Source organism: Paenibacillus humicus NBRC 102415 (assembly GCF_004000905.1).
Classification (GTDB): Bacteria; Bacillota; Bacilli; order Paenibacillales; family Paenibacillaceae; genus Paenibacillus_O; species Paenibacillus_O humicus.
This window is the reverse complement of record NZ_BIMD01000042.1, coordinates 1-43,116: the sequence shown is the minus strand read 5'-3', so window position 1 is coordinate 43,116 and position 43,116 is coordinate 1. Positions and strand designations below refer to the sequence as shown.

Sequence of the window (43,116 nt, the reverse complement as noted above, 5' to 3'; positions counted from 1 at the left end):
GCACGCGGACCGCGCGGCGGCGGCCGAGGCCGCCGCGACAGCGGGTTCGGGCCGAATGGCTGGCGGGGCAGCATGCCGGAGGACATCCCGAATGTACGGGACGACAATCCATGGAGCGTGCGGGAGGGCGGCAAGACGGAGAGCTCGAAGCGCACCGACATGTGGGGCCTTCCGGTTCCGCCGAGCAGCATGGGCAACCGTGCCGCAGGACGTCCGGGCGCAGGCGCTCCGGGCAGCGGCAAGGGCCGCGGTCCGGCAGCCGGCGGAGAGGGCCCTCGCGGCGGCTCACGTCCTCCTAAGGGCGCTCGCGGACCTAGCATCTCCGCCGCCCCTCAGGAGACGGCGACAGCGCCGCAGGACAGCACGTCCGCAGGCAATCGCCAGCGCCGCAAGAAGCGCAAGGGCGGCAGCACGGCGCCTTCCATTCGTCAGGTGACGGATGTCGATATCCAAGAGATCTTCGCGGACTTCGACCGCAATGAAGGCGACTCCGCGGCGGCTCCGGCCGCTGCCGAGGGCGGCCCGTCCAAGCGCAGCCGTTCCCGCCGCAAGAAGAACAAAGGCGGCGCGGGAGCTCCTCCTGTGAGCGGCGGCGATGCCGGCGCGAACCAGGGCGGCAGCACGCCGGAAGCATAAGCTGTCGCTTATGGCGCAGGTGAAGGATTCGATACCCCGCCAAGGCGGGTATGAACACGGGGATTGCCGATGCGGCAATCCCCGGTTTTTCATCTCGAAGAAGATCGGTTGCCGCTATTGGCGGCCTGAGTCCTCCCGAACGCCAAGGTTTCGCTTTATGGCGGAGGAAAGCCGTCCTGCTTGTAAGCAGCACTGCAATTGCTGAGACCTGATTTCATTTGCTACAATAAGTGCCGATAGGACTTAAGTCAGTCCCCCCATTCCGACGACAGAAGGGAGCGAAGCACCATGGCTCCGAAGAAGGACCAGTCCCAGAAGCCGCTGGCTCAGAACAAGAAGGCGTCCCATGATTATTTCATCGAGGAAACCTACGAAGCCGGCATGGTGCTCATGGGTACGGAAATCAAATCCTTGCGGACCGGACGCGCCAATCTCAACGATGCGTTCGCAACAATCCGCAATGGCGAGATGTTCCTGAACAACATGCATATCAGTCCGTTCGAGCAGGGCAACCGCCACAATCCGACCGATCCTACGCGTGCCCGCAAGCTGCTGCTGCACAAGTCGCAGATCGCGAAGCTGTACGGCCAGTCCAAGCAGGAGGGCTACTCCATCGTGCCGCTGAAGATCTATGTGCGGAACGGTTATGCCAAGATTCTGATTGGGCTCGGCAAAGGCAAAAAGCAATACGACAAGCGGGATACGGCCGCAAAGCGGGATGCCCAGCGCGATATCCAGCGGGCTCTGCGAGAGAAGCAGAAGGTGGCTAGATAAACAGCCGATTTTGTCAGGTGATGCGCCTTTTCGCCGGATTGCCTTTAGGCTGGACTGCTCATGAGGGAAGCCGAGGCAAGGGGCGATGAGACTCCGCATGCCCATCGTCTGATTGGGCTGATTGGCTGGGAAGCGGGCTTCTCCTGACCGGATGGATCCCGGGTTGGCTCATTCACCAGATAGCAGCGTTGTTTCCAGCACTTCCTTCGCAATTGCGGCGTCATCTGTGTTATACTAAGTCCATAGCAATCGTTACGTTGGTCTTTGATTCTTTTGCAATGCTGTGCCGCTTGTCTCGTCACAGTCCTTGCGCTTCGGACCGCCGCGCTTACCCTGCAGCTTAGGTGCAGGATAAGGCTGGACGGATCTGTTCGGGGGCGTTTATGGATTCGACGGGGGTAGTTCGAGCATGGGTTGCGGGTAGTGGGGACGCGTCCGCTTTATCAACGCTAAAGCCTATTAAATGGCAACCAACGTACTTCTTTAGCAGCAGCCTAAGAAACTGCACGCTAAGCTCCTCTCCAGCATCGCCTATGTGCCGGATGTAGGGGCTCACCCTTAGTAGGCTACGCTGTCACATCTCCGCCTGGGGTGTGCTGAAGAAGACAATCAGGCTGACCCAGATCGCAGCCGGTTACGGGGCGTCGGCCTGGGTGACATCAAATCCGTGACTACACCCGTAGATGCCTGTGTGCCGTTGCCTTCGGACAGGGGTTCAAATCCCCTCGCCTCCATACTGAAAATCCACAACCGCGAGGTTGTGGATTTTTGCTTTCGCTGACTTGTAATCGGGACCCAACAGGCTCCCGGCCTAGTCCGAAACGTTTTCGTCTCATTCATATGGGTTGGCAGGTAAAGGAGTTATGAAATGGACTTGAACTTGAAAAAAGAGATGCAGCAGTTGAACATCAACCATGCGATTAAAGGTTCGGTCGTGACTGGTCTGAAGGAGATTCTTGCACGGCTGAACAAAGATCGTTTGAACTTCATTGCTGCAAACTGCGCGCTGGCAGGACGCTCCAAGCTGAAGAAGCAGGAGCTTGCGGACGCGCTATACGAGCGGATTACGAATGTGGTCCAGGTACGTTCGGCTCTCCTTACAGCGGAGACGCAGGAATGGGAGCTGGCAAGCCGGCTTCTCCAAGCTCCTTATGTTCAGGACGATGCAGTATTTGTGGATGCTTACTTGTTTTTGATGGATAAAGGCTTGGTGTTCAGCTTCATGGAGGGGGATAAGCTGTTCTTTGTCATGCCGGAGGAAGTCAAGGCTGCATATAAGACGCTTGACCAAAAATCATTCCGTGAAGAACGCAGCAGAACCCAGCTAGTGCTCCGGTATATTGAAGCTGCGGTTAATCTGTATGGCATCTGTCCCGTTTCGAAAGTAATCGAGATAATCAATGATCAAAACGGAGGCGGCTTGACGGAGGAGCAATTCAATGGGATTCAATCGTCCGTCTCTGATAAAATGCTGTCCTGGGATATTCAGCGAGGGTTTCTATACAGCGATGGCTTGGAGGGAGAAACCCTGGACGATTACGAAGCGTTTTTGGAGAGTGTAGCTGACAAGCCTTACTACCTTCCTCCGAAGGAAGAGCTGCTGCGATACGCGGATATGAATTACTTTGAGAAGACGCCTCAGCTGGAAGCATTGAAGAGCTACATCATGGGGCAGTTGGGGCAAGAAGAGCGGATGGCTGACGCGATCGCAGATGATATCCAGCTCGCATGCTCGATGGAAGAGCCGCTTGACGTCATCATGGAAGAATTTGAGAGGCGCAGGATCCGCTTGAGCAGGAAGCAGCTGACCGATATGATGCCGCTCCTTGTTGATGTGCGCAATACGACGAGAATGTGGTCCAATCGCGGCTTTACTCCTGCTGAGCTTAACCCGAAGCCGAGCCGGAGCGGGAATGCCGGCAACGTGGTCCAATTCCCATCGGCCTCCTCGAAAACCGGCCGAAACGAACCTTGTCCATGCGGCAGCGGGAAAAAACATAAAAAGTGCTGCCTGTAGAAATAGGAGTCCCTCTATTGAAGACATTTGAACAATCGAGGGAAACAACCCGAGCATCATAGTCCGACAAATGGCCGTTTTGCACAAGCACGCCTAGACACCATACTGAACATCCACAACCGTTCGAGGTTGTGGATTTTTGTTTTCCTCGATTTGTAAATGTTTTGTGCAAAGCAACTTTCCTCTCCACCCAGGAAGGATGATCATGCCGAACAGCGAATATTGATCCATGCTTGCCGGGAGGAGCTGGAGATGCGGTGATTGTTGAATGAAGCCTGCAAGTAGGAGGAGAAGCTTCTTGCGCATGCTGCGCAGCCGGTTCATGTTCTCCTCTCTCCGCAAACGAATCATGGTGTTTCTGACCGTCGGCCTTGTGGGATGCGCCGTCTTGATGGCGTCTGTTTCCTATAATGCCATCTACACGATGCAGCGCGATAAAATCAAGACCTCGATGGCTTTTGATCTGCACCAGCAAACATCGAAGGTGAATCAGATGTACAGCAGCCTGCTTCAGGTTTCGCAGCAGATGACGCCGGAAGGCACGGTCGGCAACCTGATGGAGACGTATATCTCCGCCACGGATATTTACAGCCAGCGTCTTCTCTCTCGCGATATTTCCTACAATATTGGATTGATCACTTTTTCGAATCCGGCTATGGAGCTGGTGATGTACTATAATCCTGCAACCGGGAATGCTTCTTATTCGAATTTGCCGCTGCGCAGCGGCTTCACTCGCCAATCCTTGCCTGATGTTGCCGGCATGGGGGAGCTGAAATACCAGTCTCCGCATAAATCTCTATGCCGGTTCAGCGATGATCAGGTTGTGTCGGTGACACGGGAGATTCGATTTTCAGACGGAACGCAGCTGGTCGTTTATGTGGAAGCCAAATCGGATCTCATCACCGATATGAATTCGCTGGCAGAAAGCTTGAATATCCCTTATACGCTTGTTTTCACCGATTCGAAGGACGCGGTGACCTATAGCAGCAATTCAACGGCTTATGCGGTCGGCCAACGTCTACGGCTGAGCGGCCAATCCGGGATGACGGACGGGTATGTATGGAACCGAATGAAAGGCGAATACGGCTATGACATCACGCTGCTGCTTCCCGTCTCCAGCTACAACCATGAGCTCTATACGTGGAAAAACCATATGTATTGGATACTCGCCGTCGCCCTCCTCATGATGTTCATGCTCACCCTGTTGTTGCGGCGGCTCATCAACAGGCCGTTTCTGATGATTGAGAAGGAGATGAGGACGTTCGGCAAAGGTTACATGGGCACAAGCCGCTATCATACGGGCATTGATGAATTTGACCGAATATTCGATCAGTTCAATGTCATGAAACGGCAGATTCAGCAGCTGATCCTGGATGTCGAGCAGAAGGAAAAGCGCCGTCATCAGCTGGAGATCGAGAAGCTCGCCTATCAGATCAATCCGCATTTTCTGATGAATACGCTTAACTCGGTACGCTGGCTGGCGGTTATGCATAAGCAGGCGGAGATCGAGAAGTTTGTCTCCTCGCTCATTTTTTTACTGAGCTATAATTTGGGCAAATCAGAGGAGAGGGCTACCTTCCGGTCCGAGATAGACGTCATGCGGACCTATCTGGAGCTGCAGCAGATGCGCCATGATTTCGAGGTGAAGCTGGCTATTGCGGAAGGGACATACCTTGACAGCTCGGTGGCGAGGTTCATCCTGCAGCCCATCGTGGAAAATGCCGTCTGTCACGGCCTTGACGACAACGGCAAGCTGGAAATCAGCATAGTGCCGGACGAAACGTCGCAGATGGTGCGTATCGTTATCCGCGACGACGGCAAAGGGCTGAGTCGCGAGACGCTGGCCCTGCTGCAGCGCGACACGCCGGATCAGCAGCAGACAGGCTGGGGGATTGGGCTTCGTTACGTCCGATCCATGCTGGAATCATTTTATGGCTATAAGGCCCGCATGGGGATAGAAAGCACTCCGAATCAAGGCACGACCGTCACATTGGAGCTTCCTGTTCTCCATCCTAGAAAGGAGAGTGCGAGTTGATCCGTGTACTGATTGTCGACGATGACAAGCTTGCCCGCAAAGGCTTGATCTCGATCATGCCCTGGTCCAATCACGACATGATTGTCGTTGGAGAAGCGGCGAACGGCGCGAAGGCGCTGGAGTTTATGGAAAGGCATGAGGTGGATCTCATGTTCGTAGATCTCTCGATGCCGGTCATGTCGGGAATGGAGCTGCTTCAAGTAACAAGACAGAGATTTCCGGGGCTGCGCTCCGTCATTTTATCTTTTCATGAAGAGTTCGAGAATGTGCAGACGGCCTACCGCATGGGTGTGCTCGATTATATATCCAAGGTGCGTCTGGAATCGGAGGACGACGAGCAGATATTGAAGCGAATCCGGCAGCAAATGACAGGAGGAATGGAGCAGCGCTCAACCAAGCCTCCTGCGTTGTCCACGCCTTCGCCTGCCCCTGCCCCCGAGCAAAACAGCTGCTCGCAGGAGGAGGAAGAGTGGTGCGCACTGGAGCAGGAATGGCGCTCTCTCTACTGGCTCTATAATGAATCGGTCTTCCAGCGCCTATGCAAGCAGACCGCAGAAGCCAAGGTTTCCTTTCGCCGTCTGGAAGGGCTGTGGATGCGCGTGCTGTCGCAGCTGGAAGCTGTTTTGGCCTTGAATGCCGAGCTCCGGTCGGATGCAAATGATGTCCGGTCGGCGATTGAATGGCTGCGCGATTTCAGAAAACGCGTCCATGCGCAGGTTGCGGCTTCAACCGATCTTGCCAATACGACCATCAGCATTCTTAAGGCGGTATTGTTCATTCGCGAGCGGGCTTCGAGTCCTCTGCATGCCGAAGACGTCGCCGATCATGTGCACATGAGCCGAAGCTATTTCAGCCAATGCTTCAAGAAGCTGACAGGGTCTACGTTCAACGATTACTTACGGCAAGAGCGGATAAGAGCCGCCGAGCGCTTGCTGTGCGAGACCAATCGGTCGATTGCTTGGGTCGCTCATGCCGTAGGCTACAACGACTCCAAGTATTTCTCCCAGCTCTTCTATGAGCAGACCCGCCTCTTGCCCTCCGAATTCCGGGCTCAGTTCCATAAGGGGGAGGAATGACAGCAATCAATCGCACAAATGCCTGCCTCAGCCCTGTATCCGCCGCAAAACACGGCACATCCGTCCGACTTTTTTTCCCCGCTTCGAATGTACAATGAGAAGGCAAGGAACGATGGGAGGGACGAGAATGAAAAGGAATATGGCAAAGCTGCTTTCGGTCGTAATGCTTGGCCTTAGTGTGACAGCATGTGCTTCCAATGATTCATCGGATAATTTGAAAGCGTCTTCAGATCCAGGGACGAACTCTGCCGGCCCGGCACTTTCGGGAGATGACCTGGCCTTCTCCAAATTTCCGAAGCCGGTTGATGTCCACATCGGCATGATGGTGGATCCGACAGACAAAACGCTGCCGGAAGGCGACAGCGTCAGCAACAACCAGTATACGCGTTACCTCAAGGACAAGTACAACATCAACGTCATTGTGGATTGGACGGCGGCTACCGGCAACGATTTCAAGCAGAAGGTCAGTTTGACGATCGCATCCGGCAAGCTGCCTGACGGCATGGTCGTCGACGACCGCTCCTTCATGACCAAGGCGGCCAGCTCGGGACTTCTGTATGATATTACCGATCTGTTCCAGCAGTATCAATCCTCGCAGGTGAAGGACATCATGGCAAGCACCGAAGGCCGCGCCATGGAAAATGCCAGCTATAAAGGCAGGATGGTTTCGATTCCGAATATTACGGTCGATACGGACGGCGTTCACGTCCTATGGATCCGCAAGGATTGGCTCGACAAGCTGCAGCTGCCGGTGCCGAAGACGGTGGCGGATATCGAAAAGACGGCGAAAGCTTTCATGGACAACAAGCTTGGCGGAGACAAAACGATCGGCATTGCCGGTCCTTCCAAAAATACGTACCCTTATTCCACCTTCCTCGTTTCCTCCAACAATATGGGAGGATTTGATCCGATTTTTGGGGCGATGGATGCGTATCCGGGATACTGGCTCGACAATGGCGATGGATCGGTCACCTACGGAACGACGACGGATCATACGAAAAAAACGCTGGCTTTGCTGGCTGACTGGTACAAAAAAGGGCTTATCGATCCCGAGGTGGGCACCCGCGACAACGTAGGGGATCCGATCAATGCGAATCAGACGGGAATTTTCTTCGGTCCATGGTGGAATGGCGGCTATGGCAACGGGGACTCCTTCAAGAACGATCCGACTGCGAATTGGCAGGCCTATCCCGTTTATTCCGACGACAACAAGTGGAATGCGCATATGAAGACAACGGGCAGCACCTACACCGTTATCAGCAAAAAAGCCAAGCCGGATGTCGTCAAAGCCATTCTCATCATGAATAATGCCCTTGTGCGCGATGAAGCGACGTTTGACCTGTCGGTCAATGTGGGCTGGTATCCGCTCCGCAACGTGCTGGCTGCGGCCAATGAAACGGAGTATGAATACGCCGAGCTTCTGAAAGTGCTGAAGGGCGAGACCAAGCCCGAGGATTACAACAAGCCGAACAGCTTGTACAAACTGATGTATGCGGATGCAAAGAAGGTGCAGAACGTCATCAAGCCTCCGTATGACGAGCTGAATGTAAGCAACTTCAACACGTCCAACTTCGGCGACTTCCAGCGCTTGTATTCCATTATGATCGGCGATCGTCCGTTCGCAACGATTCCAATCGATAAGAAGGTCTTCAGTGTCACGTACAACCAGACCCCTACCATGGAAACGAAATGGGCCAACCTCAAGAAGATGGAGGATGAGACGGTTCTGAAAATCATCCTCGGCCAAGCGCCTATCGACTCCTTCGACAAATTCGTGAAGGACTGGAAAGCTCAAGGCGGAGATGAGATCACGGCGGAAGTGGCAGGGCTCTTGAAGAAGTGATCGAAGCTTCTGAAAAACAAGCGAATGGCGCGGAATCGTTCTGGAGATACGAATGCGGTCGACCTTGTCACCGGAAGAATGATTCGCACGCAGCGACAACTTTTTCAGTGGCCTCGCAGTAATCATCCAGAGGCTTGCGGAAAGCGCCGGCGGTTCCGTTCCTTTCCGCAAGCATCCTGTTAGGGAGACGGGAGGTCAGCCATGATGAGAAAATTAGGCCATCAGAAACACTATTATTTGATGCTGCTGCCGGGTATGGTCTGGCTTGTGATGTTCAGCATTGCGCCTATGTTCGGAATTCTGATGGCATTTCAGAATTATAACCCGGGTGCGGGGCTGTTCAAATCCCAGTGGGTCGGACTGGACAACTTCAAGTACATGTTTCAGCTCAACGACAGCAAGACGGTTATCACTAATACCTTTATTATCGCCGTCGGCAAAATCGTCCTCAATCTGCTTATTCCGCTTATCTTTGCCATTCTGCTGAACGAAATCCGCAGCATGCGCTACAAAAAGCTGGTCCAAACCGTCGTTTATCTGCCGCACTTTCTGTCGTGGGTGATCCTGTCCACGATTGTCATCGGGATCTTCGGCTATTATGGCGTTGTAAATACGGTCGCAGGGATGTTCGGCTTCGATCCGAAGCTGTTCATGGCGGATTCCGGCATCTTCCGGCAGCTGCTCATCGGCACGGATGTGTGGAAGGAGTTCGGTTATAACTCGATTATCTATCTTGCGGCGTTGACAGGCATCAATCTCAACCTGTATGAGGCCGCCGCCATCGACGGCGCCAACCGCTGGCAGCTGATCCGGCATGTCACGCTGCCGGCGCTGACGACCACGGTCGTGCTGCTCGGCGTCTTGAGTCTTGGCAATGTGCTGAACGCCGGATTCGATCAGGTGTACAACCTTTACAACCCGCTTGTGTATTCAACCGGAGATATTCTGGATACATGGGTGTACCGGCTGGGCTTGCAAAATCTTCAGTATTCGCTGGCGACGGCGGCCGGATTGTTCAAGTCGGTCATCAGCTTTGTGCTGATTTTCATCTCCTATCGGCTGGCATATCGCTATGCCGACTATACGGTATTCTGAAGGAGGAGGGCGCCGCATTGGTCCGAAATACAACATTAGGCTCACGGACGTTCGACATTGCCAATATCGCCATTCTCGGCCTCCTGCTCATCAGCTGTTTATACCCGCTGTGGTATACCTTCTGTGTATCGATCTCCGACAAGTCCGCAGCCAATGCAGGCCTGGTTACGATTTATCCCATCGGATTCTCCTTGACGCCGTATAAGGAGATCATCAACGACAGATTGTTCTTCAACGCGTTCTGGATCTCCATCCAGCGCACCGTGCTCGGTACGTCGTTTTCCTTGCTGATGACCGTACTGATGGCCTACCCGCTGGCCCGGCCCAAGAAAGATTTTAAAATGCGCAATACATTCATGTGGATTCTGGTCTTCTGCATGCTGTTCAACGGGGGGCTGATCCCATGGTATCTCACGATTCAAAACTATCATTTGATCAATACGATCTGGGCGTTGGTGCTGGGCGGAGGCGTACCGGTCTTCGACGTAATCCTGATCATGAACTTCTTCCGCAATCTGCCGAAGGAGCTGAATGAAGCGGCCGTAGTCGACGGAGCCGGTCCGTGGTCGATCTTGTTCCGGGTGTATATCCCGTGCTCCATCCCTGTGCTGGCTGCAGTGGCGCTGTTCCTAAGCGTGTATCACTGGAATGAATTCTTCAGCGGATTGGTGCTGATGAACACTTCCGACAAATACCCGCTCCAGACCTATATCCAGCAGCTTGTCGTCAACATTCCGGTCGGCACCAATCTGACCCCCGAACAATACAAGAAGCTGTCGGAGCTGTCCAACCGGACGCTGAATTCGGCCAAGGTATTTATCGCCATGGTGCCGATGTTGATCGTATATCCATTCCTGCAAAGGTATTTCGTATCCGGCATCATGCTGGGGGCTGTGAAGGAGTAAGGGTGGACTTGGTGGTTGTGCCCAACCACCATTTCCCTCCACCATGAAGACCCCGACCGCAAGAGGTCGGGGTCTATCTTTGTGTTGAAACTGTAGACGGACTGAGCAGACATACAGATCGAAGGAAATTCGGCTATTGGACATAGGGGGACATCTGTCGTTCATACGCTTCATAAGGTGTTCATCGTGAGGAGGTCTCCACTCAAATGGCGGTAAAAGTAAACCTTCAAAAATTCGTCGATAAACTGCCTATTCCCAAAACCATTCGCCCGATAAAACGAGGAAAGAAAGGCTCGTATTATGAAGTGACCATGAGGGAATTTACCCAAAAGCTTCATCGTGATCTAGCGCCTACTCGCTTATGGGGCTACAACGGAATGTACCCGGGTCCTACTTTCGACGTGATGAAGGGTGAAACGGCATTTGTCAAATGGATGAATGATCTGCCCCATAAGCATTTTCTCCCCATCGATACGACCATTCATGGTGCAGAGAAAACATTTCCTCAGGTTAGGACCGTCGTTCATCTGCATGGCTGAAAACAGCATGACCATAGCGATGGGTACCCTGATGCCTGGTTTACGAGAAATTTTGAACAAACAGGACCTAAGTTCCAAAGAAAAGTATACGAATATCCCAACCTTGAAGCCACGACATTATTTTATCATGACCACGCGATGGGCATTACGAGATTGAACAATTATGCGGGACTTGGAGGTTTTTTTATCATTCGCGACGAGCATGAACAATCCTTGAATCTACCGGCGGGAAAATATGAAATCCCTCTTATGATTCAGGATCGCTCGTTCAACCCGGACGGATCGCTCTATTACCCCGATACTCCCGATAAAAACAACGATCGTCTTCCCTATCCTTCAATTGTTACGCCTTTTGACGCCGATTACATTTTGGTAAACGGCAAAGTATCCCCCTATCTTGAAGTGGAACCGCGAAAATACCGATTTCGGATGTTGAATTTCTGCAATAGTCGAGCCATTTCATTCAAACTGGACTCCGGACAGCCATTTTATCAAATCGGAACAGATCGCGGCTTGCTGGAGAAACCCGTAAAAATGAATGAGATCCTCTTACTGACGACCGAACGTGCGGATGTGATCGTTGATTTTTCCCGATCCTTCGGCAAGACGATCATTCTTAAAAATGTCTTCAAGGGTGCCTCCCCCGAAACAACCGATGTGATGCAGTTTAGAGTAAACACTCCGCTAAAAGCCAAAGATGCCAGCTCTCTTCCTGATCATTTAAGGAAAATCGAATTCCTTTCCAGTGAGACGGCAAAAAGGACAAGAGATCTTACGCTCGTTAGAGTCGAGGATGCATATGGAAGATCCCTGAATTTGCTTGACAGTAAAAGATGGAATGATCCTATATCCGAGAAAATGGACTTAGGATCGATTGAGATATGGCGGTTGATCAATCTGTCCGATGATGACCATCCCATTCATCTGCATATCGTTGACATGCAAATTCTGGAGCGCCAGCCTTTTGACGTTGCTCATTTCAAAGCAACAGGAAACCTTGAATTTACAGGACATGCGCTTCCTCCTGAACCTAACGAAAGAGGATTCAAAGATACGATTCGTGCTCCCGCTGGTACCGTTACTTCTTTTATTGCGAGTTTCGATCCTTTCGCCGGACTTTTTGTATGGCATTGTCACATGCTCGAACATGAAGATGACGAGATGATGCGGCCTTTTCTAATCCTGAAGAAACAAAAGAGGCTTAAACATATCCTGATGAAAATGATCAATGGGAATCGATAGGACCATGACACAGGCTGCCGGCATGACATTGGCAGCCTGATGAGCGATTGGGCAATTGAGCCTGCAAGGTGTTCTTCTGCGAGCCCGATTCTGAGGCCCATTCCGAAAAGCCTATTTTACAGCCAACTGCGAATTTGTTGGGACAAAAGCCCATACAATACAGGGTCTTATGTCTACATCCTCATAAACGGAGGGCGGCACTATGGACTTTCACGGAGGCTTTGAAGGTTTTGAGCACGGAGGTTCCGGGCCGGGAACGGAGGTTTTGGAGGTCCGTTTGGTGTTGGAAGGAGGTGGTGAGCCATGCCATTCTCCTATCCCGCATACCCTCTCCTTGGCTATCGGACCAAGGTAGTTCAGGAGCCTATAGCATTTCCTCCGCAGCATCAGGATCAAGTCCCTGGTTTGGAGTATCTCATGGTGCCTCGTCCTATTTTTGATTACCCGGGCTATGTAGGGAGCTGCAAGCTGAAAGGGAAGGTTGCGATCATTACGGGAGGCGACAGCGGATTCGGCCGCGCCATTGCGGCCGCTTATGCGAAAGAAGGAGCAGACCTCGCTATTGTCTATTTAAATGAACATATTGATGCGGAAGAAACCAAAAAGTATGTGGAGCAATTCGGCATTCGCTGTCTGCTTCTAGCCAGAGATCTTCGCGATCCAGCCAGCTCGCCGGATATAATAGCCGAAACGCTCCGCCATTATAATAGACTGGATCTCTTGATCAATAATGCTGCCGTTCAACCTTTTACGAGCAGTATCGTGGACATTTCCAATGAACAACTCGAAAATACTTTTCGAACGAATATATTTCCCTTGTTTTATTTGACTAAAGCGGCTCTTCCTTATTTGGATAAAGGCAGCGCCATCATCAATACGACTTCAAGGGTCGCCTACGAAGGAGACAAGGATGTCATTGATTACTCTGCAACCAAAGGCGCAATTGTAAGCTTTACTCGCAGCATGGCGCTGTCGTTGGCAGAGAAAGGGATCCGTGTCAATGCGGTCGCTCCGGGTCCGTCATGGACGCCGCTTAATGTCAGCACCTACTCCAAGGAGCATGTGGCGGCTCTAGGCACGGACATTCCGCTTGGCCGTGCGGCACAGCCTTTCGAGATCGCACCGGCATTCGTATACCTTGCAGCAGACGATTCCATGTACGTAACCGGTCAAGTCATTCATGTCAATGGAGGTTTGATCCGCTACTCCTGATTTCAGGCAAGCCTCGATCCACAACCGTTTGAGGTTGTGGATCGAGGCCTTCTTATCCCGTCTTACAGCCGGACCATCCGGTCTTGCGGCTGTAAGACGGGCGCTTCGACCTGAACGGTTTCCGGATATTTAATGCCGCTGCCGGTGTTGAGAGCGACAACCGTCTCTCCGTCCTTGATCCAGCCGCTTTCTCTCAGCTTGCGCGCAGCGGAGAACGTGGCCGCTCCTTCGGGACATACGAAGGCCCCTTCCAGGCGGGCGATGGTGCCCTGCTCCCGCAGCAATTCCGCATCCGTTATCGAGACGGCGCAGCCGTTCGTCTTGTATACCGCCTCCAGCACGAGGAAATCGCCCAGCGCCTTCGGCACATTGATGCCAAATGCCGCTGTCGACGAATCCGGCCAGAACTGCGATTCCGGCTTCCCCTCCTCCCAAGCCTTGACAATCGGAGCGCAGCCTTCAGCCTGCACGGCAACGAGACGCGGCAGCCTGTCCGGAATCCAGCCCAGCACCGCAAGCTCGTGCAGCGCTTTGTAGATCCCGATCAGCCCGACGCCTCCGCCTGTCGGATACAAGATCACATCGGGAAGCTCCCAGCCCATCTGCTCCGCGATCTCAAGCCCCATCGTCTTCTTGCCTTCGATCCGGTAAGGCTCCTTGAGCGTCGAAGCGTCAAACAGGCGATGCTCGTTCACGGCTTGACCGACCATTTTCCCGGCATCGCTGATGAGTCCGTTCACCAAATTCAAGTTGGCGCCGGAAATGGCGCATTCATTTCTCGTAATGAGAGGCGCGCCGACTGGCATCACGATGGAAGCGCGCATTCCCGCTCTTGCAGCGTAAAGCGACCAGGCCGCTCCGGCATTGCCGTTCGTAGGCATGGCCAGCTCCTGAACGCCAAGCTCCTTGGCCTTCGAAACGCCGACGGCCGCGCCGCGAGCCTTGAAGCTGCCGGTAGGAATGATTCCTTCGTCTTTCATCCACAAGCGCTCGATTCCCATATCCAGGCCTATCCGGTCCATCGGCAGCAGCGGCGTCATTCCTTCTCCCAGACTGACGATATGTTCCGGAGACGATACAGGGAGAAGCTCGTGATAACGCCACAAGTCATTCGGTCTTCCAGCCAGATCGGAAGGCTTCCATTGCCGCTTTAAGCTTTCCAAATCGTAATCCGCCAGTAAAGGAGATCCGCATTCGCACAGCTGCTGGATTTTATCCGATGGATACGTTTGAAGGCATTTAGGACAATGCAGATGAGTTAGATAGCTGAATGACATCTTTATCCTTCCTTTGCGCTAGGTTTGAATTCAGCCTTTCTTTTGCACAAGGTTATTATTGACCCCATCCACTGTAAACGTAACACCAGGCTCTTTTGAGCGTCAAGCCAAACTCTTATTTAGACGATTTGAATAGTTGGAATCATGGAAAGGCATAGAGGTTTAAGGTTAGATTTAAAGTGGATTGCAGAGCGGTTTAGGAGATCGCCCAAACTTCTGCTATAATAGAAGAAATGAGGCCAATAAAACTCATTGGCTGCGAATAGGGAAGGATGCGCGAATATGAATGCATTCGAAGACTGGAATCTAAAGGTGAAAAAAACCTTCAACGCCACAAGCAATGAAGTCGTGCTGACGGTCACGGAAGCAGGTCATTTGCTGGGCCTTTCCAAAGATCAGATGAAAACCTATGCGGATAAGAACAGGCTGACCAAAGTTCCGATCATGAGAAGTGTTCATCGGTACCTCTTGCTGAAGAGTGAAATAGATGAGCTGGTAAAGAAATAAGAACGGGTTCGAGCTGACACCAATGAGGTGTTTTTTTTTATAATGGGGGTTGTTCCGGATCCATCCGAACGTGAGTGGAAGGCAGATGGCTGGGTACGGATGCCTCAAGACGGCAGGAAGGAAAATGACAAGGATAGAATTCGCGGTGTAAACATTAAGCATGAAGGGGAGGGGGCGATGTGCGGAGGAGGGCAATGGGCGTGTGCCAAGCCCTAAGCCCTTGGACAAATGAAGGCGAAATCGCTATAGCTCCAGAGCTTCATTCGTAATCTTCCGAATATCAAAAGGACAATCGGAGCTTTCCTTCACGATGTCGGGCAGGATGTTCGCCAGGAAGTAATCCACGCAATGGAGCTTGATTTTCTTGATTTTGATGAGCGCTTCGCGGTACATCGTGACAAACTCCTTCTCCCGGTTGCCTCTTTGCAATTCGGTAAGCGCCTCGTATACCTGATCGAGCTTGTCGGCCACCTCGAGAATGAGCCCTTCGACGGAATCGTCCTTGCCTTCGCGCAGCTGCCTGCGGAAGATAGGCTTCAGCTCCTCGGGAATATTTTCTTCGATAAAGAGAGCGATCATGCCCTCCTCTACCTGCTGCAGCATGCCCCGCAGCTCCAGAGAGTGATGCTTGACGGGCGTTTTGATGTCGCCGATGAAGATTTCGCCGTAATCATGGCTGCTCGTAATTTCGTACAGCTTCTTCCAGTCGATCGCCACGCCATTGCTTTCCTCGATATCCGCCAGCGTTTTGGCGTATTGAACGACTTTCCAGGAATGCGCGGACACGCTATGCTCTTCAAACTTGAATTTGCCGGGACAGCGAATGATGCGTTCGAGATCGTTCAAGGATTGAAAATACGCATGAATTCCCATAGATGATGTTCCTTTCTTCACAGAAGTAGCAGCGTGAGGCTGTACAATCAGTTTATGGCCGAATTGTTAATGGACGATAAATAAAAACAGAAAATAAATGGATGAACCACCGAAAAACACCGTCCGATAGGAGCGGTGTTCGTTGGAATTCAACAATTCTATGCTGCTAGGCTACTTGCCGGAGTCCAGATAAGGAATCAATCCCGATGCAATGACTTGATGCCCGCGATCATTGGGATGGATCGGCATGAATCCGCTTAAGGCATCCTCGACTTTCCCTTGCCGATAGCCGTAGATCAGACTGGCTTGTTTGCCTTCGAACCATTTATGGGCCGGGGCGACCGCAGCGCCGTAACGGCGGGCGACTTCAATCGTGGTCTGGTTGAGGGAACGAATGCCTGCAATCGCAATCGAACTGTTCGGGAAGGGATTGTATTGCGTGAAGCAAATGAGGCGGGCATGGCTCGTTTTATCCAAATGGCCTAGAATCTGGCTGAGATTTCGCCGATAATTCAATAGAGCTTGCTGAATGGCCGGCGGCTTCTGAGTCGCGATGGATGCCAAGGCGGCATCCGCTATATCGACCCCGCCGATCCATACCGAGACGATATCGGATCGGCTGATGCCCGGTGTGGCTTTTACGGCACGCAGCAAATCCTCGCTGCTCCAGCCGGGCTTAGCCAGGACATTGCCGGCAACTCTGCGGGTGCGAGAATTCAGGGAGGCGACCGCCAATCGGGGATAGGCTTTTGCGAATGAAGAAGCATTTTCCCCAAATGTAATGGAATCGCCAAGAGCGGTATAAAGCATGTTGTCATCACCCTACCTATTCATATTCACCTGCCTGCCAAGCGGTTATGCGGCTTGAATCCGCCTGTGCATCTATGAGATAGGATATTTTCCGGCCGTACAGGTTGCTTGGACATTGGGAACGAATTGTTCTTGGACGATCAGAAAGAATGAACTGAAATAGAAATCGTTCTTAGTAAAGATCCAATCCATTGCTGCGGGGGGCCGTTGAGGTTGACAAAAGAACAGTTTGCAGAGCTAGTCAAGCAATTGGAAGGGAAATCGCGGTCCAATCCAAAGGGATACCGGCTTAAGGTGCTGGGGATGGTAGGCGTCGGCTTCTCCTATATGATCGGGATTCTGCTCCTGCTTGCGGCGCTGGTTGTCGTACTCGTCATGAGCACGCTGACCCATCCGGTCCTTCTATTGAAGCTGGGCCTTCCGATCGGCGGGCTTATCTGGGTCATGCTGCGCTCCCTGAGGATCAAGTTCGATGAGCCCGAGGGCATCGTGCTGACACCGCGCTCGGCGCCGGAATTATATCGCGAGATCGAGAGCCTGGGCAAGAGCCTGCAAACGATCCGGATCCATAAAGTGCTGCTCACGAGTGAATTCAACGCTGCCGTCGTGCAAATTCCGAGGCTCGGCCTGCTTGGGTGGCATCGCAGCTACCTCATGCTCGGCCTTCCGCTCATGCAAGCTTTGTCGCCGGACGAATTCCGCGCTGTACTGGCGCATGAGATGGCGCATCTGTCGCGGTCCCATTCCAAATTCCACGGCTGGATTTATCGCGTAAGAAGAATCTGGGGACAGCTGATCGAGAAGCTCGAGGAAAAGGACAGCGGGTGGATCGTTTTGTTCAAACGGTTCCTGGACTGGTATGGGCCCAAGCTGAATGCGTATACGTTCGTATTGGCGAGGGAAAACGAATACGAGGCGGATCGATTGGCGGCGGAAGCGGCAGGCTCCCGCTCCATGGCTGATGCGCTCGTGAAGCTGAGGGTGCAGCATGCGCAGCTTGACCGCAAATTCTGGCCTGAGGTGGATAAGCTGGCTCAGGCGCAGCAAGCTCCTCCTCCGGTCTATTCCATGATGCAGCAGTTTTTCGAGCAGCCTCCAGCATACCCGAACCCGGATATGGAAAGGTCGTTGAAGGACGCTCTGCGCATGGAGACGGAATTCGACGATACGCATCCCTCGCTGCATGACAGACTGGACGCATTGGGGGAGCCGGCAAGCATTCCCGCTCTGGCGGCTCATTCATCCGCGCATGGGCTTCTTGGGGATGCCATCGGCTCGCTGACCCGGCAGCTGAACGAGTCCTGGCAGGAGCAGGCGGGGCCGGCCTGGTTGGAGAGGATGGAGTACTTCCGATCCATCCGTGAAGAATACGCCAGCCTGGAGCAGGAGGACCGGTCGGAGCTGACCGAGCAGCAGCTGTGGACGTTATCGAAGCTTGCGGAGGAGCTGCACGGCTTCGCCCAGGCGCTGCCGTTGTACGAGGAGCTGCTCCATCGGAATGACCGGCTGGCGCATGCTTACTTGGCTGCGGGCTTGGCCATGCTGGGGCAAGAGGATCGGACTCTGGAGGACAGTGCGGTATTCTATCTGACCCGGGCGATGGAGCTGGATGAGGAGTATACGGTTGCCTGCTGCGTCGAGCTGATCGGGTATTATTCGAAGCTGGACAACGAGACTGAGGCCGGGAAGTGGAAGGAATTCCTCGGCCGCTATGCAGAGCTCCTCCGTCTGGCCCGGCGGGAGCGCGAGCAGGTGTCGCCGGGCGACCGCTTCGAGCCGCATGGGCTGGAGGATTACCAGGTCGCGGCGCTGGCGAAGGAGCTGCGGCAGTATCCGATTCTTAGGGAGGCTTGCCTCGTCAGGAAAAAGGTCGAACATTTCCCGGAGAAGGGCAAGTTTGTCCTGCTGGTGAGGAACAAGCGGAAGTGGCGCATTCGACCGAGCGAGCTGGCTAGGCATGTGGTCCGCAATCTGTCCCAGGAGGAGGCGCTGCCGGCCGGAACGACGATCATCGTCCTCAATACGGATCGGAAGTACAACAAAGTCCGGGAGCAGGCCGCCGGGCATAGGCAGGGAATTCTATTCCAAAGCGAACCGGACAGCGTCCGATACCATCCTGCCCATGTCTGGAAAGGCATCGCGGCCAAGTTCCTGATGCAGGCTATCGGTAAAAAAAGCTTCGGCTCGGTGCGGCTCTGGCTTGCTCTAGGAGCGGATTCCAATCGCCTATATGGCAACATGCTTCCGCTGGCGCTCGCTGCACATGGGAATGATCTCGCGGCGATGAATGCGCTGGCCGAAGCTGGTGCACCCATTGACGGGGCGAACAGGGACGGGAATACGCCTCTGTTCTGGGCGGCGTCCGAAGGGAATGAAGAGGCTGTATGCTGGCTGCTGGAAAAAGGGGCGGATCCGAACGTGCGCTATGTATCCGGCCGATCGGTGCTGTCGCCAGTATGCATGTACGGTCATGCGAGGATTTTGAAGCTCCTGCTGGATGCGGGCGCAGAGCCGGTCCATACTTGCCATTCGGACGGAGAGACGCCGCTCATGATCGCCTCCTACAACGGGCGATATGACTGCGTAGAGCTGCTGCTCGCGGCAGGGGCAGATCCCGATGTGCGGGACAAGCATGGCAACACGGCTCTAAGCTTCGCCAAGGACCATGGCCATGACGATGTCGCTGAGCTGCTGCAGGCGCATGCAGCTTCCGGGCAGCCGGCGTGATGATTCGCCGACGCCAGAATGGGAGGGGCCGATTGCGGAGCAAGTCCGGCCGCAGCCGAGCCGTTCCCCTTAAGCACCCCCCGCTGCCATCGGCAGCGGGGGGTGCTTTTTTTTGAATCAGAGATCAGGATTCCCCATATGAGGAGAAATCGGATGCACCGTCCTTGTCGGTCCATGCCCTTCACTCCTCTCGGGCCGGCTATCCGTCAGGGCGCTCCACCGCTCCTGCAGCACCCGACAGGGAAGGCGGCTGAGCCGGATAGAGCCGCTTCCGCTGCGACTGCTGCTTCAACAGCTGCATCATCCCCTGCATCATGCTTAGAGTCTCTTGTGAGGCATGCAGAGGATGGGCAAGATTGCAGGCTTCAAGCGGATCGCAGGTCAGATTGTACAGCTCGAATTCGTCCGCGGCCGGCTTCGTTTTGATCTGCTTGACCCATGTGGAACACGTCCCGCAAGCCCTGTCTCCGACCGGCTGCATCGTTTCGTCCTGTATACCGGGCTCGCTCCAGAATTGAATATTGTCGAAATACCGGGAGAGCTTCCATATTTCCTTGCCGTTCTGTCTTTGCACCGCCGCGAGCACGGTCTCGATGTGGTTGGGCTGGACAACGGACGGATAGGGAGCTCCGAGCGGATTGGCTTGATGCTGGCCTCGGGTCGCATCGTCGTCGGTCATGAAATAGATCGGCTCATCCGGCAGGGCCTCGCGGGCCTGATCCCTGATCCAAGGAGCGAGATCGCGGCCGACGAAAGTTCTCACCTCGCTGAATTTCGTCTGCAGGCGCTGCTGAATCTCCAAGATATCTACATTCGCCAGTCCCAGCATCGTCGGCAGAAGATCGACATGGCTGGTCAGGGCATGGATATCCCGATGCTCGGGAATCAGCTGTTTATGATGGATGACCAAAGGAACATGGAGCATCTCCTCATAGGCGCAGTAAAATTTCTGATGGAGATTGCCGTGCGCGCCGAGCAGATCCCCGTGGTCGGATGTGAAAATAACGATGGTGTTGTCATAAAAGGAGGACTGGACGAGGGCGTCAACGACTTTCGCCATTTGGCGGTCGGCGTTTTTTTGGAGCTGGTAATACAGCTGGCGGTAGAAGGAGTTGTCGATGATGGGCTGCAGGGCTCTAGGGTAAATATCCCGATAGCTGGCTTGACAGCGCGGCTTGGCGGCCAGAGATTCGCTCAAGGTCGGCGGGGGAGCGACCGGGGGCATCGGCTCCACCTCGAAGCTGAAATCAGGCAGCTGCGCGGCAAGAGCGCCATATAAGACGATATCATGCGGATTCACGAAGGAGGCGACGATCAGCCAGGGCTCCATCTCCTTCTTTCCGTCCTTGCTGCGGTCGAGCGCTTCGATGAGCTCGGCGGCCTCCGTACCGTAAACCTCGTCGCGGCCGCTCAATCCGAATGCGGCGGAAGAAGCGGAGTTCCGAGGATTTTTCCCGTGCGGCTCCGGCCCGATCCAGCTGGAAAACCCGTAGCTTTCCAGGCGGCCGGCCTGTTCATAGACTCGTTCCTGTTCGGGATCGGGCACGCCGGTCAGCGGATCATAGCTGGGGAGGCTTTTATGCGTGCCCGGAATGGTGATGTCCGCGTTGGAAAGATGCCATTTTCCCTTGTAATAGGTCTGGTAGCCGGCTTCGCGGAAGTAATTGCCCATCGTCGGCACCGTATTGCTGTTCAGCCAATACATATCGGAGTCGAACGCGCTCTTCGCGATCCCGTCCGTCTGGCTGACGCCGTGAAGGGAGGGATAATGGCCGGTAAACAAGGTGGCGCGGCTGGGACAGCAGGCCGTGCTTCCAATATAATGCCGGTGAAATTCAAGCCCGTTGGCTCTCAAATACTCCTGGGCAGCAAGACTTTCCTTGCGCCAGGCCTTCAGCTCCTCGCTCTCGTAAATGGGAGGGTACCGTTCCTCGTCGACGAGCAGGACGAGGAAATTGGGTTTCTTCGTTGAACGGGAAGGCGCGGGGGCCTCATTCATGGAAACCACATCCTAGGTCAGGTCTTTAGTCGAGAATATGCCGCGGGGCAAAAAATCAGTAGCGGTTTGCCGCTGCCTGCAAAAATTCGCAGGAGGAGTCTTCCCTTGTTTATATTATCTTGATCTTCCGTGCCGGCAGCCCGGGCAACCGCCGGCAGGCGCAGTCTTATTCCCTGCCATCCGCCATATACATGTCTTAGGAGACTTGTACATCGGATTGGAGGCGGAAGGGTATGGGCATCGCGATCATGGCCGCGCTGGCGGCCGCATGGGCAGCGGGTTTCGTTTTGTTCCGCAGGAACAGCGTTCCAGCCGCGGACCGCTCTTTCCTTTTCGAGGGAAAGCTCTCCGTCGTCATCCCCGCCCGGAACGAAGAGACCAATCTGCCGCATCTGCTCCAATCGCTGCGGCATCAGAGCTGCCTTCCCTTCGAAATCATCGTCGTGGACGACGGGTCGGAGGACCGGACGCGGGCGATTGCAGAGAGCTTTGGAGCGAAGGTCGTCGTCAACGAGCCTTTGCCGCCCGGCTGGACCGGCAAGAACTGGGCCGTATGGAACGGATACCGGCATTGCGCGGGCGATTATATCGCCTTTCTGGATGCGGATGTCCGGCTTGCTCCCCATGCGCTGCATGATCTTCTGGCCGCCAGGGAGCGGGAGGGAGGAGCGGTGTCGGTCGTCCCTTACCACGAGACGGAGAAAACCTATGAGAGGCTGGCCCTGATTCCGAATCTGCTGGGCCTGTTCGCGTTTACTTCTCCCTTGGAGCGGGGCAATCCCGACAAGGGCTTTTATGGCTCGTGCATTCTGGCCAAGCGGGATGAATACGAAAGAGCGAAGGGGCATGAGGGCGTGCGCTCCGAGGTGATGGACGATCTGAAGCTTGGCGCGAAGTTCGTTCAAGCCGGCATTCCGGTCACGAATTATATCGGGAAGGGGGCCGTGTCGTTCCGGATGTACCCGGACGGCATCCGCAGCCAGCTCCAAGGCTTCGCCAAAGGAGCGATTCTCGGCACGGGCAAGCTGAGCCCGGGGACGACGCTGCTCGTCGCGCTCTGGCTCCTTGGCCTGCTTGCGGCGGAGGCGGCGCCATTTCTGCTCGGAACCTCTCTGGCGCTGCCCCTGGCGATCGGCTATGTGCTGTATACGGCGCAGCTGTTCGCTTTCCTCCGCTGCACGGGAAGGTTCGGATTTTGGATGCCGGCAATTCATCTGCTGAGCACGGTCTTTTTCGTCTTTGTCATGCTGTACTCGGTGTACCAGGTGGCGTTCTTCGGAAGCGTAGCCTGGAAGGGCAGGCGGGTAGCGGTAAGGAGGCGCGGCGAGCGATGATGCGGCTGCTGATGTGGACGGCGGGTTCATTCCTCTCCGGCTCGCTGATGTTCTCGTATTGGCTGGGACTGCTGGCGAAGCATGATTTGAAGGAAAAGGGAGACGGCAATCCGGGCGCATTGAACTTATGGAGAGCGGCCGGGTATGGATATGGCCTGACGGGCATCGCGCTTGATTTCCTCAAAGGATATTTGCCGGTATTGGCGCTGCTCCATTGGGGCGGCCTGACCGGCTGCAATCTTGTCTATCCGGCCGCAGCCGCCGTGCTGGGCCATATGTTCTCCCCCTTTGCCGGCTGGCGGGGAGGCAAGGCGATCGCGGTCACGTTCGGGGTGTGGAGCGCGCTGACGGGATTCGAGGCCTCGCTTGCTTATGCCGTCATTCTGGCTCTGCTGCTGGCCGGTTTCCGGTGGATCGGCAAGGGAAAGCCGTCCTCGGCATCTTCGGACGGCTTCCAGGTCGTGCTGGGAATGCTGCTGCTTTTGCTCTTCTTGATTCTCTGCCGCTATCCGGTGGAGCTGGCCGTGTTCTCCGGGGTGAACGCTGTGCTGCTGGCTTATTCGCATCGGAAGGAATTGCGGCGGTATATATTCCGGATGAAAACAGGACATCGAAGCAGCCAGAATTAAAGATGCTGGTTCTTAGCACCCAAAACGCTCTCTTTTTTTCAAAAAAGAAGGTAAATAGTCCCATGAGGGTGAACTAAAATCCTTATTACACCTATATCAGGAGGACTTATGGCTAGAACTTATCGGGCAGAGGGGCGTCAGCTTGCCAACTTGTTAAGAGGAGTTTTCGTACTTGGTGGACTGCTGCTGTATTTCAACCTACCGGGTCTTCATTGGGGCTTCTTCTTTGGAATCGTCATTGTTTCCGTACTCTTCGCAGAAATTCTGGGAACGATGTGGACGTCCAAGAGGCGTTCAGGAAAGCAAACCAAGCAAACCAAGCGAAAGGTTGCGGCTGGCCACTCGATTGCTGGCGTCTCCTCCAAGAAGCTTGGCGATAAAGAGCTCATTCAAGCGAAGATAGAAACCCTTTCGGGAACGGATTTTGAACGGCTTATGGAATTGTACTATACCGCTCAGGGATATTCGGTCCAAAGAGTAGGCGGTTCTGGCGATCATGAGGTCGATTTGATTCTGAAGGGCAAGGAAGGATACAAAATTGCGGTTCAGTGCAAGCGATGGAAGCGCGACGTCGGCAACGACATCGTACTGAGGCTCAAAGCGGGAAAACAGGTTCATGGATGCTATGATGCCTGGATCGTCACGACAAGCAACTTTACGAGAGCGGCAAAGGAAGCGGCCGAAAGGCTTAATATCAAACTGATCAATGGTCTGATCTTGCAGGACAAGCTGACAAAATGGAAGAGGAGCCTGAGGTAGGGCAGGGCCGCTGTTGTTAAATAAAGCCGCCCCCAGCAGTCGCTAGACTGTGATGGGTGCGGCTTTTTTTCAGGGCTTCAAATAACTCAGCAGGATATGCTTCAGAATCTGAAGCTGCTCGGCGGGATCAAGATCCTGCTCGATGACCAGGATGTTCTTCTGCAGCGACAGCTTGCGGGCGAAAATGCCGAAAGTGTTCATGACCGTTCTCAGCGTATCCTGAATCGGCAAGTCGGCGCGGATCGACCCGTCCTGCTTGCCCTGCTCGATGATCGTCGAGAATACGCCGGAGATTTTCCGGTAGACGGCGTTGAACATGCCGATGTCGTCCAGAGGCTCGGTGAACTGGGCGGCGTAGCTCTCGAAATTCTCCAGCAGCTTGACGCCGGAGCTGTCCTTGCGCTCCAGCAGCGCGATGGAGCTGTCGAAGAGAATCTCGAGCTTGCGCAGGCTTGTCTCCGGCTGCGCTGCAACGGCATGGAACTCTTGCAGCACTTCCTCCAGCATTTTGGTGGCGACCGCGACGACGAGCTTCTCTTTCTTGGGGAAAAAGCGGAAAACGGTGGCGACGCCCATTTGAGCCTGGGTAGCGACATCCTGCATCGTGGACTTGTCGATTCCTTTTCTCGTGAATACTTGCTCGGCTGCATCGATGACGGCTTGCAGGCGCCGCTGCCTCGTTTCGGGGTTCATGTTCAGGTATCACCTTCTCCGTCTTGATTCTATCCTCGTATTATAGCGCTCGATAATTGTGGCCACAACGTTGTCAAAGAATGGATAGAGCCGACCTAGTTCGCAATTCGGCCTCACCGGCTTGTCCGATGCATTTCGGAAATCGGCAACGTCCGCACGTAACGGATTCAACGAACAATAGAGGCGGTTCCTTTCGTCACGAGGGCGGTCATGGAAAATCGACATTACCGGCCGGACCGAGCCGTCCCGGCTCTCCTTTCAGATCGACGGCATCTCCGACAGCGTCGGCGGCGAAGGATATTTCGAAGCGTCGGCTTCGGGAGACGGCTTAACCCGGTTGACGGGTTATCTGGACATCTCCGGCAAGGGCGCCATGGGCTTCATGATGAACGGAGTCATGAAGACGTTTGTGCCCAAGACCGTCGATGAGCTGACACAGGCCGTGGCCGGCAAGCTCGTGGAAATCCATAGCGTTCCTTCTTGAACAATATCCCCGCCCCCGAAGAGGTCCTCTCTCACCGAGCATCCTCCGGCGCCCTGTCAGGGCGCTTTTTTGGCTTTGCCGCAGACGAGGCTGTAGCGGCGGCCGTAAGCTTTGGCGCAGCGGACGATGCGGCGGATGGCTGTCTGATCGTCCAGCTTTGTGAACGGGCATGGGTCCGGCCGAGTGTTGACTTCGAGAATCCACGGCTTCAGCTTGCGGTCGATGGCGATGTCGAGGCCGAGCTCGTTCATGGCCGGGTAAGCGCGGCCGAACTTGGCCGCTGTCAGCAGCGCCAGCCGGTCCATCCGCTTCAGCAGCCGGATCGTGCCGGCTTTGCCGGCAACGGGATCAAGCAAAGTCTTCGGCGCATAAATCGTGCCGCCCTGGCTGCCGTTAGAGACGATTTTGCCCGGACTGGCGACGCGTGCCGCCGTGCCGGTGCATGCCCAGCGGCCGGCGGGATTCCGCTGGATCATGATGCGGAAGTCGAACGGCCGTCCGCCATGCTTGAGCACGCGAATGCCCTTTTGCACGAGATAGCGCCTTGTGCCGGCCTGCCGCCGCATGGATGGGAACATGGCGGTTATGGATTTGAAGGCAAAGATTTTCTTTCCGCTTTGATAGCGGCAGCTTCCGCCATTTTTTTCTACGCGCATTACTCCGATTCCCATCGAGCCGGTATCGGGCTTGACGTAGACCATCCCGTACCGATCCAGCATCGAGGCGAGCGTCCCGCGGCTCAGCGGACGGGTGGAGGGAACATGCTTCCTCAGCTCGGCGCTGCGCAGCAGAAGGGCTGTTTTGGCCATTTTGCTGGAGACGGCTTGAATGCCGCCGCTTTTGGGCTTGCTCCCAGGAGCGGAGGGCGGGTTCTTCCGTCTGGTCTTATGGCTGTGCGGGACTGAACTTGTTCTGCTTTTGGCTGTATCCATGCCGTCTTTCCCCCTAGGGTAGAAGCTATATTCTCCATCCTATGTAGGGGCCGATGACCCGGTCTGGGCATCGGCCCCTGCACGGCCGGGGAACAGCGGGAAGGGCCCGGATTAAGGCGGGGCAGAGACTGGCTCCCGGCCATCCCGATTCCGGCATCCCCGACTCGGCTTCCCTGATCCCGGCCCAATCCCGGCCATCCCGACTCGGCCATCCCCGATTCGGCCCATCCCCGCTCCCGGCTATTGCCGATCTCGGCCATGCACCGAACGCTCGGACATGGTCCCGCGCTTGGCTTCCGCCTGCAGGCTCGATTCACCTCGGCAGGGGAATGGGCATACGATAGAGCGTCAATGTGGGCACACAGTTGAGGCGGGAGGATTTGCATATGGACAATCCGGGCGGCATTCGGGAAATCGTCGAAAGGATGAGGCATCGCTTTGCCTGGCTCGACGGGCTTATCGTCCAAGGATCGGGGCGGCCTGCAGGGGAAACGGGGGATATGGAGCTGCCGCTTCTGACGTCGTCCGTTCTTGAACGGTTTTATTACACGGACAGCACTCCTCTTGCCATGCAGCCGGGTATTCGCAGCTACCGGACGTCGGGAACGAGCTCGGGACGGCGCAAGACGATCTATTACTCGGAGCAGGACGAGGCCGACTATCTGCGGGTGAAGCTGGATGTCTTCCGGGACATTCTGGAGCCGTACGGGTACAAGACGGCCGTATCGGACATGGGGACCGGCCATGCGGAAGCGACGGCCGCCGAGGTGTTCCGGCAGCTCGGCATGACGGTGGAGTCGTTGTCTTTCCGGCTGCCGATCCGGCAGCATATCGAGTCGCTGGAGCGGCTGCGGCCGGAGGTGCTGTATACGATGCCCTCCATCCTGGACCGGCTGCTGGCTGCGGCCGGCGAGCCGGCGGCGCTCGGCATCCGGCATGTCATCCTTGTCGGCGAGACGGCGTCGCCGGGGTGGCGGAGCCAGGCCGCGCAGCGGCTTGGCATCGGCGAAGACAGAATCACGGATACGTACGGATCGATCGAGATCGGCACGATCGCATCCTATTCGCCTCGTTGCGGACGTTATCTGTTGGCGGATGGAATCATCGCCGAGGGGGTGAGCGCCGAAGAGCTCGGAGAGGGACTCCGGCCGCTATCCGAAGGGGAGCAGGTGCTCGTGCTGACCTCCTCCATCCGCGAAGCCTTTCCCGCGCTTCGCTACGTGACGTACGACGTCGTGCGCGATCTGAGGACCATCGACGTGGAGGGCGTGCCCCGGCAGAGCTTCCACAGCCTCGTGAAGCGGATCGGACCGGATCTCAAGCATGGCGAGAAGATCAGCATCTACGACATCGAGGACACGGTCTGCCGGCATCTCGGCAGCGCCAGCGTCCGCGTCGTTGTCGAAGGGAACTCGCTGCGGATCGCGGTCGACAGCGGGCAGGGAAGCGATGCCGCGCTTGAGCTCATCCGGCAGGAGCTGGAGAACCGGAATCCCGACATCGGGACGATGATCCGCAGCGGCATCCTGGGCGGAATCCAGGTCGTCCGGAAGTCGTTGGACGACACCGGAGAGCAGGGCTCGGTCAAGAACAAGAAAATCCATTACAGGCAAGGAGAATCCGGATGAAGCTGGACGGAGGCATCGCAGGCGCCATCGGGGGAACGCCGCTCATCCGGCTGGAGAGGCTGTTCCGTGACGAGCCGTTCGCCGTATTCGGCAAGCTGGAAGGCATGAACCCCGGCGGCAGCGCTAAGGACCGTCCGGCGCTGCATATGCTCCGGGAAGCCATCCGGCGCGGCGACGTGATCGAGGGGAGCACGGTCATCGAATCGAGCTCAGGCAATCTGGCCATCAGCCTGGCTCAGCTATGCCGCTTCTTGGGCATCCGTTTCATCTGCGTCGTCGATCCCCGGACGACCGACGCGCATAAGCGGATCATCCGGAGCCTCGGCGGAGAGATCGAGCTGGTCGAGCAGCCGGATGCCGCGACGGGTGAATTCCTGCCGGCGCGGATCGCCAGGGTGAAGGAGCTGCTCGGGACGATTTCGGATGCCTACTGGACGAACCAGTACGGCAACCCCGACAACGCCCGGTCGCATCAGGATACGACGATGAGGGAGATCGGAGACGAGCTCGGGAAGATCGACTATCTGTTTTGCGGGGTCAGCTCCTGCGGAACGATCCGCGGCTGCGCCGATTATATCCGCAGCCGAGGCTGGACGACGAAGGTCGTCGCGGTCGATGCGCAGGGCAGCATCCTGTTCGGCGGCAGCAGCGGTCCGCGCAGATTTCCCGGCCTCGGAGCGGCCATCGTGCCGGATCTGCACGGCGGCGATCTGGCGGATATCGTCGTCAAGGTGTCGGACGCCGATTGCGTCTGGGGCTGCCGCGAGCTGGCCCGGCGGGAAGCCATTCTCGCAGGAGCATCCTCCGGCGGCGTCCTGGCGGCGGTCCGGCGCCTCGCCGGCAGCATTCCGGCCGGGTCCATATGCGCGGCCATCCTGCCGGACAGAGGCGAACGGTATATGAGCTCGGTATTTGACGACGAGTGGGTGAAGCGGGAGCTCGAAATCGATCCGGATGCCTGGAATAGGGGGGATTAGACATGCTCTATCTCAATGACAGCCATATCACGGAAGCCGGTGTAGATTGGGTGAAGCTGGCCGGCATCGCGGAGGATGCCGTGCGGGCGATGGATCGAGGGGAATATGCCGCTCCGCTCAAGACCTATCTCCGGTTTCCCGAACCGGGCAACCGGATCATCGCGACCCCGGCTTATCTGGGCGGACCGCATCCTTTGGCAGGCATCAAATGGATCGCCGGATTTCCCGGCAACATCAAGAACGGCCAGCCGCGGGCGCATAATGCGATCATCCTGAACGATCCGGAGAACGGCCTGCCGCTCGCCTTCCTCCGGTGCAACCTGCTCAACGGCCTGCGCGCGGCCGCGGTGAGCGGGGTCATGCTCCGGGCCTATGCCGATTCGAGGCCGGATCAGGACATTCGGCTCGGCATCATCGGCTGGGGTCCGATCGGCCGCCTGCATCTCGACATGTGCGCCGCCTTGCTCGGCAGCCGCCTGAAGGAGATCACGCTGTACGACCTGCGGGATATCGATCCGCAGAGCGTGCCGGAGGCTGTGCGCGGGAGGACGGCAATCGCCTCGGATTGGCGTAAGCTTTACCGCCGGTCCAGCGTGATCGCGACATGCACGGTATCGGCAGAGCGGTACATCGACGAGCCGGCTGCTCCGGGCTCGCTGCTGCTGAACGTGTCGCTGCGGGATTTCAAGCCGGAGGGCGTCGCGGGCGTCCGCGCCGTCATCGTGGACGACTGGCGGGAGGTATGCCGCGAGAACACGGACATCGAGCTGCTGCATCTTCGGCACGGACTCAGGGAAGAGGATGTCCGAACGCTTGCGGATCTCGTCTGCCGGGACGCCTTGGCCGAATTTTCGGGAGAGACCGTATTTTTCAACCCGATGGGTCTGGGAATATTCGATATCGCGATCGCCGGTCATTTTTGCCGGGAAGCCGTGAAGCGGGGGCTGGGCATCGAATTGCCCTGAAGGCTGGGAAGCGGCCGATGGCGGTGGAGCCGTAGGAAGGGAAGCAGGCCGGCAAGGCGGCGATCGTCGACCCTGGAGCGGCAAGGCCCTCATGAATGCCGACTGCCAAAATCGGGGTGCTGGTATAGGTGGGGGGGCTATGGTAAACTGGAAATCAAAAAGGGCGTGATGCGATGGATGAGCTCCAGCAGGATACGAACAAGCATGAATCATGCGAGGCGGACGGACGCAAAAGCCATCACTCCGAGAAGACCAAAAGCAATCTCATCAGCCGCCTCAACCGGATCGAGGGCCAGGTCCGCGGTCTCAAGGGCTTGATCGAGAAGGATGTCTACTGCGATGACGTCCTCAATCAGATCTCTTCGGTCCAATCCGCCCTGAACGGCGTGGGCAGGCTGCTTCTGGAGCATCATATGAAGAGCTGCGTCATCGAGCGCATCCAGGACGGCGAGAGCGAGGTCATCGACGAGCTTCTGGTCACCATCAACAAATTGATGAAATAACCGGGATTCGAGAGAATCCTTTTTCTATGCCGTTCGATATAGGGGTGGGGGGTATAAGTTTTAATTGACTGAATATAGGGTAGAGGGGTATAGTAAACGTAAGAATAAGGCCGCTGAATGATGGCAATAAAGGAACTAAGCGAGGTGTCCGCAAGTGGAAGCATCCAAACAGCCTATGGAGCAAACGACGCTGCAGCTGACCGGCATGACCTGCGCGGCTTGCGCGAACCGGATCGAGAAAGGGTTGAACAGGCTGGAGGGCGTCGCGGAAGCGAACGTGAACTTTGCTCTGGAAAGAGCGACGGTGACCTACGATCCCGATCAGGTGACCGTGCCCCAGCTGCAGCAGACGATCCGCAAGCTCGGATACGATACCGCCATGCAGACGGCGGATCTCCAGCTCGTCGGCATGTACTGCGCGGCCTGCGCCGTGCGCATCGAGAAGACGCTGAACAGAACGCCGGGCGTAACCGGGGCGGCCGTGAACTTTGCCCTCGAGAGCGCAAGGGTGGAATACAATCCGGCGGCCGTATCGGTCGCGGATCTGCAAGCGAGAGTAGCCAAGCTGGGCTACGAGGCCATCCCCAGGCAGGAGGTCGCCGATCCATCCGAGCTCCGGCAGCAAGCCGTCGCGCGCCAGAAGCGCAAGCTGCTCCTGTCGGCGATTCTATCGCTCCCGCTGCTGTGGTCGATGGCGGGGCACTTCTCCTTCCTGTCCTGGATTCCGATGCCGGAGCTGTTCATGAACCCGTGGTTCCAGCTTGCGCTGGCGGCCCCGGTCCAATTCTACATCGGCAAGCAGTTTTACGTCGGGGCTTTCAAAGCCCTTCGCAACCGGAGCGCCAATATGGACGTCCTAGTGTCCCTCGGAACTTCGGCGGCTTACTTCTACAGCCTATATCTGACCGTCGAATGGGCGCGGATGGGCGGCATGGCCCATCACGGTCCGCAGATGTATTACGAGACCAGCGCCGTGCTCATCACGCTCGTCCTTCTCGGCAAGCTGTTCGAGTCGCTGGCGAAGGGCCGCACGTCCGAAGCGATCAAGACGCTGATGGGGCTGCAGGCCAAGACAGCGCTCGTCATCCGGGACGGAGCCGAGACGCAGGTCGCGATCGAGGAAGTGCTCGGCGGCGACATCGTCGTCGTGAAGCCGGGCGAGAAAGTCCCCGTCGATGGCGAAGTGCTGGAAGGCAGCTCCTCCGTCGACGAATCAATGCTGACGGGAGAGAGCATTCCGGTGGAGAAGAATGCCGGAGACCTCGTCATCGGCGCGACGGTCAACAAGAACGGACGGCTCAAGATCAGGGCGACCAAGGTCGGCAAAGAAACGGCGCTGGCCCGGATCATCAAGGTCGTCGAGGAAGCGCAAGGCTCCAAAGCCCCGATTCAGCGGGTCGCGGACGTCATTTCCGGCATTTTCGTTCCTATCGTCGTCGGCATCGCCGTTATCGCCTTCGTGATCTGGTATGTCTGGGTAACACCGAGTAATGTCGCCGAAGCGCTGGAGAAGGCGATCGCCATCCTCGTCATAGCCTGCCCATGCGCCCTCGGCCTGGCGACGCCTACGTCCATCATGGCGGGCTCCGGCCGTGCCGCAGAGCTGGGCGTTCTGTTCAAGGGCGGCGAGCATTTGGAATCCACCCATGCAATCGACGCCGTCATCCTCGACAAGACGGGCACCGTGACGAAGGGCATGCCGGAGCTGACGGATGTCGTCGTCGCCAGCCATATGGAGGAGCGGGAGTTCCTCCGTCTTGTCGGAGCTGCGGAGAAGAGCTCGGAGCATCCGCTTGCGGAAGCGATCGTCTCGGGTATCGAGGCGCGCGGCATTTCCATCCCTGCCGCGAGCGGGTTCGAGGCGATTCCGGGCTACGGAATCCGGGCTGTCGTGGAAGGGCATGAAATTCTGGCCGGCACGCGGAGACTTATGGAGAGGCACGGCATCTCCGCCGACCAGGCTATGGCCTCGATGGAGAGGCTGGAGGAAGAGGGCAAGACGGCGATGCTGATCGCGGCGGACGGGCGGTATGCGGGCTTGGTCGCGGCGGCGGATACGATCAAGGAAACGTCGGCTGCGGCGGTAGCGCGGCTGAAGGCGATGGGCATCGACGTCATCATGGTCACAGGCGACAACGAGCGCACGGCTAGGGCCGTCGCCAGGCAGGCGGGAATCGATCAAGTCCGGGCCGAGGTGCTGCCGGAAGGCAAGGCCGAGGAAGTGAAGAGGCTGCAGGCCGAGGGCAAAAAGGTCGCGATGGTCGGAGACGGCATCAACGACGCTCCCGCGCTTGCCGCGGCGGATATCGGAATGGCCATCGGCACCGGAACGGACGTGGCGATGGAAGCCGCCGACGTTACGCTCATGCGCGGAGATCTGAACAGCATCGCCGACGCGATCGCCATGAGCCGCCGGACGATGGGCAATATCCGCCAGAATCTGTTCTGGGCGCTCGGCTACAATACGCTCGGCATCCCGGTGGCCGCTCTTGGCCTGCTGGCTCCATGGATTGCCGGAGCGGCGATGGCGCTCAGCTCCGTCTCGGTCGTGCTGAACGCCCTTCGTCTGCAGCGGATGAAGGTGTAGAGCCCGCAGCGGGACGGGATGGATGCAAGGGCGCAGCTTGTTTGGATGATTGGAATTTTCGCAGAAAGGATTGAATCCATGATGAAACGGTTGAAGCTTGCAGCCATGCTGATCGTCGCGGCCGCCGTTATGTCCGCTTGCGGCTCCAAGACGGTCCGCCAAGAGGGAGGCCATGGCTCGATGAACATGAATACGGAGCCGAATGCCCATGACTCGATGAACATGAATATGGAGCCGGAGCCGAATGCCCATGACTCGTCCGACGCTTCCGCCGGACATGCCCATCCGGGCGGCGAAAGGAAAGGGGCAGCCGCCGATGCCTCCGATGTGAAGGCCGAGTGGACGCTGGCGGGCGGCGGCCAGCCGGAGGCCAGGCGGGAGACGCTCATCCGGGTCGCCATTACAAGCGGCGGCAAGCCGGTCGAGCAGTTCGACACCGCCCATGAGCAGAAGCAGCATATGATCATCGTGAGCAAGGACCTGTCTTACTTCAGCCACATCCATCCGGAGTACAAGGGCGGAGGCGTCTTTGAAATCGCGACGGAATTTCCGGCCGGCGGAGAGTACAAGCTGATCGCCGACTTCGTGCCGGCGGGCGGCAGCGCGATGAGCAGGATGCAGTGGGTGTCGATAGGCGGAGCTGCGGATAAGGCCAAGCCGATCGAGCCGGACGGCGACCTGACCAAGGTCGTGGACGGCAAGGAAATCGCCCTCTCGATCGACGGCCTGGCCGCCGGAGAGGAAGCCATGCTGACGTATACGATTGCGGACGCCCGGACCGAAAAGCCGGTCACGGACCTTCAGCCATACCTCGGCGCGGTCGGCCATGTCGTCATCCTGACCGCGGACGCGGAGAGCTACCTGCATGTGCATCCGATGGACGAGAAGGCATCCGGGCCGGAAGCCCGGTTCATGACGACGTTCCCGAAGAGCGGGATCTACAAAATATGGGGCCAGTTCAAGCGCGGCGGCGAAGTGTTCACCGTGCCGTTCATCATCAAGGTTCCTTGACGCAAGAGAACAAGATGGCCGAAACCAACGAAAAGCCCGGATTCCGCATGTGGAATCCAGGGCTTTTTGCATGAATGGGCGGATCCTCTGGCCTTCCGGACTCTATTATCATGTATAATAGGCGGATACATACTGCCTGACAGGGGGACTTTGCTTCCTATGCCATCTTCCGCCCGAGCCCCGATCCGCAACGTAGGCATCTTCGCCCACGTCGATGCGGGCAAAACGACGACAACGGAACATATCTTATATGAAAGCGGACGGATCCGCGCTCTCGGAAGCGTGGATGCGGGCACCGCGCAGACCGATTCGCTCGACGTGGAGCGGGAGCGGGGAATCTCGGTGCGCGCGGCGGCGACGCGATTCGTCCATCGGGGCGTGCAGGTCAACCTCGTCGACACTCCGGGCCATGTGGATTTCCTCTCGGAGGTGGAGCGCTCGCTGCGCGTCATGGACGGCGCCGTGCTGGTCGTATCCGCGGTGGAAGGCGTGCAGCCGCAGACCGAAGTCATCTGGCAGGCTCTGCGCAGCCTGCAGATTCCGACCGTGTTCTTCATCAATAAGCTGGACCGCATCGGAGCCGATCCGCTGGAGGCTCTTGCGGGCATCCGCAGGCTGCTGACCGCCGGAGCAGTGCCTGTCCAGGCTCCGCATGGGCTGGAGGAGCATTTTACGAGGAGCCCCGGTCTGCTGCCTGATCTCGACGGCCATGCAGCTAGAGGAGCGGACGCCTTGTCCGACGATCAGCGGCCGTATTTGGAGCTGCTGACGGAAACGGTCGCCGAGAGCCGCGAGGACCTGCTCGAACGCTATCTGGAGCAGGGCGGGGTCGATGCCGCGGAGCTTGCCGACCGGCTTGCAGCCGGCGCCGCCGGGGCGGAGCTGTTCCCCGTGCTGTTCGGCGCGGCGAGCCGCGGCATCGGCATCGCCGCCCTTATGGACGCCATCGTCAGATGGCTCCCCGAGGCCGGCGGAGACAGCGGCGCACCGGTATCCGGCCTCGTGTTCAAGCTGGAGAAGGATCCCGCCATGGGCCGCATCGCTTACGTGCGCCTCTACGGCGGCACGCTCCGCAACCGGGATTCCGTCTACAACAAGACCCAGGACATCCAGGAGAAGATTACCCAGATTCGGATCGTCGACATGCGGAGGTCCGAAGACGCCGGCATTCTGGAGGCTGGCGACGTGGCGGCGGTGTACGGCCTCAGCCGGGCGCGCATCGGAGATATTCTGGGCACGGACGCGGACGTTCCGGGGAGCCTGCGGATGGCCGTGCCGCTGCTGACGGTGCAGGCGCGATGGAAGAACGAGGCCGACTATCCGAAGGTCGTGGCCGCTTTCCAGGAGCTGGCCGACGAGGACCCGCTGCTCGATCTCCAGTGGATTCCGGAGGATCGGGAGCTGCATCTGAAGGTCATGGGTCCGATTCAGATCGAAGTGCTGGCTTCCGTCGCCAAAAGCCGGTTCGGGCTCGATGTCTCCTTCGACCCGCCATCCGTCATCTACAAGGAGACGCCGGCGGCAGCCGGAGAAGGCTTTGTCGCTTATACGATGCCCAAGCCGTGCTGGGCGATTCTCCGGTTCCGCATCGAGCCGGCCCCGCGCGGCAGCGGCTTGCAGTATCGTTCCCTGGCCAAGCCGGAGCGGCTGCTCGGCAGCTATCAGAACGAGGTGGAGCGGCGCGTTCCCGAGGCGCTCCAGCAAGGGCTGCACGGCTGGGAAGTCACCGACCTCAACGTGACGCTGCTGGAAGGGGAGCATCATGTGTGGCATACGCATCCTCTGGACTTCGTGGTCGCCACACCCATGGGGATCATGGACGGCCTTGCCAATGTCGGGACCAAGCTGCTGGAGCCGCTGCTGAGCTTCCGCTTGTCCGTGCCGGAGGAGTTCGGCGGCAAGCTGATGAACGAGCTCATCGCGATGCGAGGGGAGTTCGAGCCGCCTGTGCTGAGCGGCGAGCGCATGGAGCTGGAAGGCTTGCTGCCGGTCGCCACCTCCCTGGACTTCCCGGCCCGGCTCGGGTCGCTGACCAAAGGCCGCGGCACGCTGTCGGCCTCCTTCTCGGGATACCGGGAGGCGCCGGCCGAGGTTCAGGCGGAGCGCAAGCGCCGCGGCGTGAATCCGCTGGATCAGTCCCGCTACATCCTCGCCGTTCGCAATGCGCTGTCGCAGCAGGGCTGACGGCTGCAGCCCGCTGTCGCGGACCGGAACGGAGAAGGCGGTTTCGGCAGGCGGCAGGGCGAGGCCGCCTGCTTTGCCGAAGCCTGAACGCGCGATAGCCGGAAAGAAGCGCGCAGGAAAGCCGGCCCAAGCCGATTTCTTCATTTTCCGCAAATTTACAAATCAAAGCTTTGCTATCTGCGATTAGGTGTGTTATACTTAACAAATCGTATATGAGACGTTAAGGGTCACGTATTTGAAGGGGCCGCTTTCGCTGCCTTTTCCGATGGGTGATCTTTTTAAGATCATACATGCAAATAAACATTTTGGAGGTAACACAAATGCAAACAGGTACAGTTAAATGGTTCAACGCAGAAAAAGGTTTCGGTTTCATCGAAGTTGAGGGCGGCGAAGACGTATTCGTACACTTCAGCGCTATCACTGGCGAAGGCTTCAAAACTCTTGACGAAGGCCAACGCGTTGAATTCAACGTTGTTCAAGGCCAACGCGGCCTGCAAGCTGCAGACGTAGTAAAAGTATACTAATCATCGCCAGCGCCCTGCTAGATGCAGGGCCTTTTTGTTAGATTCATAGAGGAGGAGGTAGTGTTTCCATGTACTATTCCCGAAAGAAGACGCAAGAAGAACTGCCCACCGAGATGACCCCCGTCTGGACTTGTTCCAAAGACGGCTGCAATGGATGGATGCGGAAGGATTACGCTTTCGAGCAAGAGCCGGTCTGCTCCATCTGTTCTTCTCCGATGACCTCGGGCATGCGAGACCTACCCGTCCTTATGGAATCGACCAGCGCCCTGCAGGCGGCCAAGAAAAAAGCGGCTGCCAGCCAGCAGGAAACGTAGGGATTCGGCAGAGATGCCGCAAGGAGGAGACCCGATATCCGTCGGGTCTTTTTTTGCGTGGAGGAGACTGCCGCTTTGGAGGGACGGTCATGGACTTTCGTTTGGCGGAAAAGAAGGATTATGCGGCGGTGGCCGCATTGAACAAGCAAGTATTCGACTTTCATGCGGATGCCAGACCGGACCTGCATCGCAAGGTGGAAGGCCAGTTCACCCGGGCCGTCTACGAAGGATGGCTCAACGACGGGGCGATAGACGTCATGGTGCTGGCAGCCGACGGCGGGAGCCTGCTCGGATATGCCGCCCTCGAGTGGCAGGAGGCGCCGGACAGACCGGTGTTCCAGCCGAGGAAGACGGTGTTCGTCCGGGATCTGGTCGTGAACGAGGAACATCGCGGACTCGGACTCGGCTCCAGGCTGATGGAGCAGGTCATCCTCTACGCCCGCGCCAAGGGCGCCGATGCGGTCGATCTCAACGTCTTCGAGTGCAACCCTTCGGCTATCCGCTTCTATGAACGGCAGGGGTTCCGGACCAAGACCCGGATCATGGAGTTCATTTTGGACGAGCAGGAGAAGTGAATGAAGGTGCGGCAGCTTCCAGGATTTTTTTCGGAGGCTGTCTTTTTTTGCTTTCCTTGCTTCTTGCAATGGGCAACAGGCGGGCGGCGGGCATTGAACAAGCGATCCGAATCCACGATTGACACTGATCCCCATCTGGGATTACGATACCAGATAACTAATTCCAACTAAGCGCAGCGGAATATAAGAAAAAAGGGGCCGGTCAGATGAACATCGAGAACATCGAGGCGTTTGTTTATGTCCATCACTACGGCAGCTTCAACAAGGCTGCCGAAGCCTTGTACTTGTCGCAGCCTTCGGTGACGGCCCGCATCCAGACGCTTGAACGCGAGCTGGACAGCCGTCTCTTCGACCGCCAAGCGAAGCAGATCGCGCTGACCGATAAGGGGAAGCAGTTCCTTCCTTACGCGCAGCAGATTCTCCAGACGTTCCGCAAGGGCAAGCTCCATATCCAGCAGAGACGGGCGATGCCGGGAGAGCTGCGGATCGGGAGCACGGTGTCCGTGTCGAATTATTTGATTCCCGACTTGCTGCCGCTCCTGCAGGAACGGTTCCCCCGGCTGACGTTCAAGCTGACGACGGGCACATCCGACGAGCTGGCGGCCAAGCTGCTGGCCAAGGAGCTGGATCTCGCCTTTGTCCGCAGGCTTGCCCATCCCTCCCTCCAATCCATTCCCCTATACGAGGATCCCATCAAGCTGTACGTGCATGAAGACCATCCCTTCGCCGGCAGAGGCATCATTCCGATCGAGGAGATCGGCTCGCAGAAGCTGATCTTCTTTGAATGCGGCTCGCTGGACTGGCAGCGGGTCCATCGCGTCTTCGAGAGCCTGGAGCATCCCCCCGACATCGTTTTCCAAGCCGATAATTCCGAGACGGCCAAAAAACTGGTCATGCACCGTGCAGGCATCTGTTTCCTGCCGGGCATCTGCGTTCGCCGCGAAGTCGGCGAAGGCCGCCTGATTCCCGTTGAAGTCAAGGAAATCGCAGGCATCTCCCTCCATACAAGCCTCATCGCCCCAGCCGGAGAGAACATCGAGATCGTGGAAGCGATCCGAGGGTTCCGTCCGCTGCTGGAGCTGTAGCCCCGCGCGTTAATGGAGCTGGAGCTGTAGCCCCGCCCGTTGCCGGCGCCGGAGCAAAAAGCCGGCTCAGCCGTGCGTTCCACGCCCGCAGCAATAGCCGGCTTCAGCCCTCTCCAGCCGTGAGTTCCTCGCGCCGCAAAATTCATGCGTTCCATCAACCGCACCCATTGGTCCGCAGACGGGGCCACAGCATTCGTCCGCTCCTTGCTCCGGGCGCCGAGGCCTGTCCTTCAGCAAGTCGGCATCGTCTTCGGCACTTTCTATCGACGAATAGATCTTCTCTATTAGCCGTCGCCGGCAGGCGATGGTACAGTGGAACAAACACAATCCTTACTAAATGCATGGGAATTATCAATTATTAATGTGCCGGACAGGAGGAGAAGTCCATGGGGGAAATATTCCGCAAAGCCGTCAAGCGGGACGCCGAGCGTCTCCAGGAGGTCGTTTACGGAGCTTATGCGCAGATTCGCGAGCTCGAGCTCCGCTGGCCTGCCGCGCATGCGGATGTGGAGCTGATCGAGGCCAACATCGAGGCCAATGACTGTTACGTGCTGGAGCTTGACGGAGTGATCGCCGCGACGATCACGCTGAACAGAGAGCCTTTGCCGGAATCGTTCGGGAGGCTTCCGTTCCTGAAATGGTTCGCGGCGGCTCCTGAATTCCAGGGTGCGGGGCTGGGAGGCAGGCTGCTGGATTGGGTGGAAAATCAGGTCATTCGCGATGGGCTGCACGAGCCGGCCGTGACGCTGGCGACCGCCGAGAAGCACCCGTGGCTGCTCTCCATGTACGAGCGCAGAGGCTACAAGCGGTTTCAGGCGTTCGATTCCGGCAACGGCGACGGCACGATGCATCTGCTCCGCAAGGAAGTCGGGTCCGCCTTCGAGCCTGTCTGAGCTGCACGCAGATCGTCGCTGGATGACAGACGTGGAGACCGGCTGTTTCAGCTTGATTCGCCTTCAAGCCGATATGCCCGAAGCCATTTTGATTTTGATTTCGATTGTCGATAAGGGGGATTTTTCATGAAAAAGAAAACGGCCGGCGTATCCGCCGCCATCCTGCTGACGCTGCTGCTGGCGGCATGCGGAGCCAAAGAAAACGGTGCGGAGGGGGTCAAGGCCGCTTCCGCAGGCCAGGAGACTTCCGCGCCGGTGAAGAAGATCATCGTCGGCACGGGAACGCAGTTCCCGAAAGTATGCTTTATCGATGAAAACGGCAAGCTGACCGGCTTCGACGTGGAGCTGGTGCGCGAGATCGACAAGCGGCTGCCCCAGTATGAGTTCGAGTTCCAGACGATGGAGTTCAAGAGCATTCTGCTGAGCCTGGACGCGAAGAAAATCGATTTTGCCGCCCATGAATTCGAGAAGAATCCGGAGCGGGAAGAAAAATATCTGTTCAATAAGGTGCCTTACGCCCACTGGCGCAACAAGATCATCGTCGCCAAGGACAACAACGACCCCATCGAGTCGCTCGACGACCTGAAGGGCAAGAAGTTCATTACCGGCGCGACAAGCGCGGAAGCCCAGATCCTGCTCAACTACAACAAGGAGCATGGCGACGCGCTCAAGATCGTCTACTCCAGCGGAGCGGCCAACGATACCGTGAGCCAGATCACGACGGGCCGCGTGGACGCGGCTGTCGGAGCGGACTTCTCCCTGTCGCTCATCGATCCGCAGCGCAAGCTCAAGACGGTGGGCAATCCGCTCAGCGAAGCCGATATCCTGTTCGTCTTCCGCAAGGGCGAGCCGGAGTCGCAGAAGCTGTCCGACGACATCGACAAGGCGCTGGAGGAAGTGAAGGCCGACGGAACGCTGGCCAAGCTCAGCGAGCAATGGCTCGGAGGCGACTTTACGGAGGACAGCGCGAGCAAGTAAGCCATCGCGCGGAGAGGAGGGGATGGGAATGGGCGGCTTGCCGTTTGAATTCTCCTACGTGCTGAAATTTATTCCGAAGCTGGCATCGACGCTGAACGTGACTCTGCTCATCGTGGGCGGCTCGCTTCTGACGGGCCTGCTGGCGGGCCTGCTCGCCGCGCTGCCCCGCCTGTACCGCATTCCGGTGCTGGAGCAGCTGTCCAAGGCGTATGCCTCGTTCTTCCGGGGGACGCCGATTCTCATCCAGCTGTTCCTCTTCTATTATGGGCTGCCGGAGGTGCTGAAGTGGATCGGCATCGACGTCTCTAAAACGCCTGTGCTCGTCTTCGTCATCCTGACCTACGGCCTCCATACCGGGGCTTACGTCTCGGAGACGATCCGGGCCTCCATCCTGGCGGTGGACCGGGGGCAGGTGGAGGCGGCGTACTCGATCGGCATGCGGGGCCATCAGGCGTTCGCGAGAATCGTGGCGCCGCAGGCGCTAGCGATCGCCGTGCCGGTGTTTTCCAATATGATTCTGGCGCTGCTCAAGGACACGTCGCTCGCCTTCACGCTCGGCGTCATGGAGATGACCGGCAAGGCGCAGACGCTCGCTTCGCTCACGCAGCATTTTTTCGAGGCGTATCTGGCGCTGGCCTTCGTTTATTTCGTCCTTGCTTTCGTGCTGGAAAAGCTGCTGCTGCACGGCGAGAAGAGGCTGCTCCGGCATGAGCGCGGCTCCGAAGCGGCCGCAAGCAAATTCCGCCTGCGGAGGCGGGTCTCGCTCAGGCAGCTGGCGGCGGAGCTGAAGGGAGGCACGCCCTCATGAACCTGGATCCCTCCTTTATTTGGACCGCTTTTCTCGAGCTGCTGCCGGCTGTGCCGACAACGCTCATCCTGACGCTCGTATCCGTCGTCTGCGGACTGTCGGCAGGAACCGCGCTCGCTCTGCTCCGCTATTTCCGCGTTCCGATTCTGGGCCGGCTGGCGGCAGGTTATGTGACGGTCATTCGCGGCACTCCGATGCTGACACATCTGCTGCTCATCTACGCGGGGCTGCCGCTTCTGATCGACGGGCTGTCGCAGCAGTACGGCTGGGGATGGAATTCGGCCCAAATTCCGATGATCGGCTTCGCGTTCCTGTCCTTCTCGGTGACCGCTTCCGCTTACGGCTCGGAGGTGATCCGCTCCGGCCTCCTGTCCGTGAACCGCGGCCAGCTGGAAGCGGCGCTGTCGGTCGGCATGACGACGGCGCAGGCGCTGCGGCGGATCGTGTTCCCGCAGGCGCTGGCGGCAAGCGTGCCGAACTTGTCCAACTTCGTCATCGGCATGATGCATGCCTCGACGCTCGCGTTTGTCGTGTCGGTCGTCGACATCAATGCGCAAGCGGAAATCGTCGCCTCGACGAACTGGAAGTTCTTCGAAGCCTTCCTCGCGGCGGCGGCCATCTTCTGGGGGCTGACCATCGTGCTGGAGAGGATATCCGCGCTGGTCGAGCGGCGGATCAATCTGTACAACCGGGGAGGCGTCGCATGATCAAGCTGAAGGGAATCAAGCTGTCGTTCGGCCGGCATGAGGTGCTGAAGGGCATCGACCTGCAGGTGGAGAAGGGCGAGGTGGTCGCGATACTGGGGCCGAGCGGCTCGGGCAAGACGACGCTGCTCCGCTGCCTGAACTATCTCGAGAAACCGGGCGAGGGCAGCATCCATATCGCCGGCTTCTCGACCGACTTCCGATCGATCAGCCGCAAGGATATTCACGAGCTGCGCCGGAAGACAGCGATGGTATTCCAGCAATACAACCTGTTCCGGCATAAGACCGCGCTGGAGAACGTAATGGAAGGGCTGCTGGTCGCCCGCAAGCTTCCGAAGGCGGAAGCCCGCGAGCGCAGCATCCGGCTGCTGGAGAAGGTCGGGCTCGGCGAGAAGCTGGACGCCTACCCGAGCCAGCTGTCCGGAGGCCAGCAGCAGCGGGTCGGCATCGCCCGGGCGCTGGCGCTGGAGCCGGAGGTCATCCTGTTCGACGAGCCGACCTCGGCGCTCGATCCCGAGCTCGTCGGGGAGGTGCTGGCGGTCATCCGCCGCATCGCCAGGGAAGGCATCACGATGATCGTCGTGACGCATGAGATGGGTTTCGCCCAGGACGTGGCGAACCATGTCGTGTTCATGGACGGCGGCGTCATCGTCGAGGAAGGACCTCCGGTGGAGCTGTTCCGCAATCCGAAGGAAGAGCGCACGCGCCAGTTCCTGAAGCGGATCACGCCGGAGGCCAGCTATACGATTTAGCCGTGCAGATCTGAGGCGTGGGCATGCAAGGCGGGGAACTGGAACGAGAGAACAAAATAGAAAGCAAGATAGAGAACAAGAAGAGGGTCTGAGAGCAAGAAAAAGCAAGCAGAAAGCAAGGCAGAGAAAACAAAGAGTTAGAGAAAAGGGCAGAAAGCAAGGAAAAGACCAAGGCAGAGAGCAAGGCAGAAAGCAAAGCAGAGAGCAAGGCAGAGAGCAAGGCAGAGAGC

The 43,116-nt window shown here is 57.3% G+C and carries 37 protein-coding genes, 1 other RNA gene and 2 pseudogenes; 33 read left to right on the top strand and 7 right to left on the bottom strand.

All coding sequences use genetic code 11. From position 1 onward, the window contains the following. The 4 genes and pseudogenes from PHU01S_RS25920 to PHU01S_RS20230 all read left to right on the top strand — a co-directional run. Positions 1-636 (top strand): annotated as a pseudogene (locus tag PHU01S_RS25920) (hypothetical protein); the annotation flags it as partial. 288 nt (positions 637-924) lie between these two features. Then, positions 925-1,410, top strand: a complete 486-nt coding sequence (gene smpB, locus PHU01S_RS20240) for an SsrA-binding protein SmpB (RefSeq protein ID WP_021878128.1) — start codon at positions 925-927, stop codon at positions 1,408-1,410. A 373-nt stretch (positions 1,411-1,783) separates the two neighbouring features. Further along, positions 1,784-2,147: a transfer-messenger RNA gene (ssrA, locus tag PHU01S_RS20235) on the top strand. 131 nt (positions 2,148-2,278) lie between these two features. Further along, positions 2,279-3,427, top strand: a complete 1,149-nt coding sequence (locus tag PHU01S_RS20230; protein WP_127509587.1) for a YecA family protein — start codon at positions 2,279-2,281, stop codon at positions 3,425-3,427. Between the two features lie 93 nt (positions 3,428-3,520). On the opposite strand, the gene PHU01S_RS25915 is transcribed toward PHU01S_RS20230, so the two are convergent. Continuing rightward, positions 3,521-3,751, bottom strand: a complete 231-nt coding sequence (locus tag PHU01S_RS25915; protein ID WP_164763135.1) for a hypothetical protein — start codon at positions 3,749-3,751, stop codon at positions 3,521-3,523. Between PHU01S_RS25915 and PHU01S_RS20225 the strand changes: the two genes are divergently transcribed. From PHU01S_RS20225 to PHU01S_RS20195, 7 genes and pseudogenes are all read left to right on the top strand, one after another. Beyond that, positions 3,732-5,462, top strand: a complete 1,731-nt coding sequence (locus PHU01S_RS20225; protein ID WP_232312989.1) for a sensor histidine kinase — start codon at positions 3,732-3,734, stop codon at positions 5,460-5,462. The two genes, PHU01S_RS25915 and PHU01S_RS20225, sit on opposite strands and share 20 nt — an antisense overlap. Then, complete coding sequence (locus PHU01S_RS20220; protein WP_021878125.1) at positions 5,459-6,538, top strand: response regulator transcription factor; 1,080 nt, start codon at positions 5,459-5,461, stop codon at positions 6,536-6,538. The genes PHU01S_RS20225 and PHU01S_RS20220 overlap by 4 nt, the downstream gene beginning before the upstream one ends. Before the next feature lie 319 nt (positions 6,539-6,857). Beyond that, entirely contained in the window at positions 6,858-8,381 is a 1,524-nt protein-coding gene (locus PHU01S_RS20215) for an extracellular solute-binding protein (protein WP_232312983.1), read from the top strand. A gap of 204 nt (positions 8,382-8,585) precedes the next feature. Beyond that, complete coding sequence (locus tag PHU01S_RS20210; RefSeq protein WP_127509591.1) at positions 8,586-9,476, top strand: ABC transporter permease; 891 nt, start codon at positions 8,586-8,588, stop codon at positions 9,474-9,476. Between the two features lie 17 nt (positions 9,477-9,493). Continuing rightward, a complete protein-coding gene (locus tag PHU01S_RS20205; RefSeq protein WP_021878121.1) occupies positions 9,494-10,381 on the top strand; it encodes a carbohydrate ABC transporter permease in 888 nt (295 codons plus the stop codon). A 206-nt stretch (positions 10,382-10,587) separates the two neighbouring features. Continuing rightward, positions 10,588-12,162, top strand: a pseudogene (locus PHU01S_RS20200) (multicopper oxidase family protein). Positions 12,163-12,465: 303 nt separating this feature from the next. Next, entirely contained in the window at positions 12,466-13,374 is a 909-nt protein-coding gene (locus PHU01S_RS20195) for an SDR family oxidoreductase (protein ID WP_127509584.1), read from the top strand. Between the two features lie 62 nt (positions 13,375-13,436). On the opposite strand, the gene PHU01S_RS20190 is transcribed toward PHU01S_RS20195, so the two are convergent. Then, a complete protein-coding gene (locus tag PHU01S_RS20190; protein WP_048746122.1) occupies positions 13,437-14,651 on the bottom strand; it encodes a threonine synthase in 1,215 nt (404 codons plus the stop codon). Positions 14,652-14,933: 282 nt separating this feature from the next. On the opposite strand from PHU01S_RS20190, the gene PHU01S_RS20185 reads away from it, so the two are divergent. Further along, a complete protein-coding gene (locus PHU01S_RS20185) occupies positions 14,934-15,158 on the top strand; it encodes a helix-turn-helix domain-containing protein (RefSeq protein WP_021878117.1) in 225 nt (74 codons plus the stop codon). A 243-nt stretch (positions 15,159-15,401) separates the two neighbouring features. On the opposite strand, the gene PHU01S_RS20180 is transcribed toward PHU01S_RS20185, so the two are convergent. Beyond that, complete coding sequence (locus tag PHU01S_RS20180) at positions 15,402-16,031, bottom strand: YfbR-like 5'-deoxynucleotidase (RefSeq protein WP_048746120.1); 630 nt, start codon at positions 16,029-16,031, stop codon at positions 15,402-15,404. Between the two features lie 171 nt (positions 16,032-16,202). After that, the gene (locus tag PHU01S_RS20175) at positions 16,203-16,841 is read right to left on the bottom strand and encodes an SGNH/GDSL hydrolase family protein (RefSeq protein ID WP_127509581.1); all 639 of its coding nucleotides are present in this window, start codon (positions 16,839-16,841) and stop codon (positions 16,203-16,205) included. Positions 16,842-17,054: 213 nt separating this feature from the next. Between PHU01S_RS20175 and PHU01S_RS20170 the strand changes: the two genes are divergently transcribed. Next, positions 17,055-19,568: an ankyrin repeat domain-containing protein gene (locus PHU01S_RS20170; protein WP_127509577.1), complete on the top strand. Its 2,514-nt coding sequence runs from the start codon at positions 17,055-17,057 to the stop codon at positions 19,566-19,568. Between the two features lie 199 nt (positions 19,569-19,767). Here PHU01S_RS20170 and PHU01S_RS20165 read toward each other — a convergent pair whose 3' ends face one another. Beyond that, positions 19,768-21,567, bottom strand: a complete 1,800-nt coding sequence (locus PHU01S_RS20165) for a sulfatase family protein (RefSeq protein WP_048746115.1) — start codon at positions 21,565-21,567, stop codon at positions 19,768-19,770. A gap of 233 nt (positions 21,568-21,800) precedes the next feature. On the opposite strand from PHU01S_RS20165, the gene PHU01S_RS20160 reads away from it, so the two are divergent. The 3 genes from PHU01S_RS20160 to PHU01S_RS20150 all read left to right on the top strand — a co-directional run bounded on the left by PHU01S_RS20160 (position 21,801) and on the right by PHU01S_RS20150 (position 24,289). Beyond that, positions 21,801-22,901, top strand: coding sequence for a glycosyltransferase family 2 protein (locus tag PHU01S_RS20160; protein ID WP_021878112.1), 1,101 nt, complete (start codon positions 21,801-21,803; stop codon positions 22,899-22,901). Beyond that, positions 22,898-23,530, top strand: a complete 633-nt coding sequence (locus PHU01S_RS20155) for a glycerol-3-phosphate acyltransferase (RefSeq protein ID WP_021878111.1) — start codon at positions 22,898-22,900, stop codon at positions 23,528-23,530. Before PHU01S_RS20160 ends, PHU01S_RS20155 begins: the two co-directional genes overlap by 4 nt. A gap of 108 nt (positions 23,531-23,638) precedes the next feature. Next, a complete protein-coding gene (locus tag PHU01S_RS20150; RefSeq protein WP_048746113.1) occupies positions 23,639-24,289 on the top strand; it encodes a restriction endonuclease in 651 nt (216 codons plus the stop codon). Positions 24,290-24,358: 69 nt separating this feature from the next. Here PHU01S_RS20150 and PHU01S_RS20145 read toward each other — a convergent pair whose 3' ends face one another. Then, a complete protein-coding gene (locus PHU01S_RS20145) occupies positions 24,359-24,982 on the bottom strand; it encodes a TetR/AcrR family transcriptional regulator (RefSeq protein WP_048746111.1) in 624 nt (207 codons plus the stop codon). Between the two features lie 337 nt (positions 24,983-25,319). Between PHU01S_RS20145 and PHU01S_RS25910 the strand changes: the two genes are divergently transcribed. After that, positions 25,320-25,466, top strand: coding sequence for a hypothetical protein (locus PHU01S_RS25910; RefSeq protein WP_157053990.1), 147 nt, complete (start codon positions 25,320-25,322; stop codon positions 25,464-25,466). 56 nt (positions 25,467-25,522) lie between these two features. Here the strand turns inward: PHU01S_RS25910 and PHU01S_RS20140 are convergent, their stop codons facing one another. Beyond that, a complete protein-coding gene (locus tag PHU01S_RS20140) occupies positions 25,523-26,275 on the bottom strand; it encodes a YheC/YheD family protein (protein WP_164763136.1) in 753 nt (250 codons plus the stop codon). 509 nt (positions 26,276-26,784) lie between these two features. Here PHU01S_RS20140 and PHU01S_RS20135 point away from each other — a divergent pair. The 16 genes from PHU01S_RS20135 to PHU01S_RS20060 all read left to right on the top strand — a co-directional run bounded on the left by PHU01S_RS20135 (position 26,785) and on the right by PHU01S_RS20060 (position 42,886). After that, complete coding sequence (locus PHU01S_RS20135; RefSeq protein ID WP_048746109.1) at positions 26,785-28,026, top strand: phenylacetate--CoA ligase family protein; 1,242 nt, start codon at positions 26,785-26,787, stop codon at positions 28,024-28,026. Further along, positions 28,023-29,003: a 2,3-diaminopropionate biosynthesis protein SbnA gene (gene sbnA, locus PHU01S_RS20130; RefSeq protein ID WP_127509570.1), complete on the top strand. Its 981-nt coding sequence runs from the start codon at positions 28,023-28,025 to the stop codon at positions 29,001-29,003. Before PHU01S_RS20135 ends, sbnA begins: the two co-directional genes overlap by 4 nt. Before the next feature lie 2 nt (positions 29,004-29,005). Then, positions 29,006-29,968, top strand: coding sequence for a 2,3-diaminopropionate biosynthesis protein SbnB (locus PHU01S_RS20125; protein WP_127509567.1), 963 nt, complete (start codon positions 29,006-29,008; stop codon positions 29,966-29,968). A 173-nt stretch (positions 29,969-30,141) separates the two neighbouring features. After that, entirely contained in the window at positions 30,142-30,471 is a 330-nt protein-coding gene (locus PHU01S_RS20120; RefSeq protein ID WP_021878103.1) for a metal-sensitive transcriptional regulator, read from the top strand. Between the two features lie 175 nt (positions 30,472-30,646). Then, entirely contained in the window at positions 30,647-33,058 is a 2,412-nt protein-coding gene (locus tag PHU01S_RS20115) for a heavy metal translocating P-type ATPase (protein ID WP_127509564.1), read from the top strand. Positions 33,059-33,136: 78 nt separating this feature from the next. Next, positions 33,137-34,069, top strand: a complete 933-nt coding sequence (locus tag PHU01S_RS20110; RefSeq protein ID WP_127509561.1) for a DUF8832 domain-containing protein — start codon at positions 33,137-33,139, stop codon at positions 34,067-34,069. Positions 34,070-34,228: 159 nt separating this feature from the next. After that, positions 34,229-36,253: an elongation factor G gene (locus PHU01S_RS20105; RefSeq protein ID WP_127509558.1), complete on the top strand. Its 2,025-nt coding sequence runs from the start codon at positions 34,229-34,231 to the stop codon at positions 36,251-36,253. Between the two features lie 320 nt (positions 36,254-36,573). Further along, a complete protein-coding gene (locus PHU01S_RS20100; RefSeq protein ID WP_048744382.1) occupies positions 36,574-36,777 on the top strand; it encodes a cold-shock protein in 204 nt (67 codons plus the stop codon). A 68-nt stretch (positions 36,778-36,845) separates the two neighbouring features. Then, positions 36,846-37,091, top strand: a complete 246-nt coding sequence (locus PHU01S_RS20095) for a cold-shock protein (protein ID WP_048744384.1) — start codon at positions 36,846-36,848, stop codon at positions 37,089-37,091. 89 nt (positions 37,092-37,180) lie between these two features. After that, positions 37,181-37,666, top strand: coding sequence for a GNAT family N-acetyltransferase (locus PHU01S_RS20090; protein ID WP_048744386.1), 486 nt, complete (start codon positions 37,181-37,183; stop codon positions 37,664-37,666). 206 nt (positions 37,667-37,872) lie between these two features. After that, positions 37,873-38,751: a LysR family transcriptional regulator gene (locus PHU01S_RS20085; RefSeq protein ID WP_127509554.1), complete on the top strand. Its 879-nt coding sequence runs from the start codon at positions 37,873-37,875 to the stop codon at positions 38,749-38,751. 386 nt (positions 38,752-39,137) lie between these two features. Next, on the top strand, positions 39,138-39,644 hold the full coding sequence (locus tag PHU01S_RS20080; protein ID WP_127509551.1) for a GNAT family N-acetyltransferase: 507 nt from the start codon (positions 39,138-39,140) through the stop codon (positions 39,642-39,644). A 126-nt stretch (positions 39,645-39,770) separates the two neighbouring features. Then, the gene (locus PHU01S_RS20075) at positions 39,771-40,622 is read left to right on the top strand and encodes a transporter substrate-binding domain-containing protein (protein ID WP_127509548.1); all 852 of its coding nucleotides are present in this window, start codon (positions 39,771-39,773) and stop codon (positions 40,620-40,622) included. Between the two features lie 28 nt (positions 40,623-40,650). Next, on the top strand, positions 40,651-41,430 hold the full coding sequence (locus PHU01S_RS20070) for an amino acid ABC transporter permease (protein ID WP_049868740.1): 780 nt from the start codon (positions 40,651-40,653) through the stop codon (positions 41,428-41,430). Then, positions 41,427-42,137, top strand: a complete 711-nt coding sequence (locus PHU01S_RS20065) for an amino acid ABC transporter permease (RefSeq protein WP_127509545.1) — start codon at positions 41,427-41,429, stop codon at positions 42,135-42,137. Before PHU01S_RS20070 ends, PHU01S_RS20065 begins: the two co-directional genes overlap by 4 nt. After that, positions 42,134-42,886 carry an amino acid ABC transporter ATP-binding protein gene (locus PHU01S_RS20060; protein WP_048744393.1) on the top strand — a complete coding sequence of 251 codons (753 nt, stop codon included), beginning with the start codon at positions 42,134-42,136 and terminating at the stop codon, positions 42,884-42,886. The genes PHU01S_RS20065 and PHU01S_RS20060 overlap by 4 nt, the downstream gene beginning before the upstream one ends. Positions 42,887-43,116 lie beyond the last annotated feature (230 nt).

Excerpts from the sequence above, each read along its gene's own strand:
- smpB (WP_021878128.1), top strand. The coding sequence starts at position 925 with ATGGCTCCGAAGAAGGACCAGTCCCAGAAGCCGCTGGCTCAGAACAAG.
- PHU01S_RS20230 (WP_127509587.1), top strand. The coding sequence starts at position 2,279 with ATGGACTTGAACTTGAAAAAAGAGATGCAGCAGTTGAACATCAACCAT.
- PHU01S_RS20225 (WP_232312989.1), top strand. The coding sequence starts at position 3,732 with ATGCTGCGCAGCCGGTTCATGTTCTCCTCTCTCCGCAAACGAATCATG.
- PHU01S_RS25915 (WP_164763135.1), bottom strand. The coding sequence starts at position 3,751 with ATGAACCGGCTGCGCAGCATGCGCAAGAAGCTTCTCCTCCTACTTGCA.
- PHU01S_RS20215 (WP_232312983.1), top strand. The coding sequence starts at position 6,858 with ATGATGGTGGATCCGACAGACAAAACGCTGCCGGAAGGCGACAGCGTC.
- PHU01S_RS20210 (WP_127509591.1), top strand. The coding sequence starts at position 8,586 with ATGAGAAAATTAGGCCATCAGAAACACTATTATTTGATGCTGCTGCCG.
- PHU01S_RS20195 (WP_127509584.1), top strand. The coding sequence starts at position 12,466 with ATGCCATTCTCCTATCCCGCATACCCTCTCCTTGGCTATCGGACCAAG.
- PHU01S_RS20190 (WP_048746122.1), bottom strand. The coding sequence starts at position 14,651 with ATGTCATTCAGCTATCTAACTCATCTGCATTGTCCTAAATGCCTTCAA.
- PHU01S_RS20185 (WP_021878117.1), top strand. The coding sequence starts at position 14,934 with ATGAATGCATTCGAAGACTGGAATCTAAAGGTGAAAAAAACCTTCAAC.
- PHU01S_RS20180 (WP_048746120.1), bottom strand. The coding sequence starts at position 16,031 with ATGGGAATTCATGCGTATTTTCAATCCTTGAACGATCTCGAACGCATC.
- PHU01S_RS20175 (WP_127509581.1), bottom strand. The coding sequence starts at position 16,841 with ATGCTTTATACCGCTCTTGGCGATTCCATTACATTTGGGGAAAATGCT.
- PHU01S_RS20165 (WP_048746115.1), bottom strand. The coding sequence starts at position 21,567 with ATGAATGAGGCCCCCGCGCCTTCCCGTTCAACGAAGAAACCCAATTTC.
- PHU01S_RS20160 (WP_021878112.1), top strand. The coding sequence starts at position 21,801 with ATGGGCATCGCGATCATGGCCGCGCTGGCGGCCGCATGGGCAGCGGGT.
- PHU01S_RS20155 (WP_021878111.1), top strand. The coding sequence starts at position 22,898 with ATGATGCGGCTGCTGATGTGGACGGCGGGTTCATTCCTCTCCGGCTCG.
- PHU01S_RS20150 (WP_048746113.1), top strand. The coding sequence starts at position 23,639 with ATGGCTAGAACTTATCGGGCAGAGGGGCGTCAGCTTGCCAACTTGTTA.
- PHU01S_RS20145 (WP_048746111.1), bottom strand. The coding sequence starts at position 24,982 with ATGAACCCCGAAACGAGGCAGCGGCGCCTGCAAGCCGTCATCGATGCA.
- PHU01S_RS20140 (WP_164763136.1), bottom strand. The coding sequence starts at position 26,275 with ATGGCCAAAACAGCCCTTCTGCTGCGCAGCGCCGAGCTGAGGAAGCAT.
- PHU01S_RS20135 (WP_048746109.1), top strand. The coding sequence starts at position 26,785 with ATGGACAATCCGGGCGGCATTCGGGAAATCGTCGAAAGGATGAGGCAT.
- sbnA (WP_127509570.1), top strand. The coding sequence starts at position 28,023 with ATGAAGCTGGACGGAGGCATCGCAGGCGCCATCGGGGGAACGCCGCTC.
- PHU01S_RS20125 (WP_127509567.1), top strand. The coding sequence starts at position 29,006 with ATGCTCTATCTCAATGACAGCCATATCACGGAAGCCGGTGTAGATTGG.
- PHU01S_RS20120 (WP_021878103.1), top strand. The coding sequence starts at position 30,142 with ATGGATGAGCTCCAGCAGGATACGAACAAGCATGAATCATGCGAGGCG.
- PHU01S_RS20115 (WP_127509564.1), top strand. The coding sequence starts at position 30,647 with ATGGAGCAAACGACGCTGCAGCTGACCGGCATGACCTGCGCGGCTTGC.
- PHU01S_RS20110 (WP_127509561.1), top strand. The coding sequence starts at position 33,137 with ATGATGAAACGGTTGAAGCTTGCAGCCATGCTGATCGTCGCGGCCGCC.
- PHU01S_RS20105 (WP_127509558.1), top strand. The coding sequence starts at position 34,229 with ATGCCATCTTCCGCCCGAGCCCCGATCCGCAACGTAGGCATCTTCGCC.
- PHU01S_RS20100 (WP_048744382.1), top strand. The coding sequence starts at position 36,574 with ATGCAAACAGGTACAGTTAAATGGTTCAACGCAGAAAAAGGTTTCGGT.
- PHU01S_RS20095 (WP_048744384.1), top strand. The coding sequence starts at position 36,846 with ATGTACTATTCCCGAAAGAAGACGCAAGAAGAACTGCCCACCGAGATG.
- PHU01S_RS20090 (WP_048744386.1), top strand. The coding sequence starts at position 37,181 with ATGGACTTTCGTTTGGCGGAAAAGAAGGATTATGCGGCGGTGGCCGCA.
- PHU01S_RS20085 (WP_127509554.1), top strand. The coding sequence starts at position 37,873 with ATGAACATCGAGAACATCGAGGCGTTTGTTTATGTCCATCACTACGGC.
- PHU01S_RS20080 (WP_127509551.1), top strand. The coding sequence starts at position 39,138 with ATGGGGGAAATATTCCGCAAAGCCGTCAAGCGGGACGCCGAGCGTCTC.
- PHU01S_RS20075 (WP_127509548.1), top strand. The coding sequence starts at position 39,771 with ATGAAAAAGAAAACGGCCGGCGTATCCGCCGCCATCCTGCTGACGCTG.
- PHU01S_RS20070 (WP_049868740.1), top strand. The coding sequence starts at position 40,651 with ATGGGCGGCTTGCCGTTTGAATTCTCCTACGTGCTGAAATTTATTCCG.
- PHU01S_RS20065 (WP_127509545.1), top strand. The coding sequence starts at position 41,427 with ATGAACCTGGATCCCTCCTTTATTTGGACCGCTTTTCTCGAGCTGCTG.
- PHU01S_RS20060 (WP_048744393.1), top strand. The coding sequence starts at position 42,134 with ATGATCAAGCTGAAGGGAATCAAGCTGTCGTTCGGCCGGCATGAGGTG.